Raw genomic sequence first — 52,948 nt, forward strand, 5'->3', positions numbered from 1 at the left:
ATCTGGTCGATAATTTCCGAGGCACGGCCTTTGGTGAGATTCTTCCAGTCTTCCGCGGAGAAGCGTTTCCAGGAACCATTCTTGATTGCGTGACCAATCGCGCGGCGCTGGCTGTCGGTCGCCTTGGAGTCCGGATCGGCGATCGTGAACTTTTTGGAGGGATTAGCGTTGCTGGCATTGCGGACGTTGTTCTGTGTGTTGTTCATCTTTTTGATTCCTTTTTGTTGGTTTATTGGGGAATTCGGTTCTTTCGCAAAGAAGCCGCGCGACGGATGAGACTTCATCCGCCGGTCAAGCGGCCGGAAGAACTGAATTTTGTTTTTAACTTGAAATGTTGTTCGATAACCAGACTTTATACTGTATGGCGCAACTCCCGGATGATTTGATACGGGCATTGGGCACAGTCGAGATTGCAGGGTTCCTGACCTCGCAACTTACAAACGGATTGCAGAGCATCACGCTTGACCAGAATCGCGTCACTTTTCCTGATCCAGTATTCTCCGTTGTTCCAGGCTTTACGCAACTCGGCAGAGGAGGAAAAATAACAAGTTTCCACGCCGCAAAGTTGGCAACGGAAGGCATATTGCTCCATCTGTTCGTTCCATGGGCAAAGACGCTTCAATACGGCGATATTTCCCATTGATTTGCAGGAACGGCACCAGAATGGCGTATCCGAATTATGGAACGACGACAATTTCGCCGGATCGGGTTCATAGCGGGAAAGGTTCTTGTTGAGATAATCCGAGGCATAGTATTGCAAAATCCCGCAGGCTTCACCCATGGTTTTCATCGCGGCAAGATCGCGTTCCAGCGTCTTGATCGTGCCGAAATGGAGCCGTTGCGTATGCCCGGACTCATCCAGATAACCGTTGAGCCAGGCGTCGATGTAGATGCCTTCCGAACCGCCGTAATCGACAGAGAAGATACAATTAAACTCATAATTGGAAATCGGCCGTTTATTTTTCTCCTCAAATTCACACGCGGAATCGTAGTCGATAATCCGGTCGAGTTCCTGCAACGCGCCGGCATCGCGTGCTGTTTTCAGAATACCTTTGAACAGGTCGATGGCACTGTCCCGTTTGATGTTTTCTTTCATGATCAGACCTCCTTGAGATTAAAATTCTTTTTCGAGGATCTCCTCAAGCATTTCGTATTCGCCGTTGGAGAGATAGCAGTTCCCGCCGAGGCAGGTGAATTCTTCCTCCCGACCTTCGATGTGTTTGCCATCGACAACCTGAAATCCGTAGATTCTTGCATACGCAGCCATTTTCTCATAATCCTTATTTTGATTTTAGTTTGAGAACTTCTGTTCTTTCGCCAAGAAGCCGCGCGGCGGACGGGAATCCGTCAGCCGGAAAAGCGGCGCAAAGAACAGAGGGACTGCCTATGCGTCAGCCTGGAAATGTTTTTGAATAGAAAAAGTGCCCGTCAATGGCAGGAGAATGAGGCAGCTGGAGATATTTGAATAAGACTTGTCTGGCTTGTCTTATACTTTGAATTTTTTACAGACTTCCCGGTAATGATCCTGTGCGGAAAGACAGGTGTCATCCAGATATTCCGGAATATCGGCATATTGCCGGAGACCGCGATAATAGAATAATTTGTGTTCGGAATCTATGATGAACGGAACCAGATCATGCGCGAGACATTCCTTGAACATGATCAGGCGGCCGACTCTGCCGTTCCCATCCTGAAACGGATGAATCCGCTCAAAACTGAAATGGAATTTTACAATGTCTTTCACGGTATAACTCTGCAAAGAGTGATAGGCACTCAACAAGGCACGCACTTCTTTCCCGACTTTCTTCGGTTCCGTCGTCTCCATTTCCCCGATTGTGTTGGGAAGTTTTTTGTATTGTCCGACCCGGAACCAGTCGAGCCGACTTTGCGAAGTTCCCTGTTTCAGCAGAAAATGATATTTCTTGATGATCTTTTCCGACAATTTTTCTTCCGCAGTATCCAGCATGTAGTCAAACGCGGCAAAATGATTGAGCGTTTCAATGATGTCGTCCGTTCGCACAGCGGAGTCTTTTTCACAGAGAACGGAATGAGTTTCATAAATATACCGGGTCTGATCATGAGTCAACTGATTGCCCTCAATCCGGTTGGAGTTGTAGGCAATCGCAATTTGCGTATAATGATACAGCCCGCCTTTGAGTTTCGCGTTCTTTTCCTGGCACAGCCGTTCCAAAATTTTGCTCATGATTCATCTTCCTTGTTCATCATGGAAATATACTTCCGAATCGTGGATTTTCAAACTTGCTTAAGTATGAAAAAGAGATACCGCCAGGACATAAAGGACAATGGCTTTACCTGCTGCATTGCGCGGCCTGGTTTCCACAAACCTCAAAAAAGGCCGGGACTGTACGGATTCTCTACGAAGACGGGTCCCATGATACTGTCGAAGTACACACACATCATGATGTCGGCAGTTACTGGTTTCCACAAGCGTGTCCGAATGCGGATGTCGGTTATCAGGGCAACAATCCCAGTGCGCCAGTCGGCTTGTATGTATCCAGCTTCCCCATTAAAAAGAAAGCTTTGAAACAAATCACGTTTGAAGCTGGAGACCGTTCCGTATGCTGGTTGATCGCAGGGGTCTCCCTTTCTTCCGTCGAAATCCCTCCAGCCGAGGAAAAACCGGTCGTGACGGGAGCAAACGATCAGTGGCGGATCATCCGGGACATCAGGACGATCAAAAACGGTTCCATTCTTGATCTTTCCGGGCTGCTTGATCCGCCCGCCGGGAAATATGGTTTCATCAAAACGGCCGGCGATCATCTTGAGTTTGAGCGGCTCCCTGGAAAAGCAGTTCGCTTCTACGGAGCAAACATCTGCAACGACGTCAATTTCCTTGAGCGGGCCGAAGCCGATCACCTTGCCGATGTCATGGCAAAAATCGGTTACAATCTGGTCCGCTATCATCATTATGATCTCTGGCTTGCCTGCGATGATGGCGGCCGGAATACCGGGGTTGATCCGGAACGTTTCGCTCGATTCGACTATCTGTTTGCCGCAATGAAAAAAAGAGGTATCTATTCGTCCATAGACCTTTTCACGCTGCGAAAACTTTCCCCTGCGGAACGACCGGAAATCGCGAAAAAAGAACTCTCTGCGGACGGAACCAAAGCCTTGTTCTTCCTGTCTGATACGGCTATGTCAAGCTGGGAGGAATTTGCGGAAAATTTTCTATGCCACATTAATCCGTACACCGGGATCGCCTACAAGGACGAGCCGTCGCTGATTTCGATCAGCCTGGTCAATGAGGACACCATCGTCGGAATTGTCAATGCAGATCCCGATGTTCGCAATCTCTACGAGCAGCGATTCAACAAATATATCAGAGAACAGAAGATTTCACTTACTGCAGAAAACAAGGAACGGTACTGGCTGAGATTCCTCAAAGAGACCTATGAACAGGGTTACCGGCGCATGGAACGTTTCGTACGTGGACTTGGAGTCAGGATCCCGCTCAACGGGCAGAACAACATCGCCGACAGTCTGCCGGAGATTCCAATCCGCAACGTCAGCGACCTGATTGACCTTCACGTCTACTGGCATCACCCGGTTTTTCTCAATCAACCCTGGTGCACACCAGTCGCAGTGAATAACGTCAGCGGGATCAGCGGTTATGCAGGAGGAGTAAATGAACTCTTCCCGGCCAGGATTTTCGGCAAGCCGTTGACCGTAAGTGAATGGGATTACGTCAATCCCAGCCGTTACGTCAATGAGGGGGGGATACTTTTCCCGGCGTATGCGGCATTGCAGGATTGGAGCGCCCTCATCCATTTTCAGTTGGCCGGCTGGGCTGCGCGAGTGCGCGAACGAGAGCAAAACCTGGCTTTGTTCGACATGCTGGGGGATCCATTGCGCCTGCTGTCGGAACGGGCCGGAGCTCTGCTTTATCTGCGGGGCGACGTCTCTCCGGCCATAGACGCTTTCCCCTTACTGATGACCACTCGTTATCTGGAGGACGACACAGCAGACCTCGGTCAAACCCCGGAAATCCTGCGTCGTCTCGGATTGATCGGCCGGGTCGGGACTTTCCTTGCTCCAGCCGAAAATATTTGTCTCCCCCGCGGAAGTCGAACGGCATTCGCGCTGCAGAATTCCTGGTTTGAGAAGCAGCTTGACATCCCGCTGAAACGTCTATCCGGGAAAACGGAGAAACAGCTTGCCGAATTATTTGCGGACGGAATTATTACCGCGGCGGAATACGATCCTGTCAGGCAGCGGTTTTCAAGTTCAACAGGAGAACTCGAACTGATTCAGAAAGATCGAACTTTCCGGGCAATCACTCCCCGCAGTGAAGCGTTCATCCTCGAGGCGGGACGGAAATTGGAGGGGAAATTCGCCCGAGTGGAAAACCGACAGGGAAATGGAGTTGTATTTCTCTCATCGCGGGACGGTTTGCCACTGGCGCAAAGCGGCCGGATTCTAATCCTTCATCTTACGGAAACAAGAAATACCAACCAGAAATTCACCTCTCCGGAGATGACTGTTTTTGAAAGCTGGGGAGAGCCCCCGCTGGTAGCCTGCCGTGGAGTCGTGCATCTGACGCTGGCATGTCAGAAGCCGAACTTCCGGATATATGCCTGCGACTTTGATGGAAGCCGCCTCAAGGAGTTACAGTTCAAAAATCAGAAAGACGGCAGTTTGTCTGTTGAACTCGATACATTTGCGTCCAGCAAACCAGTTTTCGTCTATGAGATGGTTCGAGAAGCGGAAGAGGAGGAGGAGGCCCCTTAACAACGTTTCAGCTTTTTCAAACGGCTGTTTTTCCGCAAATTTTTCGTAAACGGTCGTGTGCATAACAGATTGCATCACGACCGGCCTCTTTCCTTACGAATCAGGGGTCAGGCAGTTCCGCTCAAGCAGAAGCCGCCGAAAAGACAACGACCGCTCCGCATCTGGCGTGTGCTCTCCTGCTCTCACAGCAGCCGCAGCTGGATCATGTCGTCGTTCTCGTCGGCGTCGTTCCGGCTGCGCCGTTTCGACTTCACGGTCCGGCGCGGGAGGGCGGCCATCGCCTCGCGCGGAGCATCGGCGGTCTTTTCAAGCAGTTCGAGAATCACGTTCGCCCGGTCGATCACCGGCTGCGGAATCCCCGCAAGTTTCGCGACGTGAATCCCGTAGCTGCGGTCCGTGCTGCCCGGCACGATCTGCCGCAGAAAGATGATCTGGTCGCCGTACTCTTTCACCGCCACATTGTAATTGTTCACACCGCGCCGCGTCTGCGCAAGTTCAGTCAGCTCATGATAGTGCGTCGCAAACTGCGTGCGGCAGCGGCACGACGGATCGTCATGCAGAAATTCCGCCACCGCCCACGCGATCGAAAGCCCGTCGAACGTACTCGTCCCCCGCCCGATCTCGTCGAGGATGACCAGACTCTTCGGCGTCACGTGATTGAGGATGTTCGCAGTCTCGACCATCTCCACCATGAACGTGCTCTGGCCGCGCGCAAGATCGTCCGCCGCGCCGACCCGCGTGAAAATCCTGTCCACAAGCCCGAGCTCCATCGAGTCGGCCGGAACGAACGACCCCATCTGCGCAAGCACCACCAGCAATGCCGTCTGCCGGATGTAAGTCGATTTGCCCGCCATATTCGGACCGGTGATCAGCATCATGCGGTTGCGGTCTCCGTCGAGCAGACAGTCGTTCGGCACGAACTTCCCGGAACCGAGCACCGCGTCGAGCACCGGATGACGCCCCGCCTTGATGATGAGACGGTCGTCGTCGAAGATCTGCGGCCGGTGGTAACCGTGCAGCCGCGCACACTCCGCGAGACTCGCGAGCGCATCGATCTCCGCAAGCGCGTCCGCCGCGATCTGGATGGGACGGGTGTACTGCAATGCAAATTCACGCAGCTCCTGGAACAGCTGCACTTCGAGCGCTTTCGACTTCTCCTCCGCTCCAAGAATCCTGCTCTCGAGCTCCTTGAGCTCCGGTGTGATGAACCGCTCCGCGTTGACCAGCGTCTGCTTGCGGACATAATCCTCCGGCACCATCGCGAGATTCGCCTTGCTCACCTCAATGTAGTAGCCGAAGACCGAGTTGTACTTGACCTTGAGTGAACGGATTCCCGTGCGCTCCTGCTCGCGCTGCTGAATCTGCGAGAGCCACGCCTTGCCGTCGGTCGCGGCGCTGCGGAGTTCATCGAGTTCGGCGCTGTATCCGGCGCGGATCACACCGCCGTCCGAGAGCAGCGCGGGAGGATTTTCCGCAATCGCGCGCTCGATCCGGTCGACCAGTTCGGGAAAGAGTTCGAGCCGGCTGTTCTGTGTTTCAAGCAGCGGCACGTCGAAGATCGAGAGCAGACTCTTGACCCCCGGCAGCACGCCGAGAGAGACCGCCAGCGTCTGCAGATCGCGCGGATTCGCATTGCCGACGTTCAGCCGCCCGACAATGCGCTCGAGATCGCGCACGACGCCGATCGTCTCGCGCAGTTCCGCCAGCGTGAGCGGATCGTCCCGGAACGCCTCGACCGCATCGAGCCGCGCGACGATCGCATCGTGGTCGCAGAGCGGCCGCAGCACCCAGCCGCGCAGCTTCCGCCCGCCCATCGGCGTTTCCGTGTGGTCGAGAACTCCGAGCAGCGAACCGTTTTTGCCGGTGCCGAACATCGTCTCGACCAGCTCGAGGTTCCGCAGCGAAATCGAGTCGAGCTCGAGCGAGTGGTCGAGGCTGTAAAGCTCGATCCGGGTGATATGTGCCGCATCCTGCCGCAGGTTCTCGGTCGCGTAACGCAGCACCGCTCCCGCAGCCGAAACCGCATGCGGCAGATCGCGCAGCCCGAAACCGTCAAGCGTGGCGGTCTGGAACTGGCGCAGCAGAAACTCCGTCGCGCGGTCGACTTCAAAGAAATCGTTCTCGACCGTCGTCCAGAGCAGTTTCGCACGCGGCTCGGGACGACTCCCCTCCTCCTCGAACTGCGCATCGAGCCGATGGCTGATGACGCACTCGCGCGCTCCGAGGCGATTCAGTTCCGTGACGAGCTTGTCCGGCTCCGAGACGCAGCAGACCCGGAACTCCCCCGTGCTGATGTCGAGACTCGCAAGCGCCCAGTCCCCCCCTTTCCCCTGCACGAGACTGGTCAGAAAGTTGTTGCTCGATGGATTCAGCAGCGCGTTGTCGACGATGGTTCCCGGCGTGATGATCCGCGTGATCTGCCGCTTCACAATCCCTTTGGCCAGACGCGGATCCTCCATCTGCTCGGCGATCGCGACTTTCACCCCCGCCGCGACGAGCCGCGGCAGATAGGTGTCGAGCGCATGATACGGGAAACCGCACATCGGGTATCCCTGACGGCGGGTCAGCGTAAGTTCCAGCACGGAACTCACCCGTTCGGCATCCTCGAAGAACTCCTCGTAGAAATCCCCGAGCCGGAACAGCAGAACCGCGTCGGGGGGAATCGAGGCTTTCGCCTCGCGGTACTGCTGCATCATGGGAGTGAGATTGATGTCTGACATAGATTACTGCAACGCTTCCGGATTCACATATTTTTCATCGCCCGCGACCCGCACGACCTGCCCGACCATGCAGATATGGTAGTCGCGCTCGGGATAGTGTCTGCCGATGAGGCTCTTGTCGAGAAATCCGCGCCCGGAGAGTTCCGCGCGATAGAGTTTGCGGCACTCAAGCACAAGTTCCGCTTCCGCGAAAGAGGGCGCTTCGACCCGGACGGACGGGACGGGGGTGAGTCCGGCCCGCGCGAGTTTGTCGGGATTCTCCCGGCCCGAAACCCGCCCGAGCAGCATCAGCGCCTCGCGATACTCCGGCCCGAACGCCGAGAGCGTAAACGTGTCATACCGCTCGAGAATCTCTAGCGTATACCGCTGCGGCCGCAGAAACACCGTCACGGCGGGCTCCGCCCACATGCAGCCGAGAAATCCCCAGCCGACGGTCATCGCATTGCAGGGACCGCCGGGGAACTCTCCGGCCGCAAGCGCAAACCAATCCTCTTTCCAGGCACGGAATGGACGACAGACAAATTCCGATGGATTGATCTCTTTCCAGGTTTCAGAATCCCGCATATTGATTACTCCTTGTGAAATTCCAGTTCTACCGCGATGGAGCGGGCATATTTCGCCGCGCCGGGCTTGTCGATCCGCACCCGGACGAACCGGATCGGATCGTATTCGAGCGCGAGTCGTCCGACCGCACCGGCGAGCGCCTCGAGAAGTCTGAAATGCGATCCGGCCGCGAGCGCATGAATCCGCTCCTCAAGTTCGGCATAATTGACTGTATCGGCGAGTTCGTCGCTCGCCGCCGCCGCGGCAAGGTCGACCCCGAATTCGAGATCGAGTGTAATACCCTGCCGCCGTTCGCGCTCGGCCGGATAACAGCCGATCAGCGCGTTGACCCGGAGGCCGTTGATGAAAATTCTGTCCATATTCCCCGTCACTGAATTGAAAGCCCGGCAGCGCTCCCGCTCCCTGACCGGCATACAATACCACGATTTTCCGCTTTTCGCAAAAGCAAAAGTTGTTTTGCACCGGAAAAAGTGCTATATTATGAAGATAAAGGATGAATTTCACCGGTTGACAGACGACAAAAGAATATGGCAAAACTCGAACTGATCCGCAATTTCTGCATCATCGCTCATATCGACCACGGCAAGTCGACGCTCGCCGACCGGCTGCTCGAATTGACCGGGACGGTTGCGAAACGCGATCTTCAGGAGCAGCTTCTCGACGGCATGGATCTCGAACGCGAACGCGGAATCACGATCAAATCCCATCCGGTCCGCATGGAGTATCAGGCCGCGGACGGCAACACCTACGAATTGAATCTGATCGACACCCCCGGACACGTGGATTTCACCTATGAAGTTTCACGTTCTCTCGGCGCATGCGAGGGGGCGCTGCTGCTGATCGATGCCTCACAGGGGGTACAGGCGCAGACCGTCGCGAACGTGAATCTCGCATTCAAACAGAATCTCAAGGTGATCCCGGTCATCAACAAGATCGACCTGCCCGCCGCGAATCTCGACCTCTGCTACGAGCAGATGGAGGAGGTGCTCGCGCTCCCGCGCGAAGAGGCGCTGCTCGTCTCCGGCAAGACCGGCGAGGGCGTCGCGGAACTGCTTCAGGCGATCGTCGAACGCATTCCGGCGCCGACGGAACCCGCGATGGAGGGATCCGCCGCCCTTATCTTCGACTCTATGTACGATACGTTCCGCGGCGTGGTCAACTATGTGCGCGTCACGAACGGGACTTTCCGGCGCGGAACCCGCATACGGCTCTTCAACAACGGCATCGAGAGCGAAATCAAGGAGGTCGGCTTCTTCAGCCCTGAAATGCGCGCGGCGGACGAACTCTCCGCCGGCAGCGTCGGCTATCTGCTGCCGAACCTGAAGAGTCCCTCCGACACGAAAATGGGCGACACGATCACCGACGTGAAAAACCCCTGCCCCCATCCGCTGCCGGGATTCCGGGAGATCCGGCCGATGGTTTTTTCGGGCATCTACCCGATCGACACGGCCGATTACGACCAGCTCAAGGCGAGCATGGGCAAGCTGCAGCTCAACGACGCGGCGTTCCTCTATCAGGCGGAGACCTCCGCCGCGCTCGGATTCGGATTCCGCTGCGGATTTCTCGGGCTGCTGCACATGGAGATCATCCAGGAGCGGCTGCGTCGCGAATACAACTGCGACATCATCGCGACCTACCCGTCAGTGATCTACCACGTCTACATGAAATCCGGCGAGATGATTCCGGTGGACAACCCGGTGTTTCTGCCCGATCCCTCCGGAATCGACCGGATCGAGGAGCCGATCATCGACTGCCACATCATGATCCCGACCGAATACATCGGGGATGTGATGAACCTGGTCATGAGCAAGCGCGGAATCTGCACGAACACCAGCTCCGTCGACGCGAAGCATGTCATCATCTCGGCGGAAATCCCGATGCACGAGATTCTGATCGACTTCCACGACAAACTCAAATCGATCACGCGCGGTTACGGCAGCATGGACTACGAGCCCTCCGGCTACCGCGCCGACCGGCTGGTGAAACTCGACATTCTCGTGAACGGCGAACCGGTCGACGCTTTCAGCTCGATCGTCCACACCGACATGGCATACAGCCGCGGCCGCCAGCTTGCGGAACGGCTCAAGGAGGTGATTCCGCCGCAGATGTTCCAGATCGCGATTCAGGCCGCGGTCGGCGGGAAGATCATCGCCCGGGAGAGCATCCGCGCGCTGCGGAAAAACGTTCTGGCCAAATGCTACGGCGGCGACATCACGCGCAAACGCAAACTGCTCGAAAAGCAGAAAGAGGGCAAAAAGCGCATGAAGCAGATCGGCCAGGTGAACATCCCGCAGGAGGCGTTCGTCGCGGTACTCAAGGCGAACGATGACAACTGAAGAGAAAGCAGAGAGCGACGGCATATGATGAACTTCTGGAAACGGCACCGGGCGAAGAAACGCCTCGCAAAACTCAGGAACGAGATCAAGCTCTGCCGCCACAACGACGATGACCTGCTCTCGCAGAAGCAGAAAGAGGATCTCGATGCGCTGCTTCTCGAAATGCGGGAGACTCCCGCGGAGGAGGTGGATTCGCGTCTCGACGGCTATCTGTCGCGTTTCCGCAAGAGTGTGCCGCCGTACCGTTATCAGACGATCCGCGGGCTGCTTGATCTGCTGCTCGTGGTCGGGGCGGTGGCGTTTGGAATCCGGGCGCTGTTTCTGCAGCCGTTCCGGATTCCGACCAGCAGCATGCAGCCGACGCTGTTCGGAATTCACTATATCGACCGGGAGACGAAGGTCAATCCGCTGCTCGGGAAACTGCCTGCGCCGCTGGAGTGGCTGCTCTTTTCGACCCGCCGCGCGCAGGCGCAGGTGCAGAGTCCGGGAGAACTCGACCCGGAGTCATTCCGCACCACCGGGACGCTTTCCGACACGACCTCGTTCACGATCGGCAACACGCGCTACCGGCTCCCGGGCGACGCGCGCAAGGTGATCGAATATGCCGATCTCGAGGCGGGGCGGCGTTACCGCACCGGCGACACTCTTGCAGACGGGTTCGTCTCGATGGGGGATCATCTGTTCGTCGAACGATGGAGCATCTATCTGGCGCCGCTGAAGCGGGGTGACGTGATGGTGTTCACGACCGACGGACTCACGGCACAGGGGCGGAAACTCTCCGAACTGAGCGGATTCTTCTACATCAAGCGCCTCGTCGGTCTGCCCGGAGATACGCTGCGGATTGTGAACAATGTGCTCGAAGTGAAGCCCGCGGGGGAAGATCAGTTCCGCCCGATCTACGAGATCGCCCCGATCTTTGAAAAACTTTACAGCGGCAAGGGCGGTTATCAGGGACACCTGAGCGGCATGGGCGACCTCATCGCCTCGCCCGGGCAGGAGTATGTCGTTCCGAAAGATCACTACTTCATGATGGGGGACAACTCGCGTTTCAGCCTGGACAGCCGTTTCTTCGGGGCGGTACCCCGGAAGAATCTCGTCGGCAAGGCGTGGGTCGCGTTCTGGCCGTTCACGCGCCGCTGGGGTCTGATCGACCGGGTCGGCCCGGTCGACGCCCCGACCGGAAAGCCGGTCAAGGATATGACATTCCCGGTCATGTACCGGCAGTGACACTCCGCGTCGCCCGACGGCGGCGCAATGCCGGAGAAGTTTCTCTCCCCCGGCAAAATCCGGGACGCAGATTCAACGTACCGGGGTGATGCTGTTATGGCAGGAGGGGCACTCGCAGGTGACATTCTCCAGTTCCGGGGGACACTCCTGATGCTGTCCGCAGCAGGGGCAGATGAATTTGAAATCCGTCAAAACCCGGGGTGACGGAGCCGGAACCGGCGGCAGACTCTGCAGAGTCTGGAAGATCGCAGGTCCCGCCGAATGCGGGAGGCCCGCAAACTTCTTTTGCAGAACAAGTCACTATCGCGGAAATCGCAAACCGCCCGGGATGGAGAAATCCATTTCTCTGCTCTCACATCTTGAAACGGGAGACCGGCCACTCTCCTGACGGAATTTCCGGGGGGAAGCGGTTCAGTCGAAGACGATCAGCGGGAAACGATCGAAGTTCTTCCATTCGCTGATCCCCGGAGCCAACTGAATGAACCCCTCACGGAGATCGCCGTCGTTGTCGTTGACGAGCAGATTGAACCGGACTCCCGCAGACAGCATGGAGTCGTCGAGGCCGAATGCGTCGAGCGCGAGCCTGGCCCGGTACGAAGTGCGGCGCAGCGTCTCATCCCGGTGCGTCGTCAAAGTGATGCCCTTTGCCGCTGTCGCGGCATCGAGCCCGGACGGGGACTCCCAGACAAAGCTGTCCGGACGGCCGTTGCCGAGCCGCGCCAGTCCGATCTTCCACGCTCCGGCCCGGCCCGGAACGGCGAGCGCAAACTGAATGCCGTCCCCTTTCCAGGTACCGGTTCCGCGCTCTTTCTGGATATGGATGTCATCGGAAACCGCGACGTAAAGCTCCAGAACACCCGGCTCGCGACGCAGATAGATCGAGGCCGACAGATCATCTTTCCCCGTCCAGACCCGGTCGCGCAGACTCGGATCCCCCTCGCAGAACGAGACCACCTGTTCGGGGCGATCAAGCACAAAATCCGGTCTGCGGCGGTACTTTCCATCCCCCGCCGGAATCCGGACCGCCGGACGGAGAGGCACGTCGAGTGTCCCGGAAAACGACGTTCCGGAAATCGTATAATCGAGCCTCACGGAGCCGACATCAACACCACGGCGGATCAATCCGGAAAAATCCAGCGTCCGCCGCCCGCCGGGAGCGAGCGTGACAGCCGTCTCCGCCGGAGTGACGGCGACACCTTTCTCCGGCACAAAATGCAATTTGAATTCCGCCTGAATGTCCAGAGGATTCGCGATCTCTGCCGTCAGCCGGAACGGCTGCTCCGGGACGGCCGCTCCGGAGGAAAACGTGACCGGCGAATCCCGCAATTCGGCCCGGGAAGCGTCTGCCAGGCGAATGACCGCCGGTTCGGCGGTGATGCCGACCAGTACCGCGCCATCAGAAAGCGGCAGCGGCATGGAATTCCCCATCATATCGATGCGTTCCGCCCGGGCCGCGTCGGTGGCGACGGCGATGATTCCCCCGGCCCGGTTCGCCTCGTTCCAGACCGCCAGCAGCCGATCTCCGCCGTTCCGGAAGAGAAAACCGTCGCACCCGTCCGGCAGCTTCAGCTCCCCGAGGCAGGCCGCCCCGCGAAACCAGCGCGCCAGCATGTGGTAGACGCTGAGCACCGGTTTCGCCTGAAAATCATTGGTCAGCAATCCGAAATGGTACTCGGGATCGTTCGGAGCGAAACCGTCGTTCCGCAAATCGTACCAGTTGTAACCGATCGCCCCGCGACTCCAGGAAAAAAGCAGTTTCTTGAACAGCGCCGCGGCCTGTTCGCGCTCGGTTCCGCCGATGGCGCTGACGGCGGTCTCATTCGCATACCACGGGATTCCGACACCGGCCTTTTTCCGCAGCGGCAGCAGCCTCTCATCGATCTGGCGCGCATACGTCGCGTAATTCGCGTGGCCGTGATAGGCGTGAACATCGAAGAACCGCCATCCGTCCCGCATCGCCTTGAACTGAAACTCCGGATCGCGCCGCCCGGGATGATCGCCGAGTCCGGCGAAACCGGCACTGAAAACGATCAGCTCTGGATCGGTACGGCGAACCGTTTCGCTCGCAGCCTTTGCCAGATCGAGGTAGTCTTCCACGCCGAAGTGGCTGAATGCGTAAAGATCCGGTTCATTCCAGACTTCCCAGATCCGGATGCGCCCCTTGAAGTGTTTCACGGTGGTTTCGACGTAGCGTTTCCACGCCTCGAGCTCGGGCTTGGCGCGACTCCAGGCGTGATAACTCGGGGCATTCCAGGTCTCTTTCGGCGCGGCCCAGCGCGTGCAGAAGCCGAACATGCCCTGAACTTCGATGCCGTAACGGCCGAAGAGATCGACAATATGGTCGAAACGTTCAAAACGGAACTGCTCAGGCGTCGGCTGGATCTGACTCCAATCGACTCCGCTTCTCAGATACCGGACTCCGAGCCGGGCCGCAGCCTGCGCCTCAAGTTCCTGCTCTCCCTCCGCCCAGCGGTCCGGATGGGAACACACGCCGAATGCGAAATCCCCTTTCTGCGGACGGTAAGCCGGGAGCTCCGGCAGAACCGCGAAACCGGCTTCCCCGCTGCGGGAATCCTCTCCGGAACGAATCGTCCACCCGAGCGTCCAATGCCCGTTCAACGGCAGTTTCTCCGCAACCGGGAAAACAGTGCTCTCTCCGGCTGCGAGCGTCTGCTCCCGGCGAAACGGAAGCGCTCTCCCGTAAAACGCGGTCAGATTCCCGGCAATGAGGAACGGCAGCGGCCGGTCCGCGCGGTTGGTCACCCGGAGACGCACCGGCTCTCCCGGCATGAACAGCGCAAGGCGTCCCGGCAGATCCAGCGCGACCTCGAATGCAGCAGCCGGATCGGTATCGGCAGACAGCGCGGCCTTGTGCAGCGTCAGATCCACTCCGCTGCCGTCGGTGACCAGTTCGATCCCCTCGAATTTCACGGCGCCCTTCCGATCCAGAGCGGTCCGGCAGACATTTTCACCCGGCACCAGAGGAACGATCCCGGTTTTGAACGCCTCCCCGTCGGCGGCCGCGAGCAGCCGGATTCCGGCCCTGCCGGTCGAGTGCAGTGTGCACTCGATCACCACACCGCCGGGAGAATTGTGCGTGACCAGAGTGAACTTCCGTTCCCGCAGAACGATGTTCCGGGCATTTCCCCGAATGCGCACCCCGGGATTCTCCGAGACCATCTTCCCCTGACCGGAATAAAACGAACTCGTATAACGCTCATACCGGTCAAATGCGAGCCAGGGAAATTCCGCCGGCACGGCGAATCCGGCAACCGGGAGCAGACAGAGCAGAAAGAGAGCTGAAAACCGCAGCATGAATCCCCTCCCCCCGAATTCAGTACAAATAAAGTTCCCAGGCCACTTTCTGCGGCGTGACGAACTCGACATGCAGATCGAACATCAGCGCATTCTTGCCGTCGTGGCGCAGATCGGGGAATGTATCGCTCGAAATGCCCATGTAATATCCGCAGTTGCGGATCGACGGATGCACATAGCCTTTCTCATTGGTCAGATGCCTCCCGAGTTCACTGACAAAAATGATCTTGCTGTTCGCAAAACGCGGGGAACGGCTTTCCGGCCGAACCATGTAATTGGAGGTCGTAGTCGGAACTTCGTCCACGCACTCGGACGGCTTGAATCCGAAATTCTGCGAAAGGTAACTGAACGCATTCATCGCGTAGGAAACCGTGTCGGAGAGTCCGTTGCTGCCGTAAACCACCTCGGTCGCCTTGCAGAAAAGCGCCCCCTCCCGCGCAAGTTCGGTCGATCGCGTCCAGTCGGTCGGATTTTCGTTGCTGCCGAGATACGGACGGATACGGTGATACCAGCGCTGCAGGTTCAGTCTCTCTCCCACCGGCTGATCGGCGGGCGGAAACGTCCCCTGATCACCCGCATACATCGCCAGAGCGGCCCCGATCTGCTTCAAGTTGTTGACACACGCCGTTTTCGTCGCGGAAGCACGCGCTTTCTGCAATGCCGGCAGCAGCATCCCGGCCAGAATCGCGATGATCGCAATCACAATCAACAATTCAATCAATGTGAAGCAATGACGTTTCATGATACGGCTTCCTTTCTGAGTTCTGTGTTGATATCCGAAACGCTCTGATATTCGAGAATTTCCGGTTTGATGCAGATCTGGCAGGGAAACGCGAGGTCTCCGCGGAGCTGGTGATCGATGATGTCGAGGACGGCGGCAGCCTGCTTCGGCAGCGGCGAGTCGACCGAACTGATGCGCGGCGTCTCATCCGGAATCGAGTCGAAACCGTAACTGAGCAAACTCAGTTTCCCGGGAATGTCGACGCCGCGCCGCTCGAAAAAGGCAAGAACCTCCCGCGCAGTGGCGTAACTGCAGACGAAAAGCGCCGAGATTCCGCTGCCGAGAATTTCGTCGCCGCGACGTTCGAGATAACTCCGGATCTGAATGCAGGAGTCCACCCCTTTCCGGATTTCCGCATCGAAGAGAGAGACCTCGCAGCCGAGTGTTGCGGCGCAGAGCCGCAGCGTCCCGGTCATGGTCGAGAGCGTGTAGCTGGGTCCCTCGCTCAGGAGGACGCCGATCCGGCGATGCCCGCGGCGATACAGATAATTGGCCGCAGTCATGCCGGTCTCCGTCAGATGCGAACCGACACATTTGATGTTGAACACCGGCAGTGTCGAACGGCAGAGCACGATCGGACGCACCGAACTGGTCAGAATCTGTAGCTGCTCCGCCGTGAAACTGTCGAACCGAACCGGATCGAGAATCACTGCATCCGATTCAAAATCAGGAAGTTTTCGATAGATATCGGCATCGACCGGATAACGGACGACCTCGCAGCAGTATCCACGTGACAATGCCTCTCCGGTCATGGTGCGCTCCATCGCTTCGATCGAATGCGACGGCCAGTCCGGGCGCAAATAGAGAATCCGCGCCCCTTTTCTCGAAACCGCCCCGCGGGTCACGAAACTGCCCCGGCCGACATAAGAGACGATCAACCCGTTCTGCTGCATCCACTTCAGTGCCGGCGCCGCCGTGAACTGGCTCACATTGTATTCGCTCATGATCTCACGCAGCGTCGGGAAACGGGCGCCGTCCTCAAGACGGGATGCCCGTTCCACCAGCAGGCGGTACAACTGCCTGGATTTCGTGGTTTTATCCATCTTTGAATCCTTTACCGATACAATCGACTCAAATGAACCACCGGAATCGCTGCGTCAACCGGAAAAAATTGCATTGTTTTACGATTCATTCTGTTTTTATTATGATCGATATCATCCGGAAAGTCAAGAGCCGTTTGAAAAAATCAATTTTTCTTCCGAAACCACCGCGGCGGGAAAGTTTCCGGCCCGGATTTCCGAAAAAAAGGACTCCAGGGTACAGCGTCAGGAAGAGGAAGAGGAGAAAGTTCCGAAACACTTCCTCCTCTTTCCACTCACTTCACAAAAATACCCATCTTTCCGGCATCACGGGGCAGAATACCGGAACCGAGATTCACTTCACGATGCGTTCCGGAAGCATCGCAATCGATCACCTTGATCGAAAATCCGCTGCCGGCTTTTGCGTCACCCCGCGGGATGCGCAGTTCGGCATCGATCCCATTCCGGCATCTGTTCCAAAGTCAGGATACACCATGCGCAATGCAACGCGCTACTCGGCCTTTTCTCAAAAGATCATGACCGACCCGCAATTGTTTCCGTTCAACTGAACACGACAACCGTCCGAAACCTGCCATTCCTCCGAACAGTTCCGCCAGAAACGCCTGTTACTCCCGGGTCACCTCTTGTCAGCGGGCGAGTAAAATTCCCATTCGGTCGGAATTGCGCTTCCGAATTCCATATCCCAACTCAAGGATCTTGTCTGGACGCTTCTCTCCCCGGTCGATCACCAGAAGACTGAATGGAATGTCGCCTTTTTCCGGGCACTCGACTTCCACATCGTATCGAATTTTGTTCCCGATTCGAACGATGGAGCGTATTGCGTCCGGGCATTCAACCGCCGACTCCAGCCCATACCTGCCATCCCAGCGGTAGGAGCTCGGTTTGTCCTCTTTCAAGGCGAATCCATATTCTCTGTATTTTCCGTCGGTGACCATACCGAAAACCAGACAATCGCCGCCTTCGCGAATATATCCTGTAGTGCCGGTTTGAATCGGGGAATCGTCTTCCACCTCGGCAACCAGCCTCAGTTTTTCTTTTCCCCGGAAAAGCTGCCAGTTCATCGTCGGAGCATCCGGTAGTTTGGTGAGAAAAGCCGGTTCTCCCACGACTCCAGCCGTATATGGTTGCGCGCAAAAGCCGAAAAGCGTCTGAGAACTGCTGCACTCGGAGTCGTCCAGCTGCAATTGAACCAGATATGGAGTCGGATTGTTGAACGCGCTCGTGAACTGCCAGGTTTTGGGACGGACTTGAACAGGGATCTGTTTGGTTTCCTCAGGGGACAGTTCACAACTCTCCCCCTCCGGCAAAGTGAAATCATACCGCCCGGTGGATGGCATGATCCGTACGGATTGTTTCCGGCCGGTGTTGTTCTTCAGTTCAATAAAACTGGTGTAGCCGACAACACTTACCGGGCCGGCAGTACGGGCAGTCAGCATCAGCGGCACAAGTTTCCCTTCTCCACATCTGCCGCCAATTCCGGCATCGCAGAGTCCGAATGGTTTTTCCGCCTTCATGATCGCGGCGACTTTCCGTGTTTCGCCGGGTGCGAGCCGGTAGACCCCTCCCCGTTCAAAAGTTGCGGCAAGTCCTGACGGGCCGGTAAACTGAAGTGTTACCGTCTGTTCCTGATTGCTGTCATTTCGGAGAATCAGAGGAAGGTTGCGTTCCTCTCCGATGGTAAATTCAAAATCGAAATTGTGAGTGACCATCTCCTGAATCAGCCAGACGTTTTCGGTAAATCCGTCATCGCGGGATGGCGTTTCCCGGGAAGACTGAAATGCGGCGATAAAATTCGGAGTTGCAGCAAGCGCCTTCCCGTCAACATGTTCAGCATAACGCACGAAACGATCGGCCAACGTGTCCCTTTCGGAAGCGGAAAGCCGATTTCCGAATTGATCTAAAACAGTGAAACCAGTTTTTTCCGGAAGCGAAACCGTTTTTTCTTCAAATCCGGTATTCCAGTACACCGCACAATACGAACCATCTTTGCGAAGAAAAACGTAGCAATGAACGGCTCCGTCCGCCAGTACGGCACGCCCGACCGGCTTTACGTCGATATAAAACCGGTTTTTGAATCCTTCGGCCGGAAAAATCGCGGTGGCGTCTCCCCCCGGAAGCATCAGGTCGCGGTCGGTATAAAAGCAGTTGCGTGCGATTCCGGCGGTCAGAAGAATGGGCAACCGCTTGGTCTGCATTTCCTGCAGAATGGAAAAAGAGTGCCTGACCAGTCCCGATTCCGTATCCCACACCTCCCACCCGGGATACAGCTGGTCATAAACCCGGCGGCGGGCTAATATGTCTTCCAACGCGGTTGAATTATACTCAAAACGGTAAAGATGAACCGTAAAAATTCCGTCGGCAAACAAATTCCGATTGAGCTTCTGCATCGCGGTGGGAAAATCAGTCGGCATGTTGTTCATTGCTCCGAGAAATACGCGCGAAGAGGGAGAACCCGCCTTCACCGCATGAAACACCGGACGGTAATAGGCCGCATAATCACGCCCGTCGGGAATCGGCGTCCAGAGAATATTCGGCTCGTTGTCAAAGCCCCAGTAGTTGATGGAACCATCGGCCAGGCGAACCGTTTCACGAAAATATTCGATCAGATCGGCGGGCTGAGTTGAAATTGGTTTTATCCCGCCGGGAACACCGCGTGTCAGGCTGGTGCAAGTCTGAAATCCGGCTTTCTGAAATTCCTTCGCGACAGGGACGGGAGAGGTGGTCGTCAGTGGTTTATAATCTTTTCCCAGAGTGTTGAACCCCCCGAAAAACACAGTTCCATAACCGAGACTTTTCAAAGTTTCGACCATATCCTTTATGCTTACCGGCGGGGTAAGGGAGTACGCCTCCTGAAACCAGATGCCGGAGGAACGGTTCTGCCCACCTTCACGCAGAGTGCGGCTGATATAGCGTTCGCGGTCGGCAAGATATCCGCCTTTTTCATCACGGACTTTAAGCGTGACATTGAAAAAGCCGTTAGGCAGACCGGGGATCTCATGCCGGAGAACGGTCGTGCCTTTTTTCAGTTCCAAAGGGATCCGGGTCGTGTAAACACTGCGTTTGTCAAAAAAACTTGTCACCGCAAGTGTCGCTGTCGCCTTGATGTCTCTGGGGGTGTCAAACGTTATCTCCAATTCCGCTTTTTCCCCCTGAGGAAAATCCGGGTAAAGGTGAGGAACCTTTATCATCGCGTCAAAATCGACCGGGAGACGGCGGCTTACGCGCAGGTTGCGCAGATACAGTGTCTTACCCGGAATCTCGCGCTGCGGCAGAAAAAACAACAGTCTTCCGTTCCGCATATTTTCCCGAATCAAATCAGGGACTACGCCACTGACCTTCACTTTTGTCCACTCCTGTGTCAACGGCGGCGGTTTAGTCCCTTCCGGGAATTTCAGGTGGAACCCGTTCCAGTTGACCTGGGTAATGAAACCCGCATGAGGCGCGGAACTCAGCTGACCACGGTCGACGCGCCCTTCATATTCAAATTCAATCGTCTCTCCGGGCATGACGCTGAAACAGGGAAAGACGGGAATCACTGTTTCTATGAAATCGGAAAACTTCAGAGAAAAAACGCCGTTCTCCACACCGACCACCGTATCCGGCTGGTGTTCCCAAAAGCAGATGGAGTGTATATCCGGCGGCATCGGAGCCAGATTCAGGCGTCCGGGGTAGACAGGAGTAACCTGGTATTCATTTTCCCCGCCCAGAAACATTCTGCGGAATGCGAATTTTTTCTGACTTGTGAAACGAAACGGGGCATAACCCAGGGTTGACTTCCAGGATTCCCCCGAAGGATCCAGTGGGGAATACCCCAGCCAATGTTCCTGAGAGAGTGTATCTGCGTCCTGATATGCGGCATTGAACGTAAGCTCCAGCCCGTTGAACGGATGAATTTTCCGTACATCGGTCTGCAGCGGAATCCGGAGCAATGCCTTCCAGCCGTGCTCGATGACTTCTGCAAGCGCATTGCATTCGCCTTTGATTCGCGGTTTGAAATCCGGGGTCATGGTAACCATGTAGTGTTCGAGCTGCGGAGCCTGTTGTCTTTGGCGGCTCCGTCCGTAAGGGGAGAGAAAAAACTCAAAGCAGTCGCGTTCATGCAACTGCTCGTAATTGAAATTGAGTTTGTCGTCAACGGCAGTAAAAAACACATATAAAAAATCCGGATCGGCGGCAAGGGAGAACGTTGCCCTGCAGTCATCCGCGAGAAACGGACTTTTATCGTTTCCCCGCGACACCAGTTGATAAACGGGGCGCTCCGCCCAGAAGGCGGCATTCAAATCGTAGGGAACGCAATCGAAAATTTCAACTTCCGCCCAGTCAGGGCGAGCGGGACCGGCCGGAGAGACTTCTTGCTTCATAAAACGCAGGGGAATCCCCCGAATCGCAGCGTCGGTCGGAGTAAGCCCCTGTAGCTCCAGCTTGAAATTTCGTATCTTGAGCTTCGGTGCGCCGTGTGACTCGAAGAGGATTCTCAATCTGTCCGGAGTCTCGCCGTTCTCCGGGATGGTGATCTCTCCGCGGAGAGTTTGAACTCCCCGCTTCTGCTGGATAACGGCGCTGGCTTTTGCCGCATCTTTCACGCGGATCGATTTGCCCGCAGCATCCAACAGAATCAACGCAGCCCGGGTAAATTTCATATTGCTCAGCTCTCCATCGAGCTCAACCTCGGCAGTCATCACAAACTTTTCACACATGCGGGGAGCAAGCGGGAAATGCGCGATTATTCCGGAATAGCTGTCGGAGCGGAATGTCAGACTGAATGTCCCGTCGGGGAGAACCACGTGATCCAACTTGCCGAGCTGGAACACCTCCGGATCGGAAAACGAACTCTGATCAGCCAGAACGATTGTTCCGGAAGGTTCTTCCTTTTCCACAATGTCCACTGGAGCCGGAGCGCTTCCCGGAGCGGCCGGAGCCGGTTCGCCGGCTTTCGCTTCCGCGGGATTGGAAGCGGGAATAAACCGGAAATCCGCATTAGTGATGGCAAGAGGACAGGCACCGTGGGATTCAAACTGGACACGATATGTTTCCGCGCCTTCGGGGACAGAGATGTCCAGGTCAATGTTTTGACCCCCGGCAGTCCGGGATAGAACAACAGCAGCATTGGATGAAGTCTTTACCGTTTTTCCGTTCTTATCGAAAAACGACAAGTTCACACGGCTGAATTTATTGTTCTTGAAATCTCCTTTCCAACGGCAATCGGCATGAAAGACATACCGGCCTTTGCCGTGAACAGCCCTCTGCTGAAGCATGGAAGAATATCCGTTTTCCAGAAAGTAAAAGACATATTCATTCTCTTCATTCCTGCCGGGCCGGTTTCCGCGCATCCAGTGCTCTTCATCGGCAAAGCCTTTCGGTGTCATCAAATTTATGCCGGAAGAGGTTTTCTCCGGAATTTCCGCACCTCCCACCAGGGTTAGAAGAATCAATGCAGCTGCAACAGCGATTTTTTTCACCATTTTATCATGATCCCAAATTTTGTGAAACACATTTGTAATTTCCAATGTCGATGACGACGTTACCGATAATCTTCATGCAGTTTTGCCAGTAGTCCTCCCAAGCTCCGGCGTAAGAAAACCATCTCAATACAACTGTCCGCAATCTCCATTGCGCCCCTGCCGCACAGAACTTGTGGAGCCTCCCGAATATGGCATGACAGATCCGCCCCCCTCGGCGTTGACTGAGTCTGTCGGCTGGCTGATTTCACCTTGCCCTGTTCTTCCGCTCCGGTTTCAGTGGCCATGCAGTCTCAAAAACAAGTGGGCGCAGCTTCATTAGGCGGCGCGCTCACACCGCGGGAACCAGCATCCAATATATATCATTGCAGACAAACATTTTACGCTGCTTTATCCTGGTGAGAAATTGTCAGAACCGGCCAGGATGTCACCGGTAAAACCCCGAATAATCTCCGCTGAAACGCCCCCCCAGGCAAAAGGCGCCTTGCTGCGCGATTTCCGCAGCTCGACACAATTTGATGTGTCCGTCCACAAAAAGCCAGTTTTCTCCTCGCCGGTGAAGCCCGGAGTTGATGTTGTTGGTTTGTTTGATCGTCTCGTCCGGCGTGATCAACGCCGGAGGATTGTTCCCCCTGAAAAAGTAGTTCCTGCTGTTGTCATCGCCGAAAACCCCGTCCGTGAGCATCCCGCATTTCGACGGCTGGATGAAACGATGCCTATAATGAATCGTACCGTCGGCGCCAAGCGCCGGACTTCCAGCGCTCGCCTGGTAGCCAAAGTAAAAAGAATAGGCATAATCAGTGGCTTTCCACGCCTCCTCTGATGGGCGGCTCGGACAAAAATACAATGGACTCCTTCCCTCTTGAGCATTGTATGCATTGCCGGATTTGACATAGGAGGTGATGCCGGAGTAGTAGGGGGAATCCGAGCTGATTTTCTGGCTCAGCCAGACCGCGAAGTAGCCGGAACCCTTCCTCCCCTGCGCAACTGGAAAGGCTTCGTTGTTATCGGTTGCATACAGGGAAAACGCCATGCCTAACTGTTTTTGATTGCTGGCGCATTTGATGGCGTGTGCACTTGCGCGCGCCTGATTCAGGGCAGGCAGCAACATTGATGCGAGAATCGCAATGATTGCAATCACAACGAGGAGCTCGATCATCGTAAATGCCGCTTTGACCGCTGTGAGGTCGTGGGTGGCGGGGGGCGTGTCCGCCATCCCCCGCGCTTCCTGCGTCCGGCAAGATGCCGGGTACAGGGCGGTCACGGACGGGGCTGCGATCGGTCGACACGTAGAGTTTCCCGGCTCATGAACACGGACGAGGTTGGCTGGTACGGGGAGAGACGCGGCTGCCATAGCCGCTTTCTCCCCACCGAACCCCTCTCTTGACTGCGGAGCGGAGATGCGACGGAACTTGTATATTTGACAAGTTCTTACCATAAGGAGCTCAATCAATGTGAAGAATTTGCATTGCATGGTCACCTCTCCTGAGTTAGATGGCTGCATATTTAAGAGTCTCTATACTGCCTTCCCGTTTTTCCCTGGGAAAAAACGTCTCCGCGAGCGGGTTGCCGCGGCGGCAGGCGGCAATGAGGTCGTCGAGCTTCGCCGTCGCCAGGCCGACACAGGTATCCGCCGCGCCGTAATAAATCTTCACCGTGCCATCCGGCTCAAGCAGCGCATTGCAGCCGAACGTCACGTTCGGGACCCGCCCCTGCATCTCGTACGGACGATCGGGCCACAACACCGGCATTCCGCCGCGCGCGATGATCCGGGAGGGGTCCTCCAGATCCAGCAGCATCACCCCGAGGCGATAGATGTAACCGTTGCAGGTGCGGTCCACTCCGTGATAAATCGCCAGCCACCCCTCGTTCGTCCGGATCGGGACCGCTCCGCCGCCGATCTTGTGCGAGTCCCAGCAGCCGGGGCGGGGTGTCATCAACACTTTGCTGCCGTACCAGTTCGAGAGATCGTCCGAATAACTGATGCACATGTCGCTGGGTTCGAGTTCATCGTCACCCATCGGGCGGTCGAAACGGACGTACCGGCCGTTGATCTTCTCCGGGAACAGCACGGAATTCCGATTGTTCCGCCCTGTTTCCGCCTGCTCGATCCGCACGAAACGGCGGAAATCTTTCGTGCGGACCACTCCGGTGCGAACGCCGCGTTCCTCGGCCTGACTCGCGTACATCAGAATATATTCCCCGCCGATGAACGTGATGCGCGGATCGTAAATGCAGTTTTCGGGCCCGGAAGCCGGGGTCGGCCAATCTGCAATCGGGCCCGGATCGGGCGTAAAGTGGATTCCGTCCCGGCTGCGCGCAATCCAGAAGACGATCGGTGTCGCAGCCGTGGCGGCATCCACCACGAGCAGATACTCCCCGTTGTGACGGATCGCCCCGGGATTGAACACATACATGATGTCGGACGGAAACGCTTCCGGTCCGAGTACCGGATTGCCTGCGAATTTCTGAAACAACATGGTGAAACCCTCTTCTTTCATTCAACCGGAATGGAACGGACGCTTTTCCGGATAATCAGCGAACAGTTCAATTCCTCATTTTCCCTGACTTCAAGCCCGCGCAGTTTCTTGACGAGCATCTCGACCGCGATCCGGCCCATATCCCGGGTCGGTTGACGCATCACGCTGACCGGAACCGGGAAATCCTCGAGTTCCCCGTCCTCCTCGAACGAGAGCAGCGAGACATCCTCCGGGACATGCAGCCCCGACTGCGACAGTCCGGCAATCAGCTTCCGGCTCAACATGCTGTTGGTCGAGAAAACCGCAGTCGGAATCCGCTTCATATTGACCAGCTCGGAAATCGCTCCTGAAACCGAATATCCCTCCATCGAGCGGAACTCCCGAATCCAGATCTTCGCGGGGTCTCCGCCGAGCTGCCGGACCGTTTCGCAGAATCCCTCGATCCGCTGTTCCTGACAGATGTCCGTGCGCGACATCGAGACGATTCCGAAACGGCGGTGTCCGTTGCTCCACAAATAGTTGGCGGCATCGCAGCCGGCCCGGAAACTGTTTGAACTGACCCGGCAGGAAATGCCGGAAAAATTGCCGATGCTGACGACCGGGATTCCGAGTTTTTCGAGCTTTTCCGAGACCGCGTAGAGCAGATCGAACTCCGGGATCAGCAACCCCTTGAGTCGATGTTCCCGCACGAGTCCGGCGATGTACCCGATCCCGAGTGATCTCGGACTCAGGGCGATGATCTGGGCCGAAAAATTCTCCGCGGTCAGTTCCTCCATGATCGAAGAAACCAGCGTGGCGTTGTAGTTTGTATTCAGAAAATCGCGATAGGCGAACATCACGAGTCCGACGCATTCGGGAGTCTCGACATCATCCCCGGCGGCGAGAGAACGTGCGGCCCGCAACTCCTCGATCACTTTCTTGACATGTTCGACCGTGGTGGAGCGGTGCGCATATTTTCCGTTCAAGATCCGCGAGACGGTCGCGGTACTGACCCGGGCCCGTGCGGCGACTTCCTTGATTGTAGTGTGTTCCATAAGCATACAGCGTCCTCCTCCGGCCGATCCGGTCCGGCTCTGTGTTAATTATACCGGAAGCGATGTAAAAATCCAAGAAAAATCTGCAAAAAATGTAATTTTATTTTTACATAAATTTACATTTTCATATTTAAGAATCTATATTTCAATATATTACAAATATATCTAATCGTCTCTTCCGTTTGCAATCGATAAGCGTGCAGAGTGGAAGTGTGATTCCTCTGTTGCCGGAGGAGAGAGAAATGTTCTGAAAGCGGATGGCTGATGATACGCGGCTTCGACAACCGCATTCGGCGTGATTGCCGGGGAAAGACAACGATACGGCTTTCCGTCATGCAAATTCAGCGCACAACGACAGCCGTCATCGCGTGTGCCGATCACGGAAAAAAGGTTGGATAACAGCAAAGACGCAGGCCGGAACTGAATTCTTTGCAGAATAGTTCCCGGCCTGAAAACATTCAACTGCAGCGGAATTCAATTTTGCTCCGCTCAGGAATCCTGTTCATCGCGGGAGTTCAGAGTTTTACGAACTTCCTGCATCCGCCTCTCGTTGAGCGGATAAAATGCAATTAAGACGATCGCCACAAACATTCCGCTTGCAGGAACCACGGCAGCAAGAATACGCATCGCGAGAATCGTCCCCGCCGTCTGCGCCGCCCCCAGAGCAATGTCGAAACCGCACCAGACCAGAAGGAGCCCGGAAAGAGCCAACGCCAATGTCAGTCCAACTTTGGAGAACCAGCCGTAAATCGCACTGAACATCGCCTCTCGTCGCGATCCGTTGGCAACCTCATCCAGGTCGCAAACATCAGCCAGCATCGATTCACAAAGCATCAGCACACAACTTATGCCCGGACCGTTCAAAACCGAGGGAATCAACTGCAGCGCCGGATAGTTCGGATTGATACACCACCAACTCGATATCGATCCGGAAAAGGCCAGAATCATCGCAATGAGAAAAACGGTTCTCTTCTCCAGCTTCCGCGAAATAAAAACAACGATCGGCAGAGAAACAAGCGATGAAATTTTCCAGAGAGTTCCGCTCAGTCCGACATAGACCGAAGCCTCTTTCTCCACCCCGTTGAAGATATAAAAGATATTCAAATACGAACAGATCGCGCTCGAAGCATAAAAACCGAAGAACATCAACGTCACGGCAAAAGTGAGCAGCAGAAACGGTTTGTTCTGCACCGTCTCCCTTATGCTGCGCCAGAGAGGGATCTTCTCCTGTCTTGCAACTTTCGCATCGTAACGTTCGCGACAAAAGGCGATTGGGATCACCGTGAAAACCAGGATCCAGAGCCCCATGCCGAACCCCAGTACCCGCGCGCCCTGAAGCGTGTTTTCAAAACAGGAACGGGTTGTCAGCCAGTAAATCCAGGGCAGCAAAAAACCGCCGAGAGCATCCACAACCGCTTTATAAGCAAAAAGATTGGTACGCTCATGATAGTCGTCGCTCAAAGCCAGTCCAAGACCGCCATAAGGCACAAGGAAAAACGTGTTTCCCGTATAGAAGATCAGCGACATGACCACCAGATAGAAGAACATCGACTGTTCCCCCCAGAAAGAGGGTACCCACCAGATCGCCATGAGACTCAATGCGGAAATAATCGCACCGATCAGCATGAACGGCTTGCGTCGTCCCCAGCGGGAACGGAAGTTGTCTGACAAGAAACCAACCAGCGGATCGCTGACGGCATCCCATAAACGCGGAATCGCCGCCGCATAACCGATCAATGCAGGACTCACCCCAAGCGCAATATTGTAAATCGGGTTGAGCAACACATTCAAGATATTGTTCATCAGGAGGTTGTTCATATTCCCGAGGCCGAATGCGATCTTTTCTCCGACCCCGAGTTTCTTCTCCTTGTCTCCGGGAGCCATGCTCATCACTCCGCACTCCTTTCCGCCGGAAGCAGTCGGAACGACCAGACTTGCGGATCGCTGTGGCGAATCGTCAGAATCCCGTTTTCCTTCTCGATCTTGTCGAAACTGTCTTCCACAGGCTCGCCGTCGGCATCGAGGGCCGCGACTGCAGCATCATGAATTCCGAGCGTAGCAAGATCAATGGAGACGAACCCCGCCTGCTTCTGGGGGAAAAATCTGACGCGCCATCCACCATCACGCTCTTTCATGACGGAAACCGCGGCATTCGTAATAAGCGGCCCCTGCTTGACAACCGCATTGCCGTCGTTGGCAAACTGCGGCGAAGCCCCTTCCGCTCCGCGCCCCATCGCGGCGGTGCCTTTCGGTTCAAGAAGCCAGTCGTAATTGCGGGAGTTCAGGAAATAACCGGTTTCATCTCCGTAGTAATCGAACCAGACGTCGTTGACCTGGTTGGTTTCGGCAGTAAATCCGGGACCGGCGGCGTAAAAACCGAGCGGGGCAATGGATTTCCCCTCTACCTCCCAGATCTGATTCGAGAAGTTCAGGAAGAGTTCAGAACCGTCCGCGAACGTTTCGCGCAGTCGTTGAATCTCCGCTTTCGGGCGCAGCACCGCCTGACTGGAAGTGAGCCTTGCACCATCGGCCGTGTAGTAGGAGATCGCGCTGAGCGACCGCGAACAGAGCCGGGAGACCAGACGGCGTTTCTGATAATAGTTGACAGCGGCAGGGAGAATTTCGCGTTTGATCTTGTCATCCATGGTCGGAGAAGTCAGGAACGCGACCTCCTGCAGCGAATAACGCGCATACTCCGGCGCGGGCAGCGGGCAGTTCTGCCAGTCGGCCACGTAGCCGCGCGGATTCCAGCGCTCAAAGTATCCCGCGCCGTGCCAGGTGGCCAGCGGACGAACTTTCAGGAGCAGGAAGTCCAGAATCAAACTGGAATTGTAGTTCGCCTGCCCCATCACCGAATCGATGTTTCCGGTATGAATCCAGCTTGTGAGCGCGTAAGCCTCTCCGAAGACCGGACCGCCGTAGATGTTCCGCGCCATCTGCCAGAGCCGGTTGGTCGGCAGCAGTGTTCCGCGAGTCATCCCCGCATCCGGGACGCCGGGTCGGAAATCGACCCGCCACCACGGCAGATGCGTGCTGTGAACGTCGAGAAAACAGCCGTTCGTTCCGATCTCCCGCCGAATTCGATTCATCATCGGTTCGGCATATTTGCGGATTCTGGACGGAGCCATCTCTCTGGAATCGGCCCAGGCGTTCTGGTAAGAGCCATCTCTGAGAACCAGCAGATCGGCCTCGTTCCACTGCGGAGAATCCGGATAAAAATCCTTGTAATTTTCATGCAGTGCGAGAATCTGCCCGTTTTTCCGCGCGATCATGGCGGCGGCGCGCAAGGTCTCCAACCCGCCTCGAGACGCGGACGGCGGCATCACCGACGGATATTTGCGGTCGAATCCGGCGTTCTGCCAGCGGTGCATGAGCACGATCAGATTGTCCATTCCATAGCGATGATACTGCTCAAACAGATCAGCGAGCTCATCGAAGTGGCCATACCAGAATTCCATCACCATGGAATCGGCGATTTTCTCCCGATACGGCGAAACCGGATTGGGAATGGAAGGCAGCACCTTGGGGAGTGCGTCGGAAAGCGTCACAACGATCGTCTCGGAGAGCGGTGCAAACCGATTCGCAACCGCTGAATATGTGATCGCCGGATAAGGCGCAGTGCTGTTGGTTCTGGTCCAGTCCACGTAATAAGAGTAGAACAGACGGGAATCCGCCAGAAAGAAGAGATCTCCGGCAAACCCGAGAAATGCGACCGGATCCATGCCGCGCATGGCCGTGTTGTGCGCATCGGAAATTTTCAGAACTCCCGCGAGTTTCGGCGTGTCGATGCAGACCGGCCCGCCTTTCCGCGACGAGAGTTCCAGACACAGCGAGCCGCCGGAAAGCGAAAGTTTCATTTCAACCGGCAGCGTCTGATCCGGGGTGCACCACTCACCGGAGAGACGCAGCGTGTTCCCGGCGAGACGTGCGGACTTGAGTTTCCACTCAACCGGGTTGCCTCCGAGCTGGATCGACCAGTTACGACCGATCTGCAGCGGAGCGGCGCCATTCACCTGCGCAGCGAGCGAAGCGACTCCCCTCGCCGCATCAATCGTATAAGTGTAATCAGTTCCGTCAACCTGATTCCGGAACGTGAAGAGCTCTCCGTCGCGGGAGACCTGCGGTTTGCCGGCGGGACGCTGTGGAGCGACATTCGCCGCTCCGTCCCCTTTGAGAAGAGCTAGATCGACTTCGCGCGCCTCTGGTTCCGTAATTTTAAGCGGTTCGGCGCCGACGACGATCGACAAATCGTCGATTGCAAATTCCGGAATCGCCTCACTGCCGATGAGATTGCTGCGCATGAACTCGATCCGGCTGATCCGGCCGAAATCCTCGGAATTCTCATACGCGACGAAATAATCCGCCCAGGTTCCGTTGCCGGAGGGATCCCCCTGACCATTCTGTTCGCATTCCCAGAGAGTTTCGCCGTCCGGGTTGAGGAAGCGGACCTTGCTGGTTCCGGTCATGAAATGCAATACGAAACCGACCGCTTTGACCGGCTTTGCAAACGAAATCGATGCAGTCACCGCTTTTTCCCGTCCGGTCCCGACAAGAGCGTTCGGAGAAGAAATGAAATATCCTTTTCTGGACTCACGCCGAAATCCCCGGAACGTTATGCGATTGCCTGCGAAAGCGACATTTTCGGGTATTTCCGGAAAGGACTCCGAATCAAAATTCAATGTGAAGTGTTCCGCGGCGCGGAACTTTTCAAGCGACACGTTGCCGAGCGTGGCGTCGATCTCGTCAACGCCAGACGGCGCAATCGGAATGTTCTTCAACTCTTCAGCGGAAATTTGAAAATCCGCGGCATGGGAAGAGCAGACCAATCCCGCCAATGCGATCCCGGCGGTAAAATACTTCAAACTCATCATAATGGATCATCTCCGAACCATTCCACCATCACCCATCTCCACCGGAAATAAGCGGAGAGACACGAAAAACTCTATGTTGAAATCAGAATGTCACCATCCCCAGACATCCGAGAAAATCAACTCTTCGTTGCTGGTAACCTGCATGATTTTCGACTGAACAACGTTGCCGACGTGACCATCTACGAATCCGATCATACTGCGCCCGTTGTGTGGTGAAAGAGTGGGATCGAAAAAGGATTTCTTTTCCGCTTTCTCACCAGTGGCATTTGCCACTACGCTGCGCTCTTCGGCACTGTAACCACTGGCAAGGGAGTAGTTGGAATCGCCTACCAGAAAGGTGATGGTCGGCTTTGCAATCTTCTTGAGCGGCAGTTTCTCAGGATGATTGTTGCTGCAGAGGTAAGCATTTTCCGCGTAGGAAACAGCTATATCTTCATCAAGAATCATATATCTGTGATGAAAATTGTTGGAGTTTCCGGGACAGGCAAAAAGATTTTTCGATGCATATCCCCCCTCAATCAGCAACCGGACCCAGCTGATGTTGACATCCATTTCGGAGTCGTAGGCATTGGCATAAGCAATCCGGTTCCCGGCGTCCGCATCCGCGTACATCAGCTGCGCGGTGGAGAGTTGCTTCAGATTGCTGACACAATTCGCCTGTTTGGCAGCACTTCTTGCCCGGTTCAGTGCCGGGAGCAGCATGGAAGCCAAAATCGCGATGATCGCAATTACAACCAGAAGTTCAATCAATGTGAAGACTTGAACCGACACGTTCCTCTTGGAATTTCTGACATTGCTGCTCATAACGGCACCTCCATTTTGAGAATTATCTGTTTCGGTATAACCACCTGGGAATTATAATCATCCGCTGTTTCCGACAACGCGCAACCGCCTCAGGCACACAATCGCACTACTCGGGACGAACGCACACGGAATCCCGTTCGACCAGCAACGGTCGAACCTGATAACGAGATGGAGTCCCATCCAGAGAATGGCTCTGCTCATCTTTTTTCGCAATCCGGGCGAGGATCAACCGGGCGGCCAATTTGCCCGTCTCGACAAAGTTGTGCTCGATCGTGGTCAGCGGAACCGGCAACCACCGGGAACAATCGACGTTATCAAATCCGACCAGCGAAAGATCTTCGGGGATTTTAATCCCCATATCCGCCGCAATATGAAACAATTCCACGGCGATGAAATCGTGACTCATAAACAACGCAGTCGGTCTCTCCTCTTTCGGCAGCGCAAACATATTTTCAAGCGCCCAACGCAAGAAAGCGCTCTGGTGAGCGGGGATCTTTTCCGTCGGAAGTCCCGGGACATTCGGGATCACGGCAATCAGTCGCGGGTCGAAAACCGAATGCGGGTCCCGGGTTGCCGCGAAGATGTATCCGGAAAGTCGTTCCGCGAGGCTGCTGCGGTCCGGCGTCAATGTCAAATACCCGATACGGCGATGCCCATGAGCGATGAGATACTCCACCGCCATTTCAGCCCCGGCAAAATTGTCAGTACCGATAAACTCGCCCTGATATTCAGGATAAAAACTGTCGAGAAGAACCAGCGGGAACCCTTTTGCCTGCAACTGATTGACAATTTCGCAGAACCGTCCCAGCTGCTGCGACCAGAGGATACAGCCGGCACATTTTCCGGTTTCAGCCTTGTCGAGTTCCGCCAGCAGTTCCTCTTCGGAGCCGCAGAACGCGATTCCGGTCTGGTAGTTCGTCTCCTTGAGTTCGGCGCAAACCCCCTGCAACAGCGTGTTGCTCGCAAACGACTGCTCGTAAATCGCACCGGGCAGCAGACATTTGATGACCGGATTTTCCCGCTTGCCGTCGATCGTCTCAAATTTCTGGCTGCAGACGAAAGTGCCTTTGCCGCGAATTCGCTTGATGAGCCCGGCTTCAATCAGCTCGGAAAGCCCCTTGCTGACCGTCATACGGCTCGCAGAGAACTCCTCGACAAGTTCCAGCTCGGTCGGAAGCTGGCTCCCGAGAGAATAGACCCCGTCGTTGATCCTCTGGCGGATCATTTCACCGATTCGTTTGTATGCCGGCTGTTCCAATTTGTCTAGCCTTTCTTTTTTATTTGTCTATATTATGCATCATTTTTCATCAAATGTCAATAGCAAAATGAAAAAAAATTCAAAAAAACAACGCTGTTCACCTCAAAACGAGGAGATAAACAGCGATTTACAAACTAGACAAATCAAGTCATACCAGCTAGACATTACATCCGGAGGCTTCCATCACGGCAGATCCGCGAACATCTTTTCATAATCGACCGCATCCGACCGGAACGGTATTGCCGGGAATCCCTCCCGGTTGACGAGGTTGACCCGGCAGAATCCGGCAAACGCATAGCGCACCCGCTGCGGCTCCGGAACCGAGGCTGAAGTCAACACCACCGTGTCTCCCTCGATCCTCGCCTCGGCCGGGTACAGTTTCCCCGCCCGGTCGCCAAGCACAAACCCTTTCGGCGATTCGCCGTCCGTCGTCATCAGGCCGGAACCGACATTCCGGAAATAAACCCGGACCGCATGCTCCTCCTGGCGGAAACCAGCGAACTCCGGCCCGTCGCACGCCACATCTTTCCCGTAAACCATCGCCTCGGCTTTGCGCGCGAGCCGCAAACCGAGCGTCTGCTTGTCGCGCGGATGAATATCCGAATGGTCGCCGCAGTCGAACGAAACAACCATCCCCACCCCTTTCCGGGCACGCGGCATCGCCGCCTGGATCTCGCGCGTTACGGCGAACGGCGGGAACTCCTCGACCGGCAGAGAATCGACCACGGAATCCGGCAGCCGGTTCTCCGGCTGATGCTGCACGTAAGAGGCAAGCTGCACCAGCAGAAACGGCATCTCCGGATCGTTCCAGTGCTCGCGCATATCGTCAATCAGCATCTTGTGCAGCGGATAGTAGGTGAATTCCCCGTTGTTGTGGCACCCCTGATACCAGATCGTTCCGCGCACCGCAAGACGGAACCACGGATTGAGCATCCCGTTGAACAGCGTCGAGGGATAGTTCGGCCCGTTCGGGCTGCGGTTCGCACCGAGACTCGGGACCGCCGGGCGCACCGGAAAATCCTCCGGCAGCACGAACACCGGCAAAATCTTCCGCTCAGGTTTGATCGGAAGCGTCTTCCCATCGAGCGAGAGTTCCAGCTCCGCCGTGCAGATACTGCCCGTCGCGTAGTGATCATCCGCAATGATGGCGATGCAGTTCCGTCCGGCCCGCACGCAATGCCCCGGCACGATGTACTCACGCAGGCAAGCCCAGAATCCAGGTTTCTCCACGCCGGTCGATCCGATCAGCTCCCCGTTGAACCAGGTGCGGTCGACGTCGTTGACGCTGCCGAGCTTCAGCACCAGCTCCCGACCCGCGGCGCGTTCTGGCAGCTCAAAACAGATCCGACAGACATAACGACCCGGACGCGGCAGAGAAACGCTTTCCCCGCACTCCTCCCAGCCGGAGTCGTCGAAATCAATCCGGACAAACTCCTCTCCGGAGTTCCCGTTTCTGTCGAACTGTTCGAGCCAGTCGGACAAAGCGCGGCACGCCTCGCTTTTCGTCCACTCCTCCCAGGCGTGTTTCTCCGCCTCGGTGTCGGAGTCGCGCAGCGGCGTCCAGTGTTTCTCCTCGAACTTCCGGGCGGAGATCCACGAGGCGATATCGGTTCCGCCCCAGGCCGTGGCGATCAGGCCGATCGGAACGTCAAGATCCTTTTCAAGTTCGCGGCCGAAAAAGTAGCCGCACGCTGAAAAATCCGCCACACTCCTCTCGTCGCAGAGCTGCCAGCCGGGGCCGCTCACATCATCGAGCGGCCCGTTCGGCGCAAGACGGCGGGTCAACATCGCGTTGAACAGACGAATCCGCGGATTCTCTGCGGTTTTCAGCACCTCCTGCGGATTGGAAACCCGGAAAAACGGATTCGCCGAATCGATCGGCATTTCCATATTGGACTGCCCGGTGCACATCCAGACTTCCCCGATCAGGATATCTTCGAGGACGAGCGGCGTCATCCCGTCCGCCCCGCTCACAACCAGAGAATGGGGACCGCCGGCTTCCATCGCGGGAAACTCCGCACGCCAGACGCCGGACTCCCCGGCCACGGCAGTGACCGTCCACCCGGCGAATTCGACCCGGACAGCTTTCCCCGATTCCGCCTTGCCGGAAAACACAATCGGCCGCTCCCGCTGCAGAACCATGTGGGAAGTAAATACCCGATACAACGTGAAAATTTCTGAAAATTCCATGACCGCAACCTTTCCGTCCGCACTTCATGCAAAATTGAATGAAGAGAGAATATAACGTCCTCCGGAACACTTTTCAACGCCGGATTTACAGTTTGAAACGTTTTTTCTCCGGGGGAGATCAGACGATTGTATAACCGCCGTCGGCCATCACGACCGCGCCGTAGAGAAACGACGCTTCGTCGTCGACGAGGAACCGCACGACGTTCGCAATCTCCTCGGGACGGCCGAACCGTTTCAGCGGCTGCAGCGCGAGGAATCCGGCCATTCCGCGCGCCTCGTCTCCCGTATCGCGCGCGCCGTCATGCAGTCCCGGAGTGTCCACCGTTCCCGGTCCGACCGCATTCACCCGGATATTATAAGGCTGCAGCGCGATCGCCGCGGCGCGCGTCATCGAGGCGATCGCCCCTTTCGAGGCGTGATAGGCCAGATAGCCGGGAGACCCCACCACCGCGAAAGTGGAAGCGAAATTCACGATCACTCCGGGCCGTTTCCGGGCGATCATGCGTTTCGCGGTCTCCCGCAGGAAGAGAAAACTTCCAACGACGTTGATCCCCATCACCCGCTCAAACTCTTCGGTCGTCGTCTCGAGCAGCGGTTTGTTCAGCTGCCACGCCGCGTCGTTCACAAGGATGTCGACCGGGCCGAATTGCGATTCAGCCGCGTCGAGCACTGCCAGCACCTGTTCTTCCTGCGAGACATCGCACGGAACGAAGAGTGCCCGGCCGCACGCCTCCGCGAGCTTTCGCCCGTTCACGCCGTCGATATCGGCGATCACAACGTTCGCCCCGTCCGCGGTGAAACGCCGGACCACGGCTGCCCCGATTCCTTTTGCGCCGCCGGTCACGACGGCGGTCTTTCCCGTCAAAGATGATGTCATGATGTTCACTCCTGATTTTCACTTTCCATAATGTAGCACGCTTTCCGCGTGACACAAAGATCCCGGCCGGCCGGGCACAGAAAGAGGGGCGGCGGGAAGCGCATTTTGTGGAAAATCCCGGAAATGCGGTTGAAAAAAAATTTCCGCGTGATATGTTTTGAGCATTTGTCATTGATTTGGAGAACTGTGTGAAAATCTCGATCGTCACCATCGTCCGGAACAACGTCTCCCAGATCGGAGAGACCATCGATTCCGTCCTGAGCCAGGAGTATCCGGATCTGGAGTATATCGTCATCGACGGCGCCTCGACCGACGGCACCGTCGGAGAGATCGAAAAACGCCGGGAGGGTCTCGCCTGCTTCGTGAGCGAACCGGACCGGGGGATCTATGACGCGATGAACAAGGGAATCGCGCGCGCGACCGGCGACGTGATCGGGTTGATCAACTCCGGGGACCGCTACCTGCCGGGGGCGCTGAAACTGGTCGAGAAGAGTTTCGCGGGACGCGACCTCGACAACTCGATCTTCTGGGGGGACGTGATCTACGAGAAAAAAGGGCGGGTTCGCGGCTTCCGGCCGGAGAACCGCTACCGCGGGGCGTTCGCGCCGCATCCGTCGATGTTCGTTCCACGGCGCGTCTACGAGCGCATCGGCGTCTACGACACCTCGTTCCGGCTGCTCGGGGATTACGACTTCATGTACCGGGCGGTCAACCATTGCGGCGTCGACGTGATCTACGTTCCGGAGCCGGTCGCGTTCTACCGGGAGGGGGGACTTTCCGACCGGAATATCGTCGCATGTCTGCGCGACGAACTGCGCGTCAAACTCCGCTATGGACGCCCCTCATGGCTGGCCCGAACCGAATATTTTCTGAAGTTAATCAAAAATCTGCCGAGAATCGTGCTTGCAAAATGTTGAAACGGGATTATATTAACCGGATGTATGTAAGTTGAAAACAAATATAGACAAATCACTCTCAAGGAGCACAATAAATGACGTATGCGATCATCAAAACCGGCGGCAAACAGCTGAAAGTCAAGACGGGCGACGTGGTGGACATTGAGAAACTCGACGCCGAAGTCGGAGCGAAAGTCACGTTCGACGAGGTCCTCGCGATCGGCGAAGAGGGCGGCAAACTCAACGTCGGCACCCCGAAAATCGAGGGAGCGACGGTCTCCGCCGAGGTCAAGGATCAGTTCCGCGGCAAGAAAGTCGTCGTTTTCAAGATGAAGCGCCGCAAGGGCTATCGCCGCACGCAGGGCCATCGCCAGAGCCTGACCCGCGTCGAGATCGGCGAGATCAAGGGCTGACCCCGCAGGAAGCAGGTGTGTCATGCAGTATGATGCGAACGGGGCGCTGCTCTCGACCGAAATTCCGGGCGTTGCCCTGATCAACCGGGGCAAGGTTCGGGACGTTTACGACCTCGGCGACGCGCTGCTCTTCGTGGCGACCGACCGGATCAGCGCATTCGATGTGGTTATGCCGTGCGGTGTTCCCCGCAAGGGCGAAGTGCTCACGCAGATCTCGCTCTTCTGGTTCGACCTGATGCGCGACATTCCGAACCATCTGATCACCGCCGATGTGACGACCCGCCCGGAACTCGCGGCTTATGCGAAAGATCTTCAGGGGCGTTCGATGATCGTCCGCAAGGCGAAAGTCATGCCGGTCGAGTGCATCGTGCGCGGCTATCTCGTCGGCAGCGGCTGGAAAGATTATCAGAAGAGCAAGACAGTCTCCGGCATCAAGCTGCGCGACGGGTATCAGCAGGCGTCGAAGCTCGACACGCCGCTCTTCACGCCGTCGACCAAAGCCGAGATCGGCGCGCACGACGAAGCGATCTCCTATGAGGAGGTGGCCCGGCTGCTCGGCGAGGAAAAGGCGTCCACGCTGCGTGATCTCTCGCTCAAGATCTACACCACCGCCCGCGATTACGCCGAAAAACGCGGCATCATCGTGGCGGATACGAAGTTTGAATTCGGCGAACTCGACGGGAAGATCATTCTTGTCGATGAGGTATTGACTCCGGATTCGAGCCGTTTCTGGCCTGCGGATCAGTATAAGGTCGGCACGAGCCCGGTCAGTCTCGACAAACAGTACGTCCGGGACTACCTCGAAACGCTCGACTGGAACAAGACCGCGCCGGGCCCGCAGCTGCCCGCCGACGTGGTCAGCAAAACCACCGAAAAATATCTGGAAGCCTACCGGATGCTCACGGGGAAATCCCTGTAAAGAGGACGGGAATCGGCGGAAGAACCTGGAAAAGGGCGGCAGATCGCCGCCTTTTTTCATTCTGAGGAAACGGAAATCATGTTTGCAGAACTCTATGCCGGAATGGGTCCGGTGCAGATTGCCGTCCTGATCGCGAGTGCGATCCTCATCGGAATCAACAAAACCGCGATTCCGGGAATCGGCGTACTGCCGGTCATCATGCTGACGATGGCGTTTGAAAGCCGTCTCTCGACCGGACTGCAGCTCATCATGCTCGTGATGGCGGATCTTATGGCGGTCTCGTGGTATCGACGCAAGGCGGACTGGCGGATCATCTGGCGGCTGCTGCCGTGGGCGTGGACAGGACTCGCGGTGGGCGCGGTGGTACTCTGGCTGCTGCCGGAGGGGAACGACCGGATCATGCGCATGCTCATCGGCGGAATCGTTCTCGGCCTGGCGCTGCTGAATTTCGTCCGCTCCCGGATTGCGCCGGACAAGATTCCCACGGGGAGAGTCGCCGCCGGGTTCTACGGCACGCTGCTCGGCTTCACGACCCACCTCGCAAATGCGGCGGGGCCGGTGGCAGCAATCTATTTTCTCGCCATGAAGCTCCCGAAAGAGAAATACATGGGGTGCAACGCCTGGTTCTTCCTGATCATCAACTGGACCAAGATGCCGCTCTTCCTCATGGACGGGCGCATCACCCTGGAGGCGCTGAAAGTCGATCTCACGATGATCCCGTTCCTGCTCGTCGGCGGAGCGCTCGGGATTCTGCTCATCTCGAAAATGCCGCAGAAACTCTTCGAGAACATCATTCAGGTCATCGTCGTGCTCTGCGCGATCTATCTCTTCTTCTGACCTCGTCCGGATCAGACGAACTGCGAAATGAGGACCAGTCGCTGCAGCAGAAAGGTCGCAACGGCAAAAACGATCGTCCAGATCGCGTAAACAGTGAGGTCGGGAATCCGATGGCGGTTGACCGCCAGCACCTGCAGAGCGATGAGAACCGCCGCCGCCATCGTCACAACCGCCGTTCCGCCGAGCAAAGCATACCGGACCGGGGGAGGAATGAGTCCTTCCCGGCAGAGCCAGGCGATCAGGACCGGCAGAGCGAACTGTGCAAGCAGCGCCCAGGCGAGCCGGAATCCCCTGCGGTCTTTCACCTCGGTCAGGAGACACCACGCCTCCAGCAGGATACATCCCCCGGCAATCAGGCTCAGACTCGAACAAATGGCTATCGCATCAAAGAGTTCCATTCGCCGCACCTCCGGAGCGGAAACGACACCACCACCGCCGCCGAACGGAGCGGATCAGTTGCCCTTGCGTTCCTGGGTGAGACGGTTCACGGATTTCAGCAGCGCGTAACAGGTCTCCATGTGCGGAACCGGGATGGAGTGAAGCGCCGCAAGACGCACCGTGTTGCCGAGAATCGCCTCGACCTCAAGCTCGCGCCCCGCCTCGAAATCCTGCAGCATGCTGGTCTTGTACGACGGGAAATTCCGCGTGTATTCGATTTGAGAATCCGCGTTTTCCGCGGTCAACGCGACGCCGCAGGCGTTGGCGACGGCGATCACCTCGTCCATGAGGGTCCGGCAGAGTTTCTCAAGCTCATCCCGCCGGGTCATATCGCGCGTCGTCGCATTCCCGGCGAGAACCGAAACCGGGTTGAACGGCAGATTCCAGAGCAGTTTGTTCCAGCGCACAAAGAGGATATCCTCATGAAGCTCGCACTTCACGCCCGCCTTTTCAAAAAGGGCGGCAAGCCGCCGGGCCGCCTCCCCGATTCCGGAGGGATAATTCCCCATCTTCAGATCGCCGCTGCCCTGGTGCAGAACGAAACCGGGCCGCGGACGCGAGACGCCGATGTAGGCGATCGTGCTCAGAATCTCGTTCTCCGGGAATGCCTCCGCCACTTTGCGCTCAATGTCGATCCCGTTCTGAATCAGAACGATCACGCTCTTCGGGGACCGCACCGCCGGGCGCAGCAGTTCCACCGCGTCCGCGTCGGGCAGAACCTTGGCGGTCAGAATCACATAATCGGCCTCGCCCTCGTAATCCGCCGCGTGTTTCAGCACCGCCGCCGGGGTGAAGTGAAAATCTCCGGCGATGCTCTGAATCTCGTATCCGGAACGGGAGGCAACCTCATAATCGCTGCGCGCCACAACCGTCACTTCCGCGCCGGCCTGCGCCAGCCGCCCCGAAAAATAGACGCCGACTCCGCCGGCACCCACAACCAGAACTCTGCACATGATCTTTCTCCCCTCCGTTTTCTAACGCGCGCCGAAGATCAGGGTGCCGACCCGGACCAGAGTCGAGCCATGACGCGCAGCAATTTCAAAATCCCCGCTCATCCCCATCGAGAGCAGCGGAAGTTTCCGTCCGAGTTTCCGTTCGAGGTCGTCCCGTGTGAGGGTCAGCAGCTCGAAGATCGCGGCGATCTTCACCGGTTCGGCGTCGGCGGGGGCCATCGTCATAAATCCGGCAAAATCGAGATTCGCGCAATCGGCCGCGCGCCTGGCCAGCGGCTCAAGTTCGCGCAGCGGAACTCCCGCCTTGCTCGCCTCCCCCGAAACGTTCACCTCCAGCAGGATGCGCGGATGTTTTCCCTCCTCGCCCGCAATGCGGTCGAGACGTTCGAGCAGGGGCAGAGAGTCGACCGAATGGATCACCCGGGCAAGCTGAACCGCCTTTCTCGCCTTGTTCGACTGCAGCCGCCCGATCAGATGCCATTCGATATCGTCGGGCAATGCGGCGGCTTTCTCCGCCAGCTCAGGGATACGGCTTTCGCCGAACTTGCGGACACCGGCGTCGTAGAGCTCCCGCACCGCTTCGGCCGGAAACGTCTTGCTGACCGCCAGAAGTTCGATCTCGGACGGGTCACGGAGCGCCTCGCGCGCGGCGGCGTCCAGCGCCGCGCGCACCTCCCGATAGTGCGCGACGATCGAACTCATGGCCTCACCCCTGCCCGTTCGCGAATTTCAATTTGTTCTCGGGCGGGCGCGACGTGATCTTGGTTCCCGGAGGCAGGCTTTCCGTGAGCCAGACGTTACCGCCGATCACGGAGTTGTCACCGATCTTGATATCCCCGAGCACCGACGCGCCGGAGTAGATCGTCACGTTGTTGCCGATGGTCGGATGGCGTTTGTTCCCCTTGATGAGCATGCCGCAGGCGTCTTTCGGGAAATTCCCCGCGCCGAGCGTCACGCCCTGATAGATCCGCACGTTGTCGCCGATCACGGCGGTCTCGCCGATCACCACGCCGGTGCCGTGATCGATGAACACGCCCCGCCCGAGATGGGCGCCGGGATGAATATCGATCCCGGTCTGACTGTGCGCATGTTCGGTCATCATACGCGGAATAAACGGAATTTTCTTATGATAAAGCACATGAGCCATGCGCTGAATCGTGATTGCCTTGATGCCCGGATAACTCAGGATGATCTCGTCATACGAAGTCGCCGCCGGATCTCCCGCATAAGCGGCCTCGACGTCGAGCTTCGCCGTCTCGCGGATCGCCGGGAGCGCGTCGAGCAGCGCGAAAACCGCTTCATTCGTTCCGCACTCGCTGCAGGAGACGACCTGCCGGTTGTAGCGGATCGCGCGGCACATCTGATCGAACAACTCGGAGTAGATCTCCTTGAGCAGCTCGCCGACATCGTGAGACACCATTTCCCGGTGTCCCTGCCGCCGTCCGTCAAATCCGGGAAAGATCACTTCAAGGAGTTTTTCGGTAATCGCGACGATCTCCGCCCGGCGCGGCAGATTCACGCCGTCCAGATGGTTCACCCCGAACCCGTCTTTGTAACTCTCCCCGAGGCGGTTGACGATCTCCGAAAGCCGGATCGACGCCTCCCCCTCGAGGTCGCTGAAATCATATTTGGCAGGACGCATATCCCTCTCCTATTCCACATTCTGAATCTGCTCGCGCAGTTTCTCGCATTCACTTTTGAAAGCGACCACCAGCGGCGACACCGCCGGAATGCCCGCCTTGTTCCCGAGCGTCGTGATCTCGCGGAAGAGCTCCTGCATCAGAAAGTCGAGACTGCGCCCGACCGGCTTCTCCTCCCCGAGAAATCGGCGGAACTGCCCGAAATGGCTGTGCAGCCGGGTGAGTTCCTCGGTCACATCGGACTTGTCCGCGTAGAAAAGCACCTCCTTGAGCAGCCGCTCGTCGTCGGCCGGAGTCGGGATCTTCTCCGCCTGGAGCTTTTCCAGCAGCCGCGCCTTGATCGCGCCGTTGATCTCTGCCACGAGCGGCTCGATCTCGGAAACCAGCGTCTCGAGCCCCCGTTCGCGCGATTCAAGTTCGCGTTTGAGCGCCTCCCCCTCATGCCGCCGCATCGTCTGGTACTCCGCAAGAGCGGAAGAGACCGCCTGCTCATACGCTTCGGCCATGCCGGGAGAATCCGCGTCCGGCACAGCCGGGCTGACCACTCCGGGGATCAGCATCAGCTGCTCGACATTGACATTTTCATCGAGTCCGGCCGTCCGACGGGCCGCTTTTGCGGCCTCGACCAGCGAGGCGAGCAGCGCCGCATCGACCGCAGCCTGCAATGTGCCGCCGCCCGGCGACGTACAGCTGATCCGCAGCTGGACCGCTCCACGGCTGACCACCGCGCCGACCAGCTTGCGCGCCAGCGGCTCAAAGCCGGCCAGCTCCGACGGGGCTGAGACCCGCAGTTCGAGCTGCTTGCGGTTCACACTCGAGATTTCCGCCGAAATACGGACACTGCCGCACACGGCCTCCCCCTTGCCGAAACCGGTCATGCTAAGCATCGTAGCGACTCTCCTGCTCCACTCCGGAGTCACCGCTCTCACCGCTCTCACCGCTCTCACCGCTCTCACCGGCGGAAACCGGATCGGCAAATGGATCGACGACTGGAACGGCCGGTTCCTCCGGCAGCTCGATCGGAGTCTGCGCATCCCGGGGCGTCTTCAAAACCCGGACGGTCGCGGCATCGACCTCCTCCTGCTGCATGATTCCGCCGAAATTGATCGTCCAGCCGCTCAAATCGCTATTGCCGTAACCGCAGAAAACCGCGCGCCGGCCGGTATTTCCGAGCTCCCAGACCAGCGAGAGCTGCGTCTTTGTCTCCAGCGCGGACCGCAGCGCGGCGATCTCGTCGGCGTCGAGCGTCCCGGAGGGATTGAACACCGGCTCGAGTTTCGTCTCGAGCACGTACGGGAAGTCAAAGCGGATCCGGTTGAATTCCGCAACATCGAGCTGCCCGTAAAGATAATTCTGCGCATAGGCACGAGCCTGCGTCATCGCGGCGCTGATCGGCAGACTGAAACGACGGAATGTCTTGCGGATCAATCGGTTCGGATACCAGTACTGCATGCTTCCGGACGAGGCCCCGAACACGAGAAAATCGTTCGTCTGCCCCGGAATCCGCCAGGTTACGCAGATCTGCCGGAGCTCGCTGACCGCCGTGCCGGGACCGGCCGCGGGCAGGATCTCCCCGGTCAGCAGCAGCGGACGATTGTATTTCACGAAATAGAGCTGTTCGGTCGTGAGCTCCGGAGCGTTGTCGAGCAGATACTCCCGGGCGCGCTGCACGGCGCGGTCCTGATAGTAGGCTTCCGAACGGCATCCGGCGCAGAGGACGACCAGCCCGGCCAACCCGGCCAGCAACACCCCCGGAAAGGCGGCAAACAGATTTTTCCCTCTCGGCATCATGGTGATATCTCCTGTAATCGAAAGTGTACGGCTCAAACTATACTCTCTTTTTGCCGTTTCGTCAATCGGTTTTCCCGGATATGCCATTGAAATTCCGCGAAAACGAGTTAATATTAAGGAGAGGAAGGAGAATCGGAAAATCGACATGACCGCGACCGCATTTTATGGAGGCAGCTTTGATCCGCCTCACAAAGGCCACCTCGGGATCGCACTCGGGGCCCTCAAGTCGGGTCGGACCCGGCGCGTTCTCTTCGCTCCGGCCTACGACCCGCCCCACAAGCACGGGAAGAAACGTGCCCCGTTTGCGGACCGGCTCGCAATGGTGAAGCTCCTCATCGCCGGACATCCCGGACTTGAGGCGTGCGACATCGAGTCGCGCCTCGCGCTGCACCCCTCCTACACCATCGAGGTGCTCGCCGCGCTCGAGCGGGAACGTCCCGGAGAACGGCTGCAGCTGCTGATCGGCAGCGACAGTCTGCGCCAGCTGCACAGCTGGGCTCGCGCCGGGGAACTTGCGGAGCGGTACGAGATTCTGACCTGGCCGCGCCCGGGCGAGAGGATCGATCCGGAGGAACTCGCCCGCTTCTGGCCGCCCCGAATCGTGAAAAAACTGCTTTCCGGCGTACTTTCCGGCGATTTTTTTGAAATATCTTCGACCGGGATCAGAAACGATGTGGCAAAACAACGGGAAATGTATCATATTAATAGAGGAATCACACCGGAGGTGTGGGAGTATATCCGCAGCAAACAGCTATATACGGGAGATGGAATGACCAGCGTGACAAAACCGAATCCGGCCGAACTGGCCGACTTCTGCGTGAAGTGCGTGGACGAGAAGCTCGCAGAAAATACCGTGAAGATCCATGTGGGCGACTCTTCGTCCGTTGCGGACTATTTCGTGATCGCCACCGCGAACTCCGAACCGCAGCTCCGGGCGCTGACCGGCTTTCTCGAACGCGAGGTCCGTGAGAAGTTCGCGCTCCGACCGCTCTCGGAATCCGGAGAGAGCGCAAGCGGCTGGGTTCTGATCGATCTCGGGACGGTCATTGTTCACATCATGACTCCGGAAGTCCGGGATCGTTACAATCTCGAGGGATTGTGGGGCGAAAAACCCAGCGAAGAGGCCGTGAAGAGTTTGACGGAACACCATCCGTAACAGCGCAGCCGGAATTCAACCGGCTGACTCCGGGAAAGGAGGCGCATTATGGCAGAGTACAGACGAAACGAGGAAAACTGGAACGAATATCAGTGGGAACGGGAGATACGCCGCGATGAACGGCGGATCAGCTGCTATTTCCGCGAGCTGCCCGGCTGCCTCGATCTGCCGGGAGAAGAGGATATGATCTTCAGCAATTTGCTCTCTCATCCCGATCTTGTCCCGACCGGCGGCGATCCTGACACCTTGCGGTTCTGGCAGAAACCCGACGAGGACGACGAGGACGACGAAGAGCCCGGCGATCCTCAGCGACGCCATCCCGGAGCCGAGGTCATTGACGAAATCGATCGCCTCGCAACCGAGTGGAACGTCTGCTGCGCTTCCCTCCTGCGCTCCAACCTCGATCTGCACGGGCTCGGCATCGTCTGCGCGTTCGGCAAACTCCTCGCGCGCGTGGCGGACTTCGTCGACACCGACGAAGAGACGGCCCGTGGACTCAAGATCAGCCTCGGCAAACGGGCGATCGCCGATCTCAACGAGCTCGTCGGCGGGCTTCAGCGGATCTGCGAACTGCAGCGGTCGCTGATTTCTCATGTGACGCTGACCATCGAACTGCTCGGCCATGTGCGGGAACGGCTCGTCGACCTTGTGGAGCAGTTGCGCAAATGAAGCGGAGTCCGACGACCGCGCCGGAACGGAATGCCTCCGGGCATCCGCTGCTGCCGCTCGCCGCCATGCTTCTGCTCGCCATCACCGGGGCGGCTTCCGCCCGCGTGTTCTTCGGTCTTGCCGGAACCGATATGGTGCACTTCACGGTTCTCGGCGAAGATTGGCCCGGACCGGTGCCGCTCATCGGCTGCGTTCTTCTCTTTGAACTGCTGCTGCTCAAACTGCGGGCACGCACGGTGCTCGAAGTGTTTGCGCCGTTTCTGCTCACGCTGCCGTTTCTGCCGTTCGCGCTCTCGATCAATCTGCCGATCGCCTATGCGGCCGCGGCGGGACTCACGATCTACCGTGCGGCGATGCTCGGCGCTTTCGACGGCGAAACGGCGCAAAAATATCTCCGGCGTCTGCCGTTCTTCTTCGCCGCGGCCGGGGTCCTCATGATCGGACTCGGCATCTTCGCCTCCCGTTACGCATACGACCGGATGTTCCTGACCATGCTCGACTGGGGGGTCTACGCCCAGACCGCGTGGCGCACATTCCACGGCGGCATCATGCAGGGGACCTGGCCCACCCCGAATTTTTCGGAGGGGCACTTCATGCCGGGATACTTCTTTCTGCTCGCCCCGTTCTACGGATTGCTGCCGTCGGTCAACACGGTGTTCGTGTCGGGTGCGCTGGCGCTCTGGGGAAGCGCGGGGCTGCTCTATTTCTTCGCGCGGCAGCGCGGATTTTCCCGCCCGTATGCGGCGGCTTTCGGGCTGGTATGGCTGCTCTGTCCGTCGGTGTCGAATTTGAATCTGACGGTCTTTTACGGAATCAATGCGATCGTCTTTTTCATTCCGGTCTTTTTCTGCTTCTATCTGCTGTATGAGGCAAAACGTTATCGCCTCGCATTCCTCGTGTTTCTCTTTTCGCTGACGCTCAAGGAGACGGTCGGAATCTTCTGGCTCGGCTGGGGGATTGTGAGTTTCATCGAAAAACGGAGGCGCGACGGCATTCTTTACGGCGTGATCGGTGCGGCGTGGTTTCTGCTCGGGATGAAAGTGCTGATTCCCCATTTTGCGGGCGGAGATTACATCTTCTACGGCCAGTTCGGACAGCTCGGCAACGGGATCGGGGATATCCTGCTCTCGCCTTTCACGCGCCCGGCGGAATTCTGGGGGCAGGTTTTCCGGGTCAAGAATCTGCAGTTCGTACTGCTGCTCCTGCTGCCGTTCTTCCCGGGGGCGCTGAACCGGCCGTGGCTGCTCGGAGCGGGGGCGATTCTGATCGGCTTCAACTTTATCCGCGGCAGCGAGGCGATCGTGAATCTCGTTCACCAGTATCAGGTCGAAACCATCGCGATGTTCGCCATCGCCCTGGTGCTCGGCGTGCGCCGCGTCAAGGCAGAAAGCCGGCCCGCCCGGCTGCTGCGCTGGCAACTCACCGGCGCCCGGCGGCAGAATACGCGCCTGGCAATGACCGCCGGAACCGTCGGCTGCGCACTCTTCGCCCATCTCTTTTTCGCGGAGAGCTTCTACGGGAAAAACAACCTTGAACGGCTCGCCTACTTTTCCGACGTGCGAGATGCCGTCGCCGCAATGGAACAGCAGATTCCCCCGGGAGAGCCGGTCTCGGCGGGACTCTCGGTCGCGCCGCAGCTTCTCTTCCGGAATCCGCTTTACGGCGAAGAACGGCCCGAGGGGAAATTCCTCACCTACCACATCGGGGAGGACCCGATGGGGATTCCACTCAAAAAACACCGGAAGTTCCTGAGCGACCCGGATCTGCATCTGCTTCAGACACGACTGCTCGAGGACGGACGCACGCTCTTTCTCTTCCGACGCGGAAGCGATCCGGAGAAAACAACTCCGGAATCCGCCGCCGGCAGCGCGACCCGCACACCTTCTGGCGCGCGAACGTTCCCGGTTGAGGATGAGAGAGGAGTCCGTTATTTCACGGCGTCGATCCTGCCGGATGGAGAGACGACCCGCATCGTCTTCCGGCTGCTGCGTCCGCTGCCCGGGTTTGCCCGCATTCATCTGCAACTGCTGTTCTCCGAAGACACGGGCTACTTCCGGAGTTTCTTCTTCGCCGACGCCGCGGCCCTGCCCGAACGCACCCCGGCCGGTACCGTCTATGAACTCACGCTGCCGTTCTCCATGCGTGAACTCGAGACGGCAAAACCCGCATTTCAACTGCAGTTCCTCCGATAACGACGATTCCCGTCTCCGCTTGTAAAAATACGAATTCGTAGTATATTATTGAAATACGAATTCGGATTTAAAATATGAGGAATCTATGCGGAATCGGATCAAAAAACTGGTCGATGCGACGAATGTGATCGATCACGCCTATCTGGTCAAGGGGCGGTCACTCGCGGTGAAGCCGAACATCGTGGTGCTGCTGTATGCGCTGGCCAACGACGAGAACCTCTCCCAGAGCAAGCTGCACAATGAGTGGCTGCTGCCGCTTTCGACGATCAACACCATCGTAACCGAATGCAGAAATGCCGGTTACATCACGCTCGAGCCGATTCCGGGGAAACGGCGCGAATGCATTCTGCGGTTCACGCCGCGGGGGCGGGAGTTCGCGGACCTGATCCTCGCGGAGATTCATGCGGCGGAAGAGGAAGCGATGCGGGAGACGCTCGCGCACTTCCCGCCGGAGTTCGTCGAGGCACTGGAGTTTTATGCGAAGAGTTTTCACAACGCTTTGAATCAGAAAGTCGGCGACGATGCGTAACGATCAGCGGTTGTTCTGGAAATACGTGGCGCCATCGGTTTTCGGCGCGCTCATCGGCGGATCGTTCGCGATCGTCGACGCGATTTTCATCGGACTTTCAGGAGGGAAAAACGCGCTCGCGGCGGCGGCGGTCACGTGGCCCGTAGTCATGCTGCTGCAGGCGTTCGGGTTTCTGGTCGGCTCGGGCGGCGCGGTGCTGATCGCGCAGAGTCGCGGGGCGGACGATTCCGACCGCGAACAGCGGATCTTCGCGCGGACACTGTTTCTGGCGTTTGCATGGAGCTTACTGCTGACGCTGCTGACGTTCCCGGTTCTGCGTCCGCTTCTCGCGGCGCTCGGCGCAACGGAGGAACTCATGCCGGTCTCGCTGCGGTATGCGCAGGTCCTGACCGGAGGGATGGTGTTTTCGGTTTTCATGTCGGTCTGTCTCGAGGTGATCCGCAACGACGGGCACCCGACGCTCTCCATGCTGCTGATGGTAACGGGGCTTCTCTGCAATATCGCGCTTGACTGGGTATTCGTCTTTCTGCTCGGATTCGGGGCGGTCGGCGCGGCGATCGCGACGGTCGTAAGCCAGGGCGGCGCCTGCGTGCTGGGCACACTCTATTTTCTCTCGCCGCTGACACGCCTGCGTTTTTCCCGGGAGATGTTCCGTCCGGTCTGGAGCGAAATCGCCGCAATCACCGTGACCGGACTGCCGATCTTCGGCAACATGCTCTCGATCATCGCGATGCTCTACATGCACAACGCGCAGTCGCTGCGCTACGGAGGCATCGACGGGCTCGCAGCCTACACGGTCATCTCCTCGCTCGAAGCGCTCGGCTCGATGTTCATGACCGGCATCGCGGGGGGCGTCCAGCCGCTGTCGGCCTCGATGTACGGCGCGGGGAAACGCAAACGGCAGAACCGGTTCGGCAACTATGGGTACGGCTTCGCGTTTCTCTCGGGAGTCGCACTGGTGGGATTCTCTTTTGCCATGCACAAATTCATTCCGGGATGGATGGGGCTCGCCGACGGCGAAGCGCGGGATCTGGCAATGCGCGGCATCCTGCTGTCGGCGCCGGCGTTCCTGCTGCTGGGTGTGATCCGGGTGGCGGCGTTCTACTACCAGTCGACCGGAGCGATCGTCAAATCCTCGCTGCTGATCTACGGAGACTCGTTCGCAGCACTGCCGTTGTGCATTTTCACGCTGCCGCTCTGGTTCGGCATGGATGGCGTGTGGCTCGCGATGCCGGTCTCGCGCATTCTGCTGATGATGCTGCTGCTCTACTTCTGGTTCGGCATGAAGCGATACCGGGGAAAAACGAAAACCTTGGAGAAACAATATGCCTGACGCCTTCATGCTGACTCCGCTCGAAAACACGGAACTGCCGGAATTCAAACGGGAAATGCAACGGGCATTCCAGCTCGGTTACGAGGCGGAATTCGGTCCCTGCGCCGAACCGATCCTGCCGGAAGAGGACATCGACCGCTCGCTGAACGCCGAGGGGGCGGTCGCCTACGCGGCCCGGGTCGGCGGCGTCATGGCGGGCGGAGCCGTCGTAAAGATCGACCGCAAAACCCGCCACAACGAACTCGAACTCCTTTTTGTCAGAGCGGGGACACAGAGCCGCGGCATCGGCCGGAGAATCTGGAACTCGCTTGAAAGGCTCTATCCCGACACGGCCGAGTGGGAGACGTTCACCCCCTATTTTGAAAAACGCAACATCCACTTCTACGTCAACTGCTGCGGTTTCCGGATCGTGGAATTTTTCAACCCACGCCACAAACTCCCGCTCGCGGAGGGGGAAGCCCCCGGTAACATGGCCCCGGAGGCCGCGGACTACTTCTTCCGCTTCGTCAAAACAGAAAAGTAGCGCGATCCAGCCCGCAAAAAATTTTCCGATTTTTTTCATGCAGGGACTTGATATTCTCTAAATATCTGTTACATTTATCTACAGATAAGATACAATTAGGTGGACTCAATGATGAAGAGCATCGAAACAGATCCGGAATTTGCTGAGATGTGCCGGCGAATCGGTTGGAAGTGCACATCGCAGCGGATGGCGGTGTATGAGTTTCTGAAAGGGAATCTCGACCATCCTGACGTGGATACGGTCTGGGCGGCGGTCCGGGAATCGCTTCCGACGATTTCGCGCGAGAGCGTCTACCGGATATTGAACGAATTTGCGGAAAAGGAGATCATCCGGCGACTCAATCACATCGACAATGCGCGGTACGATTCACGCACGGATGCGCATGGTCACTTCATCTGCACGAAATGCGGGAAAATCATGGATTTCGACTGGCCGGAGGGGGTGGCGATCCCAAACGGAACTCAGTCGGGGAAAGTGATTCATAAGGAACTTCGGCTCGTCGGCTTCTGCAACGAGTGCGCGGGAAAGTGATGAAACGGGCCCGGCCCGTATGGTGAAACAAACAACATCTCCAACCCCAAACCAACCAGGAGGAACATCATGAGAAGCATCACCAGAATCGAACTGCAGTACGCGCACCGGTTCTACAAGTTCCAGGGCGAAGCTCAGTATCTGCACGGCCACACCGGCGTGCTGACGATCGAAGTGGAGGACACTGTCAATCCGGGCGTCAACATGGTGTTCCCGTGCAATGAGATCCAGAAAGTGGCGTGGGATGTGCTGAAAAACTTCGATCATGCGCTCGTCCTGCGCGAGGATGATCCGCTGCTTCCCGCGATTCTCGACGTATACGAGAAGCAGGGAATCCGCAACGGCGCCCCCTCCAACAAAATGAGAGGAGCGGCGTTCAAGACCGAACTGGCCACCGCCTATCCGGAATGCCGGCTGGTTGTGACCAAAGAGACGATGACGGTCGAGGGAATGATCAAGATCGTCTACGATCTGCTGAAAGATAAGCTCAACATCGCGAAGTTGACGTTCACGAGCGGAGTCAACGCTGCGACCCAGGAGTACAAGCCGACGGGTACGGTTGATCGCTGTCCGCTCTGCGGGGTGGCGCTGGTTGACGGCGTCTGTCCGAAGTGCGGATACAAAAAGCACTGAAGTGTCTTCCGGCCCGGATCGCTTGATGGATCCGGGTACGGACGGCAGGCGGGAACTTCACGGAGGGAACTGCCCTCTCTCCGGCGGAATTCCCGCCTTTTTGCATTTTATCCGAGCAGCAGTGATGCATGGTCAAGGATTTTGAGTCCAGCGGCGCAGGCGGGGCAGTCGCACCATTTTCCGCCCTGCGCCTTGACTTCGCGGGCATGGGCGACCATCGCTTTGGCCCGTTCCGCGCCGAAGATCTGAATTCCCTGCGGGGACTCGAAAAATTCGATCACGTGATCGATGGTGGAAATACTCTCACGGATTTCCTGCAGCAGGATGGCTCCAGCGGCTTTTTTCGCGTCGGCATCTGCGGCGGCGATCCAGTTCTGACCGGCCTCCTTGAGTTCTTTGCAGCAGGAAGTGGCGGCAATCATCTCCCGAACAGTCTGGGTAAGTTCATTCTGGTCCATGTTTCGACTCCTTATCATTGCGGGGGACGGGATGTCCTCCGGATTTATTATAAACGCGATTTTTTGAAATACAAGTCCGGGGAACGTTTCATCGTGAAATTTCGAGAGGAAACGAGTCAGGCGATCATCCGGTCAGGCTGGTCAGGCGAAAGGGAGAATTCGTTTGAACCAGGCGGTCGTTCCGGTGAAATATGGTTTTGAGCAGATTGCAAAGGGCTCGGAGCGGGTTTTCAGCCAGATTTCTGAAAACAAATTGCAAGATAGGGGAAAAGTTCCGGGATTCAGCGCTTGCATTTATCTGGAAACGTTCTATATTAATAAAACCGCTACGGGGTGTGGCTCAGTCTGGCTAGAGCGCTGCGTTCGGGACGCAGAGGCCGGAGGTTCAAATCCTCTCACCCCGACCATTTTGAAAATTCTCCGCCGACCGGTCTTCTGGTCGGTTTTTTCATTTCGGGGGTAAATTTGAGCTCAACACCCCATTTCCCAGACAGCGGAGAATCTCCACTTTTCTCTTATGAAGGTGTGTTTCAGACCCTCTCCCGGTAAATTCTCCGGGGGAGTAAAAGACCGGTCTTTTGGTCTGGAGAGCATTTTTTGGAGGAAGCACACGTCGAAAAACCGACCTTTGATCGTCAATTTTTCTCTGCCATACATTCATTTTGTAATCTTTTATTAAAGTAACATGCTGGTAATCAACGAATAAAACAAAATATGCCAGCAAAGGACATGTGTTCGAAAAATCCAGAGGTCGGTACTCTATTCGCCCAATTCATAACAAAAGTCTTTTTGATTTAGAGAATTTTTCGAGTTTTGCGAAATTCGTTTTTTCAGAACAAACGACCTTACTCAAAAAACAAAACGGAGCAAGATCTTTGCAAGGAAAGAACTTGCTCCGTTTTGTTTGCAGGGATATTATTTGAAGAAAGGATAGTATTTTGGAAAAATCAATCCCTTTTCTGATCAATCTAAAAGAGAGGCAGAGGGGATTGTGATTTCAGAATTAATCGTGAAACATCTTTTCCTGTTCCGCCCATGAGTCGGGAAAACTCCGGCGGCAACTATCCCAGGAAAGGTCAAGTTCGCCGGAGAGGAGTTTATGAATGATCTTTGGGGAGAGGAGTGTCAGGCGAATCGTCCGGGAAATATGCCCTGAATCAACTCCGATGGTTGCTGCCAGATCTTTGATGTTGGAAAATTTTCCTTCATCAATCATTTTCTGCCAGCGGAAAGCCCGGGCAAGAGCCAGCTGAACTGGAGTATATTCTACATGTTCACTGTCGGGGGTAAAAATTCTCGTTCTGCCACCGGCGATTTTGAAAATCAACGGGA

The 52,948-nt window shown here is 57.0% G+C and carries 44 protein-coding genes and 1 tRNA gene; 17 read left to right on the top strand and 28 right to left on the bottom strand.

Translation table 11 applies throughout. The features are described from left to right. From Q0J85_RS07915 to Q0J85_RS07930, 4 genes are all read right to left on the bottom strand, one after another. Nucleotides 1-206, bottom strand: a 206-nt coding sequence (locus Q0J85_RS07915) for a hypothetical protein (protein WP_294480056.1), incomplete at its 3' end; no start/stop codon positions are given. 146 nt (nt 207-352) lie between these two features. Continuing rightward, nucleotides 353-1,096, bottom strand: coding sequence for a hypothetical protein (locus Q0J85_RS07920; RefSeq protein WP_294480059.1), 744 nt, complete (start codon nt 1,094-1,096; stop codon nt 353-355). An 18-nt stretch (nt 1,097-1,114) separates the two neighbouring features. After that, nucleotides 1,115-1,267, bottom strand: coding sequence for a hypothetical protein (locus Q0J85_RS07925; RefSeq protein WP_294480061.1), 153 nt, complete (start codon nt 1,265-1,267; stop codon nt 1,115-1,117). Nucleotides 1,268-1,486: 219 nt separating this feature from the next. Further along, nucleotides 1,487-2,203 (bottom strand): Fic family protein, encoded by a 717-nt coding sequence (locus tag Q0J85_RS07930; RefSeq protein WP_294480064.1) that lies wholly within the window; start codon nt 2,201-2,203, stop codon nt 1,487-1,489. A gap of 56 nt (nt 2,204-2,259) precedes the next feature. On the opposite strand from Q0J85_RS07930, the gene Q0J85_RS07935 reads away from it, so the two are divergent. After that, a complete protein-coding gene (locus Q0J85_RS07935; RefSeq protein ID WP_294480068.1) occupies nt 2,260-4,749 on the top strand; it encodes a hypothetical protein in 2,490 nt (829 codons plus the stop codon). Between the two features lie 182 nt (nt 4,750-4,931). Here Q0J85_RS07935 and mutS read toward each other — a convergent pair whose 3' ends face one another. The 3 genes from mutS to folB are packed head-to-tail and all read right to left on the bottom strand — an operon-like array spanning nt 4,932 to nt 8,392. Beyond that, nucleotides 4,932-7,469: a DNA mismatch repair protein MutS gene (gene mutS, locus Q0J85_RS07940; protein WP_294480072.1), complete on the bottom strand. Its 2,538-nt coding sequence runs from the start codon at nt 7,467-7,469 to the stop codon at nt 4,932-4,934. 3 nt (nt 7,470-7,472) lie between these two features. Continuing rightward, complete coding sequence (locus Q0J85_RS07945) at nt 7,473-8,033, bottom strand: flavin reductase (RefSeq protein ID WP_294480074.1); 561 nt, start codon at nt 8,031-8,033, stop codon at nt 7,473-7,475. A gap of 5 nt (nt 8,034-8,038) precedes the next feature. After that, complete coding sequence (gene folB / locus Q0J85_RS07950) at nt 8,039-8,392, bottom strand: dihydroneopterin aldolase (protein WP_294480077.1); 354 nt, start codon at nt 8,390-8,392, stop codon at nt 8,039-8,041. Nucleotides 8,393-8,560: 168 nt separating this feature from the next. On the opposite strand from folB, the gene lepA reads away from it, so the two are divergent. Continuing rightward, the gene (gene lepA, locus Q0J85_RS07955; protein ID WP_294480079.1) at nt 8,561-10,369 is read left to right on the top strand and encodes a translation elongation factor 4; all 1,809 of its coding nucleotides are present in this window, start codon (nt 8,561-8,563) and stop codon (nt 10,367-10,369) included. Between the two features lie 24 nt (nt 10,370-10,393). Then, nucleotides 10,394-11,596: a signal peptidase I gene (lepB, locus tag Q0J85_RS07960; RefSeq protein ID WP_294480082.1), complete on the top strand. Its 1,203-nt coding sequence runs from the start codon at nt 10,394-10,396 to the stop codon at nt 11,594-11,596. A gap of 411 nt (nt 11,597-12,007) precedes the next feature. On the opposite strand, the gene Q0J85_RS07965 is transcribed toward lepB, so the two are convergent. The 3 genes from Q0J85_RS07965 to Q0J85_RS07975 are packed head-to-tail and all read right to left on the bottom strand — an operon-like array spanning nt 12,008 to nt 16,735. Then, on the bottom strand, nt 12,008-14,911 hold the full coding sequence (locus tag Q0J85_RS07965; RefSeq protein ID WP_294480084.1) for a beta-galactosidase: 2,904 nt from the start codon (nt 14,909-14,911) through the stop codon (nt 12,008-12,010). A 19-nt stretch (nt 14,912-14,930) separates the two neighbouring features. Beyond that, complete coding sequence (locus tag Q0J85_RS07970; RefSeq protein ID WP_294480086.1) at nt 14,931-15,653, bottom strand: type II secretion system protein; 723 nt, start codon at nt 15,651-15,653, stop codon at nt 14,931-14,933. Beyond that, a complete protein-coding gene (locus tag Q0J85_RS07975; protein ID WP_294480089.1) occupies nt 15,650-16,735 on the bottom strand; it encodes a substrate-binding domain-containing protein in 1,086 nt (361 codons plus the stop codon). The genes Q0J85_RS07970 and Q0J85_RS07975 overlap by 4 nt, the downstream gene beginning before the upstream one ends. A gap of 341 nt (nt 16,736-17,076) precedes the next feature. Here Q0J85_RS07975 and Q0J85_RS07980 point away from each other — a divergent pair, with 341 nt between their 5' ends. Beyond that, nucleotides 17,077-17,280 (top strand): hypothetical protein, encoded by a 204-nt coding sequence (locus Q0J85_RS07980; protein ID WP_294480091.1) that lies wholly within the window; start codon nt 17,077-17,079, stop codon nt 17,278-17,280. 78 nt (nt 17,281-17,358) lie between these two features. Here Q0J85_RS07980 and Q0J85_RS07985 read toward each other — a convergent pair whose 3' ends face one another. The 10 genes from Q0J85_RS07985 to Q0J85_RS08030 all read right to left on the bottom strand — a co-directional run bounded on the left by Q0J85_RS07985 (nt 17,359) and on the right by Q0J85_RS08030 (nt 35,705). Then, entirely contained in the window at nt 17,359-22,224 is a 4,866-nt protein-coding gene (locus Q0J85_RS07985) for a hypothetical protein (protein WP_294480094.1), read from the bottom strand. 394 nt (nt 22,225-22,618) lie between these two features. Beyond that, nucleotides 22,619-23,407, bottom strand: a complete 789-nt coding sequence (locus Q0J85_RS07990; RefSeq protein WP_294480095.1) for a type II secretion system protein — start codon at nt 23,405-23,407, stop codon at nt 22,619-22,621. A 274-nt stretch (nt 23,408-23,681) separates the two neighbouring features. After that, nucleotides 23,682-24,671, bottom strand: a complete 990-nt coding sequence (locus tag Q0J85_RS07995; RefSeq protein ID WP_294480098.1) for a glycoside hydrolase family 130 protein — start codon at nt 24,669-24,671, stop codon at nt 23,682-23,684. A 17-nt stretch (nt 24,672-24,688) separates the two neighbouring features. After that, the gene (locus tag Q0J85_RS08000) at nt 24,689-25,705 is read right to left on the bottom strand and encodes a LacI family DNA-binding transcriptional regulator (RefSeq protein WP_294480100.1); all 1,017 of its coding nucleotides are present in this window, start codon (nt 25,703-25,705) and stop codon (nt 24,689-24,691) included. A gap of 489 nt (nt 25,706-26,194) precedes the next feature. Further along, nucleotides 26,195-27,595 carry an MFS transporter gene (locus tag Q0J85_RS08005; RefSeq protein WP_294480102.1) on the bottom strand — a complete coding sequence of 467 codons (1,401 nt, stop codon included), beginning with the start codon at nt 27,593-27,595 and terminating at the stop codon, nt 26,195-26,197. Beyond that, nucleotides 27,595-30,576, bottom strand: a complete 2,982-nt coding sequence (locus tag Q0J85_RS08010; protein WP_294480104.1) for a hypothetical protein — start codon at nt 30,574-30,576, stop codon at nt 27,595-27,597. Before Q0J85_RS08010 ends, Q0J85_RS08005 begins: the two co-directional genes overlap by 1 nt. A 90-nt stretch (nt 30,577-30,666) precedes the next feature. Continuing rightward, the gene (locus Q0J85_RS08015; RefSeq protein ID WP_294480106.1) at nt 30,667-31,380 is read right to left on the bottom strand and encodes a prepilin-type N-terminal cleavage/methylation domain-containing protein; all 714 of its coding nucleotides are present in this window, start codon (nt 31,378-31,380) and stop codon (nt 30,667-30,669) included. Nucleotides 31,381-31,486: 106 nt separating this feature from the next. Then, entirely contained in the window at nt 31,487-32,638 is a 1,152-nt protein-coding gene (locus Q0J85_RS08020) for a GntR family transcriptional regulator (protein WP_294480109.1), read from the bottom strand. A 183-nt stretch (nt 32,639-32,821) separates the two neighbouring features. Further along, the gene (locus Q0J85_RS08025; protein WP_294480114.1) at nt 32,822-34,828 is read right to left on the bottom strand and encodes a sialate O-acetylesterase; all 2,007 of its coding nucleotides are present in this window, start codon (nt 34,826-34,828) and stop codon (nt 32,822-32,824) included. 118 nt (nt 34,829-34,946) lie between these two features. Beyond that, the gene (locus Q0J85_RS08030) at nt 34,947-35,705 is read right to left on the bottom strand and encodes an SDR family NAD(P)-dependent oxidoreductase (RefSeq protein ID WP_294480117.1); all 759 of its coding nucleotides are present in this window, start codon (nt 35,703-35,705) and stop codon (nt 34,947-34,949) included. 188 nt (nt 35,706-35,893) lie between these two features. Here Q0J85_RS08030 and Q0J85_RS08035 point away from each other — a divergent pair, with 188 nt between their 5' ends. The 4 genes from Q0J85_RS08035 (at nt 35,894) to Q0J85_RS08050 (ending at nt 38,770) form a co-directional block, all read left to right on the top strand. Further along, nucleotides 35,894-36,622 carry a glycosyltransferase family 2 protein gene (locus Q0J85_RS08035; RefSeq protein ID WP_294480119.1) on the top strand — a complete coding sequence of 243 codons (729 nt, stop codon included), beginning with the start codon at nt 35,894-35,896 and terminating at the stop codon, nt 36,620-36,622. Between the two features lie 74 nt (nt 36,623-36,696). Beyond that, nucleotides 36,697-37,014: a 50S ribosomal protein L21 gene (gene rplU / locus Q0J85_RS08040; RefSeq protein WP_294480122.1), complete on the top strand. Its 318-nt coding sequence runs from the start codon at nt 36,697-36,699 to the stop codon at nt 37,012-37,014. A 22-nt stretch (nt 37,015-37,036) separates the two neighbouring features. Beyond that, complete coding sequence (locus Q0J85_RS08045) at nt 37,037-37,933, top strand: phosphoribosylaminoimidazolesuccinocarboxamide synthase (RefSeq protein ID WP_294480124.1); 897 nt, start codon at nt 37,037-37,039, stop codon at nt 37,931-37,933. A gap of 78 nt (nt 37,934-38,011) precedes the next feature. Then, nucleotides 38,012-38,770, top strand: a complete 759-nt coding sequence (locus Q0J85_RS08050; RefSeq protein WP_294480126.1) for a sulfite exporter TauE/SafE family protein — start codon at nt 38,012-38,014, stop codon at nt 38,768-38,770. Nucleotides 38,771-38,781: 11 nt separating this feature from the next. On the opposite strand, the gene Q0J85_RS08055 is transcribed toward Q0J85_RS08050, so the two are convergent. From Q0J85_RS08055 to Q0J85_RS08080, 6 genes are read right to left on the bottom strand one after another with little or no spacing between them, the layout of a single operon-like run. Then, nucleotides 38,782-39,168, bottom strand: a complete 387-nt coding sequence (locus Q0J85_RS08055; protein ID WP_294480128.1) for a hypothetical protein — start codon at nt 39,166-39,168, stop codon at nt 38,782-38,784. A gap of 54 nt (nt 39,169-39,222) precedes the next feature. After that, on the bottom strand, nt 39,223-40,161 hold the full coding sequence (locus tag Q0J85_RS08060; protein ID WP_294480130.1) for a ketopantoate reductase family protein: 939 nt from the start codon (nt 40,159-40,161) through the stop codon (nt 39,223-39,225). Nucleotides 40,162-40,182: 21 nt separating this feature from the next. Next, on the bottom strand, nt 40,183-40,863 hold the full coding sequence (locus Q0J85_RS08065; protein ID WP_294480132.1) for a YggS family pyridoxal phosphate-dependent enzyme: 681 nt from the start codon (nt 40,861-40,863) through the stop codon (nt 40,183-40,185). A 4-nt stretch (nt 40,864-40,867) separates the two neighbouring features. Then, nucleotides 40,868-41,803: a serine O-acetyltransferase EpsC gene (gene epsC, locus Q0J85_RS08070; protein WP_294480134.1), complete on the bottom strand. Its 936-nt coding sequence runs from the start codon at nt 41,801-41,803 to the stop codon at nt 40,868-40,870. 9 nt (nt 41,804-41,812) lie between these two features. Further along, on the bottom strand, nt 41,813-42,688 hold the full coding sequence (locus tag Q0J85_RS08075; protein ID WP_294480136.1) for a YicC/YloC family endoribonuclease: 876 nt from the start codon (nt 42,686-42,688) through the stop codon (nt 41,813-41,815). Then, a complete protein-coding gene (locus Q0J85_RS08080; RefSeq protein WP_294480138.1) occupies nt 42,681-43,592 on the bottom strand; it encodes a hypothetical protein in 912 nt (303 codons plus the stop codon). Before Q0J85_RS08080 ends, Q0J85_RS08075 begins: the two co-directional genes overlap by 8 nt. Nucleotides 43,593-43,737: 145 nt before the next feature. Here Q0J85_RS08080 and nadD point away from each other — a divergent pair, with 145 nt between their 5' ends. The 8 genes from nadD to Q0J85_RS08125 all read left to right on the top strand — a co-directional run bounded on the left by nadD (nt 43,738) and on the right by Q0J85_RS08125 (nt 51,158). Then, a complete protein-coding gene (gene nadD / locus Q0J85_RS15460; protein ID WP_367274622.1) occupies nt 43,738-44,748 on the top strand; it encodes a nicotinate (nicotinamide) nucleotide adenylyltransferase in 1,011 nt (336 codons plus the stop codon). A gap of 48 nt (nt 44,749-44,796) precedes the next feature. Next, on the top strand, nt 44,797-45,417 hold the full coding sequence (locus tag Q0J85_RS08095; protein WP_294480140.1) for a hypothetical protein: 621 nt from the start codon (nt 44,797-44,799) through the stop codon (nt 45,415-45,417). Further along, entirely contained in the window at nt 45,414-47,609 is a 2,196-nt protein-coding gene (locus Q0J85_RS08100) for a DUF2079 domain-containing protein (protein ID WP_294480144.1), read from the top strand. The genes Q0J85_RS08095 and Q0J85_RS08100 overlap by 4 nt, the downstream gene beginning before the upstream one ends. Before the next feature lie 85 nt (nt 47,610-47,694). Beyond that, the gene (locus Q0J85_RS08105; RefSeq protein ID WP_294480146.1) at nt 47,695-48,138 is read left to right on the top strand and encodes a MarR family winged helix-turn-helix transcriptional regulator; all 444 of its coding nucleotides are present in this window, start codon (nt 47,695-47,697) and stop codon (nt 48,136-48,138) included. After that, entirely contained in the window at nt 48,131-49,471 is a 1,341-nt protein-coding gene (locus Q0J85_RS08110) for an MATE family efflux transporter (RefSeq protein WP_294480148.1), read from the top strand. The genes Q0J85_RS08105 and Q0J85_RS08110 overlap by 8 nt, the downstream gene beginning before the upstream one ends. Beyond that, nucleotides 49,464-49,994, top strand: a complete 531-nt coding sequence (locus Q0J85_RS08115; protein WP_294480149.1) for a GNAT family N-acetyltransferase — start codon at nt 49,464-49,466, stop codon at nt 49,992-49,994. Before Q0J85_RS08110 ends, Q0J85_RS08115 begins: the two co-directional genes overlap by 8 nt. A gap of 108 nt (nt 49,995-50,102) precedes the next feature. Continuing rightward, complete coding sequence (locus Q0J85_RS08120; RefSeq protein ID WP_294480154.1) at nt 50,103-50,525, top strand: Fur family transcriptional regulator; 423 nt, start codon at nt 50,103-50,105, stop codon at nt 50,523-50,525. Nucleotides 50,526-50,594: 69 nt separating this feature from the next. Further along, nucleotides 50,595-51,158 (top strand): 6-carboxytetrahydropterin synthase, encoded by a 564-nt coding sequence (locus Q0J85_RS08125; protein ID WP_294480157.1) that lies wholly within the window; start codon nt 50,595-50,597, stop codon nt 51,156-51,158. Nucleotides 51,159-51,265: 107 nt separating this feature from the next. Here the strand turns inward: Q0J85_RS08125 and Q0J85_RS08130 are convergent, their stop codons facing one another. Continuing rightward, nucleotides 51,266-51,616: a hypothetical protein gene (locus Q0J85_RS08130; protein ID WP_294480162.1), complete on the bottom strand. Its 351-nt coding sequence runs from the start codon at nt 51,614-51,616 to the stop codon at nt 51,266-51,268. Nucleotides 51,617-51,945: 329 nt separating this feature from the next. On the opposite strand from Q0J85_RS08130, the gene Q0J85_RS08135 reads away from it, so the two are divergent. Then, a tRNA-Pro gene (locus Q0J85_RS08135) sits at nt 51,946-52,023 on the top strand. A gap of 596 nt (nt 52,024-52,619) precedes the next feature. Here the strand turns inward: Q0J85_RS08135 and Q0J85_RS08140 are convergent. Further along, nucleotides 52,620-52,948: hypothetical protein (locus Q0J85_RS08140; protein ID WP_294480164.1), on the bottom strand; the 329-nt coding region annotated here is incomplete at its 5' end.

It is taken from the genome of uncultured Victivallis sp. (genome assembly GCA_944389935.1).
Taxonomy (GTDB): domain Bacteria; phylum Verrucomicrobiota; class Lentisphaeria; order Victivallales; family Victivallaceae; genus Victivallis.

Excerpts from the sequence above, each read along its gene's own strand:
- Q0J85_RS07920 (WP_294480059.1), bottom strand. The coding sequence starts at position 1,096 with ATGAAAGAAAACATCAAACGGGACAGTGCCATCGACCTGTTCAAAGGT.
- Q0J85_RS07925 (WP_294480061.1), bottom strand. The coding sequence starts at position 1,267 with ATGGCTGCGTATGCAAGAATCTACGGATTTCAGGTTGTCGATGGCAAA.
- Q0J85_RS07930 (WP_294480064.1), bottom strand. The coding sequence starts at position 2,203 with ATGAGCAAAATTTTGGAACGGCTGTGCCAGGAAAAGAACGCGAAACTC.
- mutS (WP_294480072.1), bottom strand. The coding sequence starts at position 7,469 with ATGTCAGACATCAATCTCACTCCCATGATGCAGCAGTACCGCGAGGCG.
- Q0J85_RS07945 (WP_294480074.1), bottom strand. The coding sequence starts at position 8,033 with ATGCGGGATTCTGAAACCTGGAAAGAGATCAATCCATCGGAATTTGTC.
- folB (WP_294480077.1), bottom strand. The coding sequence starts at position 8,392 with ATGGACAGAATTTTCATCAACGGCCTCCGGGTCAACGCGCTGATCGGC.
- lepA (WP_294480079.1), top strand. The coding sequence starts at position 8,561 with ATGGCAAAACTCGAACTGATCCGCAATTTCTGCATCATCGCTCATATC.
- lepB (WP_294480082.1), top strand. The coding sequence starts at position 10,394 with ATGATGAACTTCTGGAAACGGCACCGGGCGAAGAAACGCCTCGCAAAA.
- Q0J85_RS07965 (WP_294480084.1), bottom strand. The coding sequence starts at position 14,911 with ATGCTGCGGTTTTCAGCTCTCTTTCTGCTCTGTCTGCTCCCGGTTGCC.
- Q0J85_RS07970 (WP_294480086.1), bottom strand. The coding sequence starts at position 15,653 with ATGAAACGTCATTGCTTCACATTGATTGAATTGTTGATTGTGATTGCG.
- Q0J85_RS07975 (WP_294480089.1), bottom strand. The coding sequence starts at position 16,735 with ATGGATAAAACCACGAAATCCAGGCAGTTGTACCGCCTGCTGGTGGAA.
- Q0J85_RS07980 (WP_294480091.1), top strand. The coding sequence starts at position 17,077 with ATGCGTTCCGGAAGCATCGCAATCGATCACCTTGATCGAAAATCCGCT.
- Q0J85_RS07990 (WP_294480095.1), bottom strand. The coding sequence starts at position 23,407 with ATGGCGGACACGCCCCCCGCCACCCACGACCTCACAGCGGTCAAAGCG.
- Q0J85_RS07995 (WP_294480098.1), bottom strand. The coding sequence starts at position 24,671 with ATGTTGTTTCAGAAATTCGCAGGCAATCCGGTACTCGGACCGGAAGCG.
- Q0J85_RS08000 (WP_294480100.1), bottom strand. The coding sequence starts at position 25,705 with ATGGAACACACTACAATCAAGGAAGTCGCCGCACGGGCCCGGGTCAGT.
- Q0J85_RS08005 (WP_294480102.1), bottom strand. The coding sequence starts at position 27,595 with ATGAGCATGGCTCCCGGAGACAAGGAGAAGAAACTCGGGGTCGGAGAA.
- Q0J85_RS08010 (WP_294480104.1), bottom strand. The coding sequence starts at position 30,576 with ATGATGAGTTTGAAGTATTTTACCGCCGGGATCGCATTGGCGGGATTG.
- Q0J85_RS08015 (WP_294480106.1), bottom strand. The coding sequence starts at position 31,380 with ATGAGCAGCAATGTCAGAAATTCCAAGAGGAACGTGTCGGTTCAAGTC.
- Q0J85_RS08025 (WP_294480114.1), bottom strand. The coding sequence starts at position 34,828 with ATGGAATTTTCAGAAATTTTCACGTTGTATCGGGTATTTACTTCCCAC.
- Q0J85_RS08030 (WP_294480117.1), bottom strand. The coding sequence starts at position 35,705 with ATGACATCATCTTTGACGGGAAAGACCGCCGTCGTGACCGGCGGCGCA.
- rplU (WP_294480122.1), top strand. The coding sequence starts at position 36,697 with ATGACGTATGCGATCATCAAAACCGGCGGCAAACAGCTGAAAGTCAAG.
- Q0J85_RS08045 (WP_294480124.1), top strand. The coding sequence starts at position 37,037 with ATGCAGTATGATGCGAACGGGGCGCTGCTCTCGACCGAAATTCCGGGC.
- Q0J85_RS08050 (WP_294480126.1), top strand. The coding sequence starts at position 38,012 with ATGTTTGCAGAACTCTATGCCGGAATGGGTCCGGTGCAGATTGCCGTC.
- Q0J85_RS08055 (WP_294480128.1), bottom strand. The coding sequence starts at position 39,168 with ATGGAACTCTTTGATGCGATAGCCATTTGTTCGAGTCTGAGCCTGATT.
- Q0J85_RS08060 (WP_294480130.1), bottom strand. The coding sequence starts at position 40,161 with ATGTGCAGAGTTCTGGTTGTGGGTGCCGGCGGAGTCGGCGTCTATTTT.
- Q0J85_RS08065 (WP_294480132.1), bottom strand. The coding sequence starts at position 40,863 with ATGAGTTCGATCGTCGCGCACTATCGGGAGGTGCGCGCGGCGCTGGAC.
- epsC (WP_294480134.1), bottom strand. The coding sequence starts at position 41,803 with ATGCGTCCTGCCAAATATGATTTCAGCGACCTCGAGGGGGAGGCGTCG.
- Q0J85_RS08075 (WP_294480136.1), bottom strand. The coding sequence starts at position 42,688 with ATGCTTAGCATGACCGGTTTCGGCAAGGGGGAGGCCGTGTGCGGCAGT.
- Q0J85_RS08080 (WP_294480138.1), bottom strand. The coding sequence starts at position 43,592 with ATGATGCCGAGAGGGAAAAATCTGTTTGCCGCCTTTCCGGGGGTGTTG.
- nadD (WP_367274622.1), top strand. The coding sequence starts at position 43,738 with ATGACCGCGACCGCATTTTATGGAGGCAGCTTTGATCCGCCTCACAAA.
- Q0J85_RS08095 (WP_294480140.1), top strand. The coding sequence starts at position 44,797 with ATGGCAGAGTACAGACGAAACGAGGAAAACTGGAACGAATATCAGTGG.
- Q0J85_RS08100 (WP_294480144.1), top strand. The coding sequence starts at position 45,414 with ATGAAGCGGAGTCCGACGACCGCGCCGGAACGGAATGCCTCCGGGCAT.
- Q0J85_RS08105 (WP_294480146.1), top strand. The coding sequence starts at position 47,695 with ATGCGGAATCGGATCAAAAAACTGGTCGATGCGACGAATGTGATCGAT.
- Q0J85_RS08110 (WP_294480148.1), top strand. The coding sequence starts at position 48,131 with ATGCGTAACGATCAGCGGTTGTTCTGGAAATACGTGGCGCCATCGGTT.
- Q0J85_RS08115 (WP_294480149.1), top strand. The coding sequence starts at position 49,464 with ATGCCTGACGCCTTCATGCTGACTCCGCTCGAAAACACGGAACTGCCG.
- Q0J85_RS08120 (WP_294480154.1), top strand. The coding sequence starts at position 50,103 with ATGATGAAGAGCATCGAAACAGATCCGGAATTTGCTGAGATGTGCCGG.
- Q0J85_RS08125 (WP_294480157.1), top strand. The coding sequence starts at position 50,595 with ATGAGAAGCATCACCAGAATCGAACTGCAGTACGCGCACCGGTTCTAC.
- Q0J85_RS08130 (WP_294480162.1), bottom strand. The coding sequence starts at position 51,616 with ATGGACCAGAATGAACTTACCCAGACTGTTCGGGAGATGATTGCCGCC.